Genomic DNA, 48,177 nt, shown 5'->3' with positions numbered 1-48,177 from the left:
ATTGAATCCCCCGATCCCCTCCCCAAAGCATACTCGAACATGCGTTCGAGTCAAGGCTTCTTTTGTGGAAAATCGACCTGACTCTGCGATGTCAGCGGGTTGTCATACTGTGGTCGAGTGACTTCGCCGTGGACAGCTGGGCAGGTGGCATCGGTAGCTCCCGACGCCGCATCGCTGGCAGCTGCGCGCAAGTTGGTTGGATCGTGGAGCCACGCCGGTAACAAGGGTCTCGCGCTCTGGGGGCTGTGCCAGGGAAGCGGCTCGAAGCCGTATCAAGCTGTTGTTGACTTGCGCGGCCCTGCATACAAGTGCTCGTGCCCCAGTCGGAAGTTTCCGTGCAAACACGCCCTGGGGCTGCTGGTGGAATGGTCGGAAGGGCGAGTGCCTTCGGCGGACGAGCCGGCCGACTTCGCTGCCGAGTGGTTGTTGCGCCGTGAGGAGAAGGCCGATACCAGCGCCGAGACCACCGGCGACGAGGCACCCAAGAAGACTCTCGACCCGGCAACAGCGCAGAAGCGCGCCGACCGCGTTGCGAGTGGTCTCGTCGAATTGGACCTGTGGATCACCGATCAGATCCGGAGTGGTCTGGCGGCGATGGACACGTCCTGGGCGGGCCTCGACGCAGTCGCCGCTCGAATGGTGGATGCTCAGGCGCCCGGTATTGCAGGCACGCTTCGAGCATTGGCGGGAACCGTTGCGTCTAACGAAAACTGGCCCGAGAAAGTCCTCGACGAGTTGGCTCGGTTGCGCCTGTTGGTCGCTGCGCATCAGAAGCTGCGCGAGCTGCCGGAAGATCTTGCCCATTCGGTGAAAGCGCACGTCGGCTATCCCGTCTCCACCGACAGCGTGATGGAATCGACTCCGGTGCAAGAGAACTGGATGGTTCTCGGTTTCGGGATCACCGAGGAGAAGCGCCTGTTCACTCGAACGGTGTGGATGCTCGGCAGGAATTCGAGACGTTGGGCCATGCTGCTCGACTTCTCCCACGGGTCACCCAACTTTTCCACTGAAACGCCGCCAGTCGGGTTTCTGGTCGACGCCGATGTTCATTTCTATCCCGGTGCGTCGACTTTGCGCGCCCGGTTGGGGGCAACGCATGGCGAACCGGAGCCCTTCACGACCATGCCGTCCGGAAGCATCGACGCTGCGTTGCAGCAGTTTACCGATGCGCTCGCGGCAGATCCATGGCTGCGCTCGTGGCCGGCAGTGATCAGTTCGGTGGTCCCCTCGTTCGTCGACGGTGCCTGGTTTCTCGTCGACGAATCGGGCACAGCGATTCGGGCAGAGGGCGATTCGGGCCTACTGTGGAAATTGCTCGGCATTTCCGGTGGCTACACGGTCACGGTCTGCGGAACGTGGAATGCGCAGGCTCTTACTCCGATCTCGGTTTTCACGGGAGGACAGGTGATCGTGCTGTGAGCACCTTGATCTCGGCTGCGCTTCTCGGGACGGCCAGAACGGCAACAACATTCGAGGACCTTCCGGCTGACGTCCGCGCCTGCGCTCGCGAACTCGACGGAGATCCTGCCGAGTTGCTTCTCGCAGCAGCCGCGCTGGAGCGGGCGTACCGCCGTGGCGGTGCGGGCTCCACCACGGCCACGGTGCCGCCGCCTGCTTCGGACGATGTGCGATTCACCCTGCCGGAATCGTCATCCGCACATCTGCTGTCGATGCTCGCTGCCAAGGCGACCTTGCTCGACGAATGGTTCACCGTCGCGTTGGGGCACAACTACCGTGCGCCTGATCATCTTGTTGCCGAACTGCTTTCCTTTGCTCGGGCGAGCGAGACTCACCGCGAGAGTATTCTTCAGCTAGTCGGCGAGCGGGGTCGCTGGCTTGCCGCGCAAAACCCCGAGTGGAGCAAGCTCGTTCGAACCAGGGATGCAAACCCGGACGTGTGGCGTCACGGAAGTCCGTCCCAGCGCACGCAGTGGCTGATAGACACTCGTCGAACAGATCCCGCGCTGGCGCTGGCCGAACTCCGAAAGTCGTGGGGCACCGAGCGGGGCGAACAGAAGGCTGCGTTCGTCTCGGCGCTGGCAAACGGACTGAGCACGGATGATCAACCCTTGTTGGAGGAAGCCCTCGACGACCGTCGCAAGGACGTGCGACGCGCAGCGGTGGAGGTACTCGGACGACTTTCCGAATCGGAGTTCGGGGAGAGAATGGCTGCTCGGGTTCGGAAATGGGTGCGGGTGGAACGGAAACTCCTTCGGTCCACGCTTGTCATCGTGCCGCCCGAGGAAGTCGATGCAGCGGCGAAGCGAGACGGCATCGAAGACCGGCCGAATCCACACACCGACTATCGCGCCGAGTACGTCCGTCAAGCGATCAGTTCTGCGCCTTTGTCTCTGTGGAACAACATGATCGGTGGACCCGACAAGGTTTTGGGGATGAGTGTCGACGAAGGTTGGGAGCGGATCCTTCACGACGCTTGGTCCAATGCTGCAGTGGCGCAGAATAATGCGGAATGGGCCTTGGAACTCTTTCGCACGCGCGGTGTGGCCACCGATCGTCGACTTCTCCCGCTGGTGCCCGCGAAGGCGCTGGCAGATCTGTTGCGGTCCGGAAACGGGGACGCCAATGTTCTGCACCCGGGTCGGGCAGCGATCTACGACGCTCTGCGAGGTGCATGGCCTGAGGACATCACTCGGGCAGTCGTGGGCCAGTGGGAACGAGTTGCGGCCAGACGCGCCGACGGGGGCGCCAAGGCCGGCGAATTCTCACGCTACAAGTACGTGGCCTCGCTGCGCCTGGCTGAGACTCGATTTCCCTACAGCGCAGTAACTTTGCTGGACCGGGCGGCGGAGCGTGCTCGTGACCCGGACTGGCGGCAAACCTTCGCCAGAACGGCCAGTGCCATCACCCACCGCAAGACTTTGCTCGAGGAGCTCAAGTGACTGACAGCGTAACCGTGCCCGCCGCGGAACCGGCAAAGCTGATGCGGCCCCACGCAGAGCAGGAGTACGCGCTCGAACTCGAGGCGCTGGCCGCACAGGACACTCGCCCGCGCCCGCCGTCGTGGAACTTGTCGCCCTGGGCCGTGGTGACGTATCTGTTGGGTGGCACTCTCGATGACGGAACGGTCATTTCGCCGAAGTACGTCGGTCCCCGGCGGTTGATGGAAGTGGCCGTCGCAACTCTTGCCACCGATCGGGCCCTACTGCTCTTGGGTGTGCCGGGAACGGCCAAGACCTGGGTCTCCGAACATCTTTCGGCGGCAATCTCGGGCGCGTCGACGCTCCTGGTTCAAGGTACGTCCGGTACTCCCGAGGAAGCTATCCGCTACGGCTGGAATTACGCCCGCCTACTCGCGGAAGGACCGACGGCAGGTGCGTTGGTGCATTCTCCGGTGATGACCGCGATGGAAACCGGGAAGATCGCTCGCGTCGAAGAGTTGACGCGTATTCCCGCCGACGTGCAGGACGCGCTCATCACCATTCTCTCCGAGAAGACGTTGCCGGTGCCGGAACTGGGCATCGAGGTGCAGGCAGCCAAGGGCTTCAATCTGATCGCAACCGCCAACGATCGTGATCGCGGTGTCAACGATCTGTCGTCGGCATTGCGTCGACGGTTCAATACCGTTGTCCTGCCGTTGCCGGCCAGTGAGGAGGACGAGGTGGCTATCGTGGCGCGCCGAGTCGAACAGCTGGGCGCAGCATTGGAATTGCCGACGACCCCCGCAGCGGCTGAGGAAATTCGCCGGGTCGTCACAGTGTTCCGGGAACTACGATCGGGAACGACCACCGACGGCCGCACCAAGCTGAAGTCCCCGTCGGGAACCCTCTCGACGGCGGAGGCGATCTCGGTAGTCACCAATGGTTTGGCGCTGTCCGCGCATTTCGGGGACGGCGTGTTGCGGGCGTCCGACGTCGCTGCCGGAATTCTGGGTTCGGTGATCAAGGATCCGGTCGCGGACAAGGTCGTGTGGAACGAGTATCTCGAGGCCGTCGTGCGTGAACGCGGAGAGTGGTCCGACTTCTACCGGGCATGCCGCGAGGTCACCGGGTGACCATCGCCATTCCGGACCTCCGTGTCAAGGTCTTCGGTATCCGTCACCACGGCCCGGGATCTGCCCGTTCGGTTCGGCAAGGCCTGGAAGAGTTTTCACCCGATGTCGTCCTGATCGAAGGACCTTCGGATGCAGACCCGTTGGTGATGCTGGCAGCATCAGAGTCGATGGAACCGCCGATTGCGTTGCTCGCGTACGCCACTGGCGAACCGTCGAAGGCGGCTTTCTGGCCCTTTGCGGTGTTTTCGCCCGAATGGCAAGCGCTGCAGTGGGCTGCGAACAACGGTGTGCAGGCACGTTTCTGTGACCTGCCCGCGTTCAACGTGTTGGCGGATCAGGGGATTCGTACTACGCGCGACGGCGACCCTCTGGCGGAACTGGCCGCGGCCGCGGGTTTCGACGATACCGAACGCTGGTGGGATTCGGTGATCGAATCAAGCTTGGGTGCAGACTCTTTCGATGCGATCACCGAGGCGATGGAGGCGCTGCGTGAAACCGTGCCGATCGACGAGGAGACAGCGCACCGCGAAGCATACATGCGCCAAGTGTTGCGAAAGACGTTGAAAGAAGGCGCAGAGAGGGTCGCCGTCGTCTGCGGTGCCTGGCACGCGCCGGCGTTGGTCGGAGCCTTGGGTCCCGCGGCCCCCGATGCCCGCATTCTCAAAGGAATGTCCAAGGTCAAGACCTCGCTGACATGGGTTCCCTGGACACATTCACGCCTTGCGTCGGCGTCGGGTTACGGCGCCGGAATCACCTCGCCGGGGTGGTACCACCACCTGTTCACCGCGAACGACAAGACGATCACGCGGTGGCTCACCAAAGTTGCCCGGGTGCTCAGAGACGAGGACCTTCCGATCTCGAGTGCCCACGTCATCGAGGCTGTCCGGTTGGCAGACACGTTGGCGGCACTGCGTTCTCGCCCCTTGGCGGGATTGTCGGAGGTCACCGAGGCCACGAGGTCGGTGATGTGCGACGGCAACGATGTTCTCCTGGATCTGATCACGCGGAGACTCGTCGTGGGCGAAGCATTGGGCGCGGTGCCCGAGGAGACGCCGACAGTCCCGCTCGAAGCAGACCTGCGCGCGCGTTCGAAGACTTTGCGGCTCAAACAACAAGCGGGGGCAAAGAATCTCGATCTGGACCTGCGACGCGACATCGACGTCGAGCGTTCCCAGTTCCTGCACCGACTGGGAATTCTCGAGATCGATTGGGGGACTCCGGCCGACAGTGAAGTCCGTTCCACCGGAACTTTCCGAGAAACCTGGGCACTGCAATGGAAACCCGAATTCTCGGTGTCGGTGATCGAGGCGTCGCTGTGGGGTACGACGGTGGCTGAAGCGGCGGCCTCGCGCGTCGTCTCGAAGATTCACGAACCGGAAATCACTCTCGCTTCACTCATCGAACTGCTGGAGAACTCACTGCTGGCAAACCTTCCCGCCGCTCTGTCCGCAGTGCTGGAAAGCGTGAAAACGGTTGCAGCACTGGATCATGACGTGTCACATCTGATGGCCGCGCTGCCCACGCTGACCCGAACACTGCGATACGGCGACGTGCGCGGAACCGATGCGTCGGCGTTGATCGACGTCGCCGACAGCTTGCTGATCCGCATTTGCACCGGCCTCGCAGTCGCCGTCACCGGGTTGGACGATCCCAGCGCCGAGGAGTTTCGCGATCACCTCGACAAGGTGCACTCGGCAGTCATGGTCCGTGACGACAGCGCTGCGAGCGCACGGTGGTTGCAGGCGATGGCCGGGGTGATCGACCGTGACGACGTGAACGGACTTCTCGTCGGCCGGATGGTGCGGCTACTGCGCGACAGCGGTTCCATTACGGAAACCGCTGCGGCTCAGCGTTTGTCTCGGGCCCTTTCGGTGGGAAGCGCGCCAACAGCCAAGGCTGGGTGGGTCGACGGGTTTCTCGGCGGAGGAGGACTTGTGCTCGTTCACGATCGAGCGTTGCTCACGCTGATCGACACCTGGGTTCGCCAACTTCGTGAGCAGGATTTCATCGACACGCTTCCGTTGCTTCGACGCACGTTCGGAGCTTTCGAAGCCGGGGAACGTCGGGCGATCGGTCAGGCGGTCAGCGGCGGCCGACGCGTCGAAACGACAGTGGAGACCGATGCTCGACGCGGCAGAGCGGCAATGGCGGTCGTTGCGGACATCTTGGGGGTGGGCGCATGAGCGACGATCAGCGCCTTCGACGCTGGAGATTGATGCTCGGGGAGTCCGCCGAAGAGTCGACGGGTGGTCTCGGTCTGCCGGGCGAGCGTCGAATGGACGCAGCTCTTGCAGCGCTCTACGACTCGTCCGGCCCCAGCAAGGGGCGGCGCCGCTCAGCCGGATTGGGGGCGTCTGCGCCGTCCGTCGCCAGATGGCTCGGTGACATCCGGACGTACTTTCCCAGCACGGTGGTGCAGGTGATGCAGAAGGACGCGATAGATCGCCTGGGTTTGGCCCAATTGCTGCTCGAACCGGAACTGCTCGACGCGGTCGAGCCCGATGTGCACCTGGTCGGGACCCTCCTCAGCCTCAATCAGGTCATGCCGGAGGCCAGCAAGGCAACTGCTCGGATGGTCGTCGGCAAGGTGGTTCGCGAAGTCGAGGAGCGAATCGCGCAGAAAACGAAGGCTGCAGTTACCGGCGCACTCAATCGGACGGCCAGAACTTCGAATCCGAAGCTGCGCGACATCGACTGGGACCGAACCATCCGAGCAAATCTGTCGCACTACCTTCCGGAGTATCGAACCGTCGTCCCGGAGCGGCTCGTCGGATACGGCCGAAAGTCGAAATCCGTGCAGCGCGACGTGGTCCTCGCGATCGATCAATCGGGTTCGATGGCGTCCAGCGTCGTCTACGCATCAGTGTTCGGCGCGGTGTTGGCATCGATGCAGGCACTGAAGACTTCGCTCGTCGTTTTCGACACCGCCGTCGTTGATCTGACAGACAAACTGTCCGATCCGGTCGATGTCCTGTTCGGGACCCAACTCGGTGGGGGTACGGACATCAACCGCGCGATCGCGTACAGCCAGTCCTTGATTTCGCGTCCCGCCGAGTCGATGTTCGTCCTCATCTCCGACCTCTACGAGGGCGGTATCCGCAACGAAATGATGCGCCGCATGGCCGCCATGAAGAACTCCGGCGTTCAAGTCGTGGTTCTACTGGCGCTCTCGGACGACGGGGCACCGTCGTTCGATCACGACAATGCGGCGGCGCTCAGTGCCCTCGGCATTCCCGCGTTTGCGTGCACGCCGGACAAGTTTCCGGATCTGCTGGCGGTGGCTCTGGAACGCGGGGACGTATCGGCCTGGGCGGATCAGCTCACTCTCGAACAGCACTGACCGGTCTGCTTCGGAGACCTGAGCATCGGGTACACCCGCACGATGGGTGACGGACAGGTTGCTGGTTCGACTACGCAGGCGGGTTCGGGACTGGTTCTCACGGTGTTGGCATCCAGCCAATTCCTGATGACCTTGGACAGCTCGGTCATGAACGTTTCGATGGCAACCGTCGCCGAGGACGTCGGCACGAGCATTACCGGCATTCAAACCGCGATTACGCTGTACACCCTGGTCATGGCGACTCTGATGATCACGGGCAGCAAGGTGGGGTCGATGATGGGTCGTCGCCGAGCCTTCGCGCTCGGCTTGGTCATCTACGGCGCAGGTTCTCTGACAACGGCGCTCGCTCCCAATCTCGCGGTCCTGCTGATCGGATGGTCGTTCCTCGAAGGCGTCGGTGCGGCGCTCATCATGCCCGCGATCGTCGCGCTTGTCGCCACTAACTTTCCTGCGGAGAAGCGTCCGGCGGCCTACGGTCTGGTTGCTGCGGCCGGCGCGATGGCTGTGGCTGTCGGCCCGCTGATCGGCGGCGCAGCGACGACATTTGCGTCATGGCGTTACGTGTTCGTCGGTGAAGTCGTAATCGTTGTCCTGATCTTGCTGGTGCTCAGCAAGGTGGTCGACGTCCCACCGTCGAAGTCGCGCCTCGACTACTTCGGATCGGTCCTGTCTGTGGTGGGCCTGGGCATGATCGTCTTCGCTGTTCTGCGTTCGAGCGAGTGGGGTTGGGTCCAGGCGAAACCCGACGGGCCACAGCTGGTGGGGCTTTCCCCGGTGGTGTGGCTGCTGATCGCCGGCCTTCTTGTCGTATACGGATTCCTGCGCTGGGAGGGGCGCCTGGCCGCTGCGGGGAAGGAGCCGTTGCTTGATCCGGCGATGCTGCGAAACCGCGAGCTCAGTGGCGGGCTTTCCATGTTCTTCGCGCAGTTTCTGGTCCAGGCGGGCGTGTTTTTTGCGGTCCCGTTGTTCTTGTCTGTAGTTCTGGAACTCAGCGCCCTCGAGACGGGAGTTCGCATCCTGCCGTTGTCGGCGGCGCTCGTGTTGGCTGCGATCGGTATTCCGAAGTTGCTGCCTACGGCGAACCCGCGGCGGGTGGTTCGAGTCGGATTGGTGGTCATGATCTTCGGCATCTTGATGCTCGTGGCGGGCATGGACCCCGGTGCCAACCCGGCGGTCGTGATGATCCCCATGCTGTTCATGGGTTTCGGCTTGGGCTGCTTGTCTTCGCAGCTCGGAGCGGTCACCGTGTCGGCGGTCCCGGACGACCGCAGTACCGAGGTCGGGGGGCTGCAGAACACTGCCACGAACCTGGGCGCATCATTGGGGACCGCGCTGATCGGATCGGTTCTCCTCGCCACTCTCACGACATCAGCGATTGCCGGGATCGAAGACAATCCGGCAGTTCCGACCTCGGTGCAGCAGCAAGCGAGCACCGACCTGGCCTCGGGCGTGCCCTTCTTGTCGACGACGCAACTTCGATCAGCTCTCGGTGATGCCGGCGTCGCCGAATCCACGGCGGACGCGATCGTGGATGTGAACGAAGATGCCAGGCTGGACGCGTTGCGTGTCGCCTTTGCCGTGGCAGCGCTGCTCGCGATCGCAGCCTTGTTCCCCACCGCTCGTATTCCCCGCGTCGCGGTCGGCGCCAAGCGCGCATCGAGTTAATAGTCAGCAATCATTTGTCGTCCTGGAATATCGGTCAATCGACCTCGGGATAGAGTGATCTGCACAAAATCGTTTCGTCAGATGGCTACCGTTGTGGAGAAACAGGCAGCGAGTCTGAAACACTGACGTTTCGCCGGATAAGGGTTCGGTGGGGAGCCAGGGGAGGTTCGGATGGGCAGGCGAGCGGTTTCGACGCCCGCTGATGGCGCCTGCGCAGATGTGAGGATGCCTCGCTGATGAACCGTCTGAGTCGATTGGGTAGGCAAGATCCTGCTTCGGAGGCCGACTGTAACAGCCTGTTTCGCCGTCGGCTCGACGAAGCTGCGGCCGTCGCACCGTTCGCCAATCTTGCGTACATGGCGAGTTTGATGGTGATTCTGGCGTATACCGTTCCGCCCGGACGTCAGACGCTCAGGTGGCTGGTTGGCGCGCTCATCTTTCTTGTCCTCGCGAATTCGATTCGAGTTTGGATTCCCCTTCGCTGGCGACCGTCGAAACACACACCGCGCTACGACTACGCGGGTCTGCTCCTCGAGGTGATCGTGGTCGCGAGCCTCGACGTCGCACTTTTTGCCCTGCTTTTCCACGACATGGACGTCTTCCGCGACTTGGTTCTGATCTCGACGATGGCAGGAATCATGGGCGCCGGGACCGTGACGTTCTCCAGTCTGAGATCGGTGAGCCTGACCTGGATCTTCATTCACGGCCTCGGTGTATTCACTGTTCTCATCGTCCACGCCGAATCTCACTTTCGCGTACTTGCGATTCAGTTGTGCATCTACATGTTTGCGCTCACTGTGGGGGCGGTATATCTGTCGGCCTCGTTCCAGCGACGTTGTCTCGCAGAGTTTCAGGCGGAATCCGAGCGTCAGACTGTGGCACTTTTGCTCGACGGTTTCGAGGGCGGTTCCCGCGACTGGCTGTGGGAGTGCGACACCAACGGCAGGTTCTCCCACACCTCGGCACGTCTCGCCGAGGTCGCAGGTATGACGGTGGACGAGTTACAGCAACTCACCTTCGGACAACTCCTCACCAGACTCCAGATCGCGTCGAGTCCGGAGGGGCGTGCGGCCGCGGCCCAGATGATCGACAAACTCGAATCGGGTGCGCCTTTCCGGGACATCGTCGTTCCGGTGCACGTCGACGGTAAGCGACGCTGGTGGTCACTCTCCGGTAATCCCCGAGTCCTCGAATCCGGGGTGATTCTGGGTTGGCGCGGTGTCGGTTCCGACATCACGGAGAGATATGTCCACGAGCAGGAGATCCTTCGACTTGCCGCCACCGACTCGCTGACGGGGTTGCCGAATCGTCGTGCCTTTGGTGTGGCGCTCGAGGAGGCCATCGAATCTCGGGTGCCGGAGAAGCAGGTTCTCGTCGGGATTCTCGACCTCGACAACTTCAAATCGGTGAACGACACCCTCGGCCATCCGATCGGGGACCAATTACTTCTCGAAGTCACGAAACGTCTGCGGGACGTCATCGGTTCGGACATGTGCTCGCGGATGGGCGGCGACGAATTCGGGCTTATCGTCTGTACCTCGGCCGGCGACGATCCCGGTGTCATCTTCGATCGGTACCTGGCAGTGCTCCATGAGCCGTTCTTCGTCGAAGGCAATCGAATCGAGGTGCGGGCCACGATCGGTTACTCCAGCGCACCCGAGGATTCCACCGACGCAGACGGACTGGTGATGCTGGCGGATCTGGCTCTGTACGAAGCAAAGTCGACGGGACGGAATCGAGTAGGCAAGTTCTCGCCGTTACTGCGAGCGCGGGCATCAGCGCGGGCAACAGCGCTGCACGAGCTGGACAGAGGGATCGAGGAAGGGCAGTTCGATCTCCACTACCAACCCCAGGTCGACACTCAGACCGGTGAAGTGGTGGCCTTCGAGGCTCTTCTTCGGTGGAACCATCCCAGTCGCGGCCTCATCGGGCCCAGTCAGTTCATCTCGGTGGCAGAGGAAACCGGAATGATCATCCCCCTCGGCGCGCAGGCAATGGCGATGGCGACCGCTGCTGCTGCGGGGTGGCCGAGTGGAATCGGCGTCTCGGTCAATGTCTCACCTGTGCAGTTGGTGTCGCGCGAGTTCGGTGCGATGGTGAAGAAGGCTCTGACGGATTCGGGTTTGCCTCCGCATCTGCTGCAACTCGAAATCACCGAGACGGGTGTTGTGGACGATCGGGCAATCCGGGATCTCTACAACCTGCGTGAACTCGGTGTCACCGTCGCACTCGACGATTTCGGCACCGGCTATTCGTCTTTCGCCACGCTCCAGAGACTTCCGATCGACGTTCTCAAGATCGATCGCATGCTGGTCACGGACTCGGACGATCCGAAGATGTCCGTGGTGAAATCCATCGTCGAATTGGCCGCGGCGCTGGGCATGAAGTCGTTGGCAGAGGGAGTCGAGACCATCGAGCAGTTTCGCCGCGTTCAGTGGGTCGGCTGCGACCTGGTCCAGGGCTATCACATCAGCAAGGCTCTGACGGCTGAGCGCGTCGATGTGTATCTGGCGGCAACCGACACCGAATCCGGTCGGAGCGTTCACCCGTTGACGTGGCTGTGAATCAGATCTGAGCCGAGCGGATGGTATTGCCGCCTGCCGCTTTTGCTTGATACATCATCGAATCCGCGACATTTGTCGCGGCCAGGATTGCGGAAGCACCGCCGCTCCACGCCTTCGATTCGGCGGCCATGATCACAGCTCCGACGCTCACCGTGGTGGGGATGTCGTCGGAGTGATCCGACAGCGCCGCGATTATCCCTTCGATCAACAGGGTCGTAGATTCGGGTTCTCCGGCGATGACAGCCAGATATTCTTCTCCGCCTGTTCGAGCGATAACGCCGCGTTCCCCGAGATGTGTGCTCAACCGGTTCGCGGTTCTTCTGATGACATGATCGCCTTCGGCGTGACCGTGAAGATCATTCACCGTCTTGAATTTGTCGATATCGACGACGATGAAAGCGAGACAAGAAGAATCATCTCGGGCGCTCTCGAAGAGGTCGCCGACTGCCCCCTCGAGCCCCCGACGGTTGAACAGTCCGGTAAGAGGATCACGATCCGAATACTGGGCATCGCGGTACAGAGTCCGCCAGGTCAGGTGCGCAAAAATGGGAACAAGTGTGACAGCTCCGAAAAGGACGGTGCCGCGAGCGAGAAGCGTCGTGATATCGACTTCGCCTTGTAGGTATGCAAGAACAAATACAGCAGTCGTGACAGTCGTCGACCAGACGACATGAGCGACAAGCCATCTTGCGCTGACAAAAAGCGTCGCAAAGGTTCCGGTGACCGCAAAGACGATGCAACCGAACGTCCCGGACGAGCGATCCGGCACCAGAAGTACCGCGGCCGCGATCCCGAGATCTGCGAATATCCCGAAGGCAAGCAGGCCCCGGCGACCTGGAAACGGTTGAGTGAACCAACACGCCGCGATTGCCACACACATGCAGATCATGAAAACCGAAAGTGCTTTGCCAGGTGTGGTCGGCGGTGTATCCGGTCCGATCAATTTGTAGAAAGCGGAAAGCCCGAAGATCATCGTCATAATTCCGAGCAAGGTCCGGAAGATCGGAATGATCGCTCGGCCGGATCTCTGGTGCTTTATCCACTCGTAGTCGTGTGGTTCGTTGAACCATTCCTGGAGGGTTCGCCAAGAACTGTGCCCTTCGGAGGCGATGACAGTTCTCGGCATGCTGTCTATTTTGCCCTGAATTCGGATAAAGAGAAAATTTCTGATCGATCGGTTTTACCGTCTGAAGATTTTTCTGGGCGAGAGTGCAACCGATCGAGCAGGGAGTTCACTCGAAGCCTTTTTCAAGCGTTGACCGAACTGCTGTGCACGTTGTCCGAGACAGTCACGAACGATCCGACTTTTGGCGTGCGAGACTTTTTCACACCGTAAGCGCCGAGAACGACGCCCAGCGCGACGAGGTATTGGACCATTCCGGCCGCGACAGACAGCCGACTTTCAGAATTTCGGCTATCGCGCGAAACTGCCGAGGAAGCGCTGCAACAGTGGGTTGTACACGTCGGGGGCTTCCCAGAATGCTGCATGCCCGACTCCGGGAATGAGGTGATAGGTGCCCTCCCAAAGGTTCGCGAAGGTCAACGACGCGACATACGACGTGTTCACGAACGGGTCCCTGGCACCGTCAATCACCGCGAGCGGCACGGCCGCTGTTGCAACGAGAGCTTTCTGATCTGATTCGCGGCCCGCGCCGAATGCTTCGAACATGATCTTGCGCGCGCGACCGTCCGTGCGAATCGCGGCGTCGAGGGCCGCCTGTTCGAAGGGAACTGCGGTCATCCGAGCGTAAAGTTCGGCTTCCTGTTCGGTGATGACCTCGGTGCCGCCGATGGACAATCCGTCGCCGGCATTGAACGCGTCGCCCAGCGTCTCGGGATTGGCCGGCGGCGTACCGGTGATGACGATTCCAGCGAGCCCGGGGAACTTCGCGATCAACTCGAGGGCGATGTGTCCGCCGAGCGACCAACCGACAACCACGGCCCGTTCGACGCCGAGTTCGGTCAGAACATCGACGATGGCGTCGGCGTAGCCGTTCTGTGTGTACGCGCCTTCGGGATCGCTCGCGTCCTCGGAATCGCCGTGACCGAGTAGGTCCAGAGTGATCATGCGATAGCCGCCGGCCCAGTCGGCGTCGACCTGATGGCGGAAGATGGAGCGGCTGGCCGAGTTTCCGTGGATGAAGACAACCGGGAAACCGTCGGTGGCACTGTCGTCGACAGCCATGACGCCATGCCGGGTTTCGATCTTGGTGGTAGTCATCGGAATCCTCGTCGTTCGAAGTGCACGGTCAGCGGGTATCCACGCTACCGGGCATATGCGGCATAGAGTTCACCTGTGGACTTCGCATTGCGCTCGTGCAGTTGGCACGGTCACGAGATCTACGCTCCGGACGAATTGGAACTGCGGGATCGGCTACATGTGGATACTGCGGTGGGTCAGGCGTGGCGGTGCCTACGTTGCGGCAACTTCGTCCCGGGAGCGCCCCGAGCATCCGGACCGGCGGACGCCGCCCCCGAGGTTCCGCGGGGACGGCTGCTTCGCGACAGGTTGATCATGCGACTTCTCGCCACCGAGAGAATGTTTCGCGCTCTGGGGTTGGTTCTACTGGCGATCGGTGTGTTCAAACTGAGATCGTCGAAGGGACGCGTCGAGGACGCCTTCGAGAACGAATTACCGTTGATCAGGCCATTGGCCCGTCAATTGGGTTGGAACATCGACGATTCGAAACTGGTCCATCACATCGAGCAGGCGTTTTCCTTGTCGGCGACGACGCTCACCTGGATCGCGGTCGGGCTGTTGGTCTATGCAGGCCTTCAAGTGATCGAGGCTGTCGGACTGTGGATGGTCAAACGCTGGGGCGAGTACTTCGCGGTGATTGCAACCGGCCTGTTCCTGCCCCTCGAAATCTACGAATTGACTGAGAAGATCACGTGGTTGAGGGCCGGGTTACTGCTGGTGAACATCGCTGCCGTCGTGTGGCTGATCTGGAGCAAGCGACTCTTCGGTACCCGCGGCGGCGGCGCGGCATATCACGCCGAACATTCGGAGGAGAGCTTGCTGACGGTGGAGAGGGCCGCGGTCAAGCAGGCTTCGTGAGACCAGCTTTCGACGCGGCAGCACCCGCCAGCGTTGCTGCACCGATCGTGATCATGGCGGCGAGGAGGATGGCAGCGGGTTCACCGTCGCCCATCACCCCCAGCTGGGTACCCACCGTTACTGCGGCAACGGGCACCCCCAGTTGTGCGGCGGACAGCACTCCCAAGGGGAGCGGTAGGCCGAGGATTCGTATCGCTGCGTGAACTACGAGAGTTGCGCCGCCCAAAGCCAATCCGAGCCAGATGGCGGACGGATGGGTCGCGAGGTCGCGCAGATTGATCGTCGCTCCCAGCCAGACGAAGAAGAGGGGAGCGAAGAAGCCGTCGGTGATCGCGAAGAGCTGTTTGGCGAGGCGGCGGGGTTCACCGATCGCGGCAAGAACGAGCCCGAAGGCGAAGCCCGCGAGCATGATCGACACGTGGGTGCTCGACGCCAGCGCCGCCAGAGAGAAGAGGATCACGAGATTGATCCGGAGTTCGAGTGCAAACTTTCGTTTCTCGGAGAACTTGTGGAGTTTTCGCCAATGGCCGGAACGATGAAAAGCTCGCAGTACGAAGAACAAGGCAACCGCAACCGCGGCCACAGCCAGTGCGCCGATACCGGCGCGAGGGGCATTGTCGGGATCGATCACCAACGGCAGCGCGACAATGCAGACAGTATCCGCGATCGCGACCTGGGCCGTCATCTGCAGAATCGAGGTTCCTCCGAGCGCCAGCGAATCGACGATGGGGAGAATCAACGCTGCGGACGACGACGCGATCAGGACCGCGTACAGCGCGGCGTGACCGGTGCCGAATGCCGTCGCCGCACCGTAGCCGGCGACAACCGACAGGAGCCCGACGACGACCGAGCGAGCAGCAGCCTTGCCTATTGCCGCCCGAACTGCCGGATCGCGGACCGGGACGTGCGAGCCGGCCACCATCATCGTGAGCGCGAACCCGATATCGGCCAGGAATGTGAACGTCCGGTCAGAGGAGTCGAGCAGCCCGAAACCGGTGACACCGAAGACGACCCCGGCGGCAAGTTCACCGACCACCACGGGGACATGCCAGCTGACGCGGGCGCCGAGTAGCGGGCCGAGAATGCCGGCCAGGGCGACGAGGGCAAGGATGCCGAAGGTCATCGACGACCTACGAGGTAACTGTCGAGGGCGCGATCTTCGCGGGGATGGCGGTGTTCTCGTCCACGTGGTAACTCGCACAGACACGGTGATAGCCGTCGGCGATCTGCGCCGGTACGCCGGCGTGGAAGTCTCCCTGCACCAGCAGGATCGGTGACAGCGCGATCCCCTTACGGATCTTCTTCAGGTCGGCAGCCACGTGTGGGTTGTCGACCGGAAGCAGAGGGAGCCCAGCAGCCCGCAGGATGTCCTTGGCCTTCTTCGAGACCAGCGTCGCCGTTTTGAGGGCGTATACGAGAGCTTGGACATGGACCGGTGTCGCGCCCAACTGGAGGTAATCGCGGGCCGCCGGGTAGTCGTGCTCGTCCGGTAGGTCCTTCCAGAGGACTGCGGGCGCCTTCGCCACGGGTGCTTTTGAAGCTACCGGCGCCTTCGTCTTGGCTGCCTTCGACGTTTTGATCTTGGCCATCTGTGCTGTGTCCTTCAGTGTCGGTCCGCGAGTGGAGCTGGTGCAGAAATGGTGCACTATCAGCGTCGCAGGCACCACATCGGAGCTGTTTGGCCCTCTAGGCGGCGGGTAATCAGCAGACTGCGGGGGAACGAGCAGGAGGCGAAGCAATGAAGCGGATTCTCGCAGTGCTCGCAGCGCTGATCCTGGCGGTGTTCGCACTGACCGCGTGCAGTGATAACAGCGATTCGTCGGACAACGATTCGGCAGATCACGACGGTATGGCGATGACCAGCATGACGATGACGAGCAAGCCGACCAGCATGTCGATGCCGAGCATGCCTCTGGGTATGTCGACGCCGGGAGCGTCGTCGATGGGAATCGTGATCAGCGGCTTCGAATACTCGACGCCGGAGTCGGTGATGCCTGGACAAGTACTGACCATTCAGAACAACGACACCGTCGAGCACTCGGTTACGTCCGATACCGCGGGGTTGTTCAACGAGGACATCGAAGCTGGTGAGACGGAAACCATCACGGTGCCGAACGAGCCGGGAACGTACACGTTCCACTGCACCTATCATCCGAGCATGCATGGCACCTTGACGGTCAAGTAGACGTCGATCCGGCCTGGCGTAACTGTTGCTGTGGAAACTTCGGCGCCACGTACCCGATTAGACTGGTGGAGAACAGATCCGGGTGTACGGTTTTCAGGTGCGCCGGAGAATAGCGATCAGTGTCGTCACGCTCGTGGTTTGTGCCCTCGGCTTTTCGCCGTCGGCGCTCGCGGAATCACCGAACGGCTCGTATTCGTCACAGCTACTGTACTTCTCGGTCGATGTCGGGCCTGAGTTCTCGACGCCGTGCACCGTCGTCGGTGAACTTTTTGTTCCCGACGGCGTCGATGCAGACAACCCAGCTCCCGCGATCCTGACCACCAACGGGTTCGGTGGTTCGTACAAGGATCAGATTCCCGCTCTGCAGAACTTCGCCGAGAACGGGTATGTCGGACTGACGTATTCGGGATTGGGCTTCGGCGGCTCGAGTTGCAAGATCACACTCGACGCTCCCGCATACGACGGCGTCGCGGCTTCGCAGTTGGTCAGTTTCCTCGGCGGCCAAGAGGGAATTGCGTACATGGATCAGGCTCTGACGCAGCCCTATCCGGCGCTCACCGCGGTGGTGCAGGACCCCGTCGATCACAACGGTGCACCGTCGACGAACGACCCGCGGGTCGGCATGACGGGTGGCTCTTACGGCGGTGGCATTCAATTCGCCGCCGCGAGTGTCGATCCCCGCATCGACACGATCATCCCCATGATCACCTGGAACGACCTCTCGTATTCCTTGGCGCCCAACAGTACCGGGATCATCTCCGGTGTATCCACTGTCGAACCGGGAGCCGCGAAGGTGCTCTTTGCATCGCTGCTCTTCGGCGCCGGCATTGCAAACCCCGGTGTGGACGGTTACATCGCCGACCCCTCACGACTTCCCGGCTGCCCGAACTACGTGCCGTACATGTGCAACGCGATCGCCGAGGCGGTGGTGACGGGCGACATCGGACCGCCAGTAGTAGGTGAGCTCCGAGCGTCGTCGGTGTCGTCGTTTGTCGACCGGATCAATATCCCGGTGCTGCTTGCGCAAGGACAACAAGACACCCTGTTCGATCTGAACGAGGCAACCGCGACCTACGACGCATTGACAGCGCGTGGCGTCGACGCCAAGATGATCTGGCATTCGTGGGGACACAGCCACTTGGCCGCTGCGCCGGGCGAATTCAGCTTTTCCGCACCCGACGAAGACGCCCAGTACGAAACCGGTCGCTTCATGGACTGGTTCGATCACTACCTCAAGGACGAGAACACGGAGACCGGCCCGGAATTCGCGTACTTCCGTAACTGGATCGACTACGAGGGAAACGCGGCGCCGGCATACGCGACGTCCGACACCGTCGATGTCGGGACCGCCCGCGCCTTCCAACTGTCCGCTGACGGGGGACTGCTGCCGGACGGTGCGCCGGTGGTACCTGGTTCGAAGACGATTGTCACTGCACCGGGTGGGCTCCCGACGGGCGTCGAGCCGCTCAATATCAATCCGACCGGAAACATTCCGAATGCACAGATTCCGGGGACCGAGGCGCTGTGGACCACTGCGCCGATGTCCGAGGCGATGGACGTGGTGGGAGCTCCCACCGTGACGCTGCGTGTTGCGGCGCCTGGGCAGCCGGTCGTGTTCGCGAAGCTCTACGACGTGGCACCGGACGGGACGTCGTCACTGATCAACGGGCTTATCGCACCTGTCCGCATCAGTGATCCGTCGCAGCCGGTACCGGTGACGATGCCGGCGATAGTGCATCGGTTCGAGCCGGGGCATTCTGTTCGCCTGGCAATCACCGGTGGCGACATCAGTTTCCGTGGGGGATTGCAAGGCATGCCGGTGACGATCTTCGCCGACGGGTCCGGTCCCCTCGAGCTTCCCGTCGTGGGCTGAAAATCACCGGAAGATGGTTCGACTGTCGCCGCGGAACTCGGCCACGACGGTGTCGCCACTGCGAACCGTCACGTCGTAGATCCCGCTCCGGCCCCCTCGTGCTTTCTCGGACGCGACGGCGGTCAAAGTGTCACCTAGACGTGTTGGACGGAGAAATCGGATGTCCGCGCGCGCTGCAACGGCTGAATCCTCGTAACCGTTGCAGGCGAGCGCGAACGCGGTGTCCGCGAGCAGGAAAACATAGCCGCCGTGTGTGATTCCGTGACCGTTCACCATGGTCTCCCCCACCGTGACGGTCACGGTTGCGCTACCTGGCGCCAGTTCGGAAATCTCGATACCGAGCGCCCGAGACGCCTGGTCCGCGTCGAACATCTCTCTGGCGGTGATGCTTCCTGTACTCATCAGACAACTCCTGTGGGATCAGAGAACTGCAGGGGTCTAGAGAACCGAGACAACTTCCTGGACGTACATGTCGACCTTGCCGGTGGCAAAGTTCGCGACGTCCTTTCCGGCAGCGCGCATCTCCGGTGACTTCAGACCGCTCTGCATGGTCTCGAGGTCGGGGAAGACCAGGTTGGCGACGGCGTAGAAGACGGGATCGGAGCCATCCATGGACGAGCATGTGCTGAACGTGAAGCCCGACAACCCTGGTACCGCGCGGACGAGTGGGATGTGGATGTCGTTGTAGTACTTGTCGAATGCCTCCGGATCGGTGGGGCGTCCGTAACACACTGCTACGCGATAGGTCATGTGCTTTCAATTCCCTTCGGGGAGAGTCTTGGCTACCAGCGTCAGGACGTCGTACGTTGCGACCGGATCGCTGTCCTGGTTCGCCACGACGGCATCCCAACGAACTTCACCGTAGTCGGCGCTGCTGCGGGGTGTGATGGTCTTGGCTGTGAGGGTGACGGTCAGGCTGTCTTCGGCTTTGACCGGGGTCAGGAATCGGAGGCTGTCCACGCCGAAGTTCGCGAGAACCGGGCCGGGAGCCGGGTCGACGAACAGGCCTGCAGCGAGCGAGACAACCAGATATCCGTGCGCGACGATGCCACCGAAAAGTGGATTCGCGGCGGCGGCAACCGGATCGGTGTGCGCGTAGAAGGTGTCACCGGTGAACTCCGCAAAATGATCGATGTCCGCGAGCGTAACCTGGCGCGGACCGCCGACAATCGTGTCGCCGATCTTCAACTCGGCGAGACTCTTTCGGAAAGGATGCTCGGATCCGATGGTGCGCTGAGACCCGGTGAACCAGCGCTCGCCGACCGCGGTGAGTACGTCGGGTGTGCCTTGAACCGCGGTGCGCTGCATGTGGTGCAGAACTCCGCGGATGCCGCCCAACTCCTCACCTCCGCCGGCGCGGCCTGGGCCGCCGTGTACGAGCACTGGAAGGGGAGAGCCGTGACCGGTTGATTCCTTGGCGTCGTCGCGGTTCAGGACGAGAACTCGGCCGTGAAAAGCTGCCAGGCCCAGTACCAGTCGACGTGCGACGTCCGTGTCGGCAGTCACCACCGAGGCGATGAGACTGCCCTCACCGCGGGCCGCGAGCTCGATCGCATGATCGATGCCGTTGTAACCGATGACGGTGCTGACAGGCCCGAATGCCTCCACTTCGTGCACCTCGAGCGCATTGTCCTCGGCACGCAGGAGAATCGGTGAAAGGAAGGCTCCGGACCGGGCGTCAGCACCGACCACGTCGAGGTTCTCCGGGTCTCCGAACACGATGGTCGCCGACTTCGTCAGGCCGCGAATGGATTTCAAGACTTCGTCGCGCTGTTCGATGCTGGCGAGCGCCCCCATCGTGACACCGTCGGTATCGGGGTGCCCGACGATCACTTTGCTCAGTCGCTCGGATGCGGCATCGACGACGGCGTCGACCAGGGCGGCCGGGACCAGCGCGCGCCGGATCGCTGTGCACTTCTGGCCCGCCTTGACCGTCATCTCGGTGACGAGTTGTTTGACGTACAAATCGAATTCGGGAGTTCCGGGTACGGCATCCTCGCCGAGGATCGACGCGTTGAGCGAATCGGCCTCGGCATTGAAGTGGACGCCCTTGCCGACGACGTTCGGGTGAGCGCGCAGTGTTGCGGCGGTATCGGCGGATCCGGTGAAGGCCACCGAATCCTGCCCGCCGAGGTGATCGAGGAGTCCGCGTGCGCTACCGGAGAGCAGTTGGACGGAACCCTCGGGGAGCAAGCCTGATTCGATGATGCGCCGGAAGACGAGTTCGGTGAGATATGCCGTGGAACTGGCAGGCTTGACGATGGACGGCACACCCGCGATGAATGCCGGCGCCAGTTTCTCCAGGAATCCCCACACTGGGAAATTGAACGCGTTGATCTGCACGGCGACACCGCGACGTGACGTGTAGATGTGTTGCCCGAGGAAAGTTCCGCCCTTGCCCAGAGTTTCGACGTTGCCGTCCAGAAATACTGTGCTGTCGGGCAATTCGCGCCGAGCCTTGCTCGCGTAGCTCAGCAGCGTTCCGAACCCGCCGTCGATGTCCACCCCGGAGTCTCGCGTCGTCGCACCGGTGGCGGTGGAGAGCGCGTAGAACTCGGCCTTTCCTGCCATCAACGTGAGAGCCAGAGCCTTGAGTGCGCCGGCGCGTTCGTGGAAGGTCATCGCTGACAGTGCGGGGCCGCCGACCTCGCGTGCGTACGCAACCATCTCGGCGAGGTCGACGCCGGCGGCGGAGATCCGGGCCACCTCGGATCCGTCCACTGCACTCGGCAACGCGGTACCTGCGTCCGGTGCGGCGTACCAGCGACCGGCCACATAGCTTTCCAACAGTCTGCTCACGACATCTCCATCTCACCGTACGTTCGGTCGGTAATTACGATCGCCCGGTAACGCCGCGTTGTCAAGGATTCGGCAGAACTGCCTGGAGTCAGGCCTTGCGAAGTCCGTCGAAAGTGACGGCGACGACCGCGTCGGCAATGTCGGAGACGGACTCACCGGCTCGGGGTTTGTACCACTCGATCAGCGAGTTGACGGTGCCGAACATCAGCTTGCTGGCGAGGGCGGGTTCGATGTCCGGACGCAGGTCGCCCTCCGCTGCGGCGGACGAGACGAGGCCTCCGACGAAGTTGTCGAATTCGCGCCGACGGGCGAGCGCGGCCCGCTCGACCGTCGTGTTGCCGCGGACGCGCAGGAGCAGGGTGACGTACGGAAGCTCTGCTACCAGCACCTCCACGCTGCGCCGGACCAGGTATTCGAGTCGGTCGATGTAGGGGCCGGTGGTGGCGCCCTCTTCGGTCGTGACCGCAAACAGTGCGTTGAGTGCACGGGAAAGGGCAAGTTCGAGGAGTTCCGACTTTCCGGACACGTGGTGGTAGATCGAGGACTTCGTGATGCCGAGTTTCTTGGCGAGCACCTCCATGCTGGCGCCGTCGTAGCCCTTGTCGTTGAACACCTTCACGGCCACGGCGAGGAGTGAATCGAGGTCGTAGCCGGGACGTCCGGGGAGGCCGGTGCGTCGAGTAGGGCGTGCCGTAGTCATGTCCCCATCTTCTCAGTTCGGACAAAGCTGTGCATCATCCTCGATTTCGCTATTGCCAAACGACCGAATGTTCGGTTATTAATGTATGACAGCGAGAAGGAGTGAATGTGAACACCCTGCACGTGGACGAGCGTGAGGATCGCGTCGTGGTCACCCTCGACAGGCCCGCGCAACGCAATGCGATCAACGCCGAAATGATCGACGAACTGCACCAGGTTTGTCGGCACCTCGAACAGAATCCGAAGCTGCTCCTGCTTGCCGGGCGCGGAGATCACTTCGCTGGTGGTGCCGACATCGCAGAGCTCCGTGAGCGCGGCCGAGACGAAGCGTTTGCGGGTATCAACCGCACGCTGTTCGACCGCATCGGAAAGCTCCCGCTTCCCACCGTGGCCGCGGTGAGCGGGTACGCGCTCGGCGGTGGGGCCGAGCTGACCTATGCCTGCGACATTCGCATCGCGACGACGACGGCGGTCTTCGGTAATCCTGAGCCCAATCTCGGGATAATGGCGGCCGCCGGCGCGAGTTATCGGCTGCCGAAGCTCGTCGGCGTCTCGATCGCGAAGCAGGTGCTCCTCGGTGCCAGGAACCTCGACGCCGAGCAGGCGCTACGAGCGGGCCTGGTTGTCGAGGTGACCGAACCGAACTGCCATGTCGATGCCGCACATAGGCTGCTCGACCGTATTTCCCGACTGTCCCCGCTGGCATTGCGGCTGACGAAGATCATCGTCGACGCGCCAGGATCCCATCCGTTTGCCGACGACATCGCCCAAGCCGTCCTGTTCGAGAGTTCGGACAAGCGTGATCGCATGACGGCCTTCCTGGAGAAGAAATCATGACTGACGTAGTTGCGCCGAAGGCCGTCGGCGTCATCGGCGGTGGACGCATGGGAGCGGGTATCGCCCAGGTGTTCGCCGCGCTCGGCGGGTCGGTCACCATCGCGGAGAGTGGAGACGCCGAAGCGGCGGTGCAGCGTGTGTCCACCGGCCTCGATCGAGCCCATGAGCGAGGGAAGCTCGACGGCCAGGACCCCGCGACGGTGCTGGCGCGCGTGGGCGTCGTGGACGCAGTGACCTCCTTGCCGGCGTCGCTCGACCTGATCGTCGAGGCGGTCCCGGAAATCGCGGCCCTCAAGGTCGAGGTTCTCGCCGCTGCCGAAACCGTTGCCGGCGAACACACTGTGATCGCCAGCAACACCAGTTCCATGTCGATCGCCGAACTCGGCGCAGCACTGACGGACTCGGGACGATTCATCGGTATGCACTTTTTCAATCCCGTCCCGGCGTCGCTGTTGGTCGAGATCGTTCGGGCACCTCACACCCGCCCCGAGGTGATCGACTCGGTGCGAGCGTGGGTGTCGATGCTCGGCAAGGCAGAGGTTCTCGTCAACGACTCACCTGGTTTTGCGACCAGCCGGCTTGGTGTCGGTCTCGGGCTCGAAGCCATCCGGATGCTCGAAGAGGGTGTGGCGGACGCGGAGTCGATCGACCGGGCAATGGAACTGGGGTACCGGCATCCGATGGGGCCGCTGCGTTCGACGGATCTTGTCGGGCTGGATGTGCGCCTGGCGATCGCCGAACACCTCGCGAGCACGCTCGGTGATCGATTTGCTCCTCCGGCACTGCTGCGGGAGAAGGTCGCTCGCGGTGAGTTGGGGCGCAAGACAGGACAGGGTTTTCACACGTGGAACTGAACCGAACCGCCTGCGAAGGGAACATCGATGACTGACGTGATCCGACTGGAGATCGAGCGAGGTCTGGCGACAATCACTCTCGACCGGCCGAAGGCCGCCAATGCCGTCAACGGCGAGATGAAGGCTCAGCTGCTCGAAGCGTTGCTGCAGGTCCACGCGGATGCGGACGTGCGAGCCTTGTTGATTCTCGCCGAAGGCAAGAACTTCTGCGTCGGCCAGGATCTTGGCGAGCACGCGGCAGCGTTGAACGCTGATCCCGCGCACGCGATGGACACCGTCGAGGAGCACTACAACCCGATAGTCACGGCGCTGTCGACGCTCTCTGCCCCGGTGGTGGTGGGCATCGGCGGCGCCTGCGTCGGGGCCGGGTTGGGAATTGCGTTGGCCGGAGACATCCGGGTGGTCGGGGCTCATGCGAGCTTTGCGACGGCATTCACCGGCATCGGTTTGGCCAGTGACTCGGGGCTCAGTCATGCGCTCGTGCACGCGCTCGGGCCGAGCCGCGCCAGTGGCTTGATGTTGCTCGGCGACAAGTTCGATGCGCAGAGTGCACTGGAGTGGGGATTGGTCCATCGGGTGGTGGCCGACGAGGACGTTGCGGCCGAGGCTCGCTCGGTTGCCCGTCGACTTGCCGACGGACCCACCGCCGCCTTCGCGCACGTGAAATCACTGATCACGGCCGTCGCTCCTGGGCTTCCCCAGGCGCTGGAGGCCGAGGCGAGTGCGCAGGTGGAGTTGGGTTGCACGGCAGATCATCACGGCGCTGTCGCCGCTTTCCTGACGAAGCAGAAGCCGGTTTTCGAGGGCCGCTGATTCGATTGCGCTGAAAGATTCTCTTGTGCGCTGGGACGCCTCGGTGCATACTAGTTACCAACCGATCATTCGGTAATAAAAGGTGGGTACGATGACCAACGTGGAAGCTCCACAAGACCTGCAGCACTTGTTCGACGAGACGATTGCGGCAGACCAGCGCATCGAGCCTCGCGACTGGATGCCGGACGGCTACCGCAAGACTCTGATCCGTCAGGTTGCCCAGCACGCGCACTCCGAGATCATCGGGATGCAGCCCGAAGGAGACTGGCTCACCCGGGCGCCGTCGCTGCGACGCAAGGCGATCCTGATGGCGAAGGTGCAGGACGAAGCCGGGCACGGTCTGTATCTCTACTCCGCGGCCGAGACGCTCGGCGCCGATCGCGGCGATCTGACCACCAAACTGATCGAGGGAAAGCAGAAGTACTCCTCGATCTTCAACTACCCGACACTGACCTACGCCGATGTGGGAGTGATCGGCTGGCTGGTCGACGGAGCCGCAATCTGCAATCAGGTTCCCCTGTGCCGCAGCTCCTTCGGGCCATATGCGCGCGCGATGATCCGTGTGTGCAAGGAGGAATCCTTCCATCAGCGGCAAGGCTTCGAGTTGTTGGCGACGATGATGCGAGGCACGGACGCTCAACGCGCGATGGTGCAGGAAGCCGTCGACCGATGGTGGTGGCCCGCCCTGATGATGTTCGGACCGCCGGACGACGAGTCACCGAACACCGAACAGTCGATGAAGTGGCGCATCAAGCGGCACACGAACGACGAACTGCGGCAGCGATTTGTCGACATGTCGATACCGCAGGCCGAGGTACTCGGCGTGACCTTCCCCGATCCCGATCTGCGCTGGAACCCCGAACGTGGTGCACACGATTTCGGTGAGCCGGACTGGAGTGAATTCATGGACGTGGTCCGCGGTAACGGAGCGGCCAGCGTCGAGCGGATCGCCAATCGGAAAGCGGCCCACGACAACGGGGCCTGGGTCCGTGACGCCGCCTACGCCTTTGCACAGCGCGAGAGACTCGCGCACGATCTCACGACTGGGGAGACATCATGAGCGAAAACGATCAGGTACAGGGCGATCAGGTACGGGGCGAATGGCCTTTGTACGAGGTGTTTCTGCGGGGAAAGCGCGGACTCAACCACGTGCATGTCGGGTCCCTGCGTGCGGCAGACGATCAGATGGCCCTACGCCATGCGCGCGACGTCTACACCCGACGTAACGAAGGCGTGAGCATCTGGGTCGTGCCTTCCGCGAACATCGTGGCTTCGAGTCCGGCGGAAAAGGATCCGTTCTTCGCGCCGAGCGGGGACAAGGTCTACCGGCACCCGACCTTCTACGACATCCCGGACTCCGTCCCCCACATGTGAGAAACCACTTCGACTTCGAGGACCAACAGATGAACGATCACGACAGTGCCTACGACGGCCTGGTCGACGGCGACGGCCACGGCCAGTGGGCGTTCGGAACCAGCTTCGACGACCCCCTCGCCGGAGTCGACACCACGGTGCCAGGCGACGTCGATCTCGGTGCTCTGGCGCGCTACTGCCTCATGCTCGGCGACGACGCGCTCGTCAGTTCGCAGCGCCTCGCCGAATGGTCGACGCGGGCACCGGAACTAGAGGAAGAGGTAGCTCTCGCCAACGTCGGCCTGGACCTGATCGGACAGGCCAGGCTGCTGCTGGCCCGCGCGGCAGCAGCCGATTCCACTGTGGTTCCGTTCATCTCGGACACGTCGCCGGTGCCGGCCGAGGATGCGCTCGCCTTCTTTCGTGATCAGTTCGGCTTCCGCAACGTGAGACTGGTGGAGCTTGCCAACGGCGACTTTGCGCACACGGTCGTTCGGCTACTCGTGTTCTCGACCTGGCGGCTGGCGCTGTTCGATCGGCTCCGCACGTCGCGCGACCCGGTCCTCGCGGCCGTGGCGAACAAAGGCGTCAAGGAACTGACCTACCACCGCGACTACGCGGCAAGATGGGTCGTCACCTTGGGCGCCGGCACCGCAGAGTCCAAGCGTCGGACAGCTGCCGCCCTGCTCCAGATATTCCCCTTCGTGGACGAGCTCTTTGTTCCCACGCAAGACGAACTGGTCTTGGCGGAAGTTGGTGTCGGAGTAGATCCGCGCACTGTTCGGCCGGAATTCGACGCCGTACTTGCTCAGGTCCTGCACGCTGCCGAAATGGAAGAGCCCCCTGCACGTTTCTCCGGTTTCGTCGGCGGCCGCGGCGGGCGTGCCGGACTGCACACCGGGGCGCTGGGGCTGCTTCTTGCCGAAATGCAGAGCGTCGCTCGGGAGCACCCGGAAGGGGTGTGGTGACCGTGACTGCCACCACCGTCTCTTCCGCTACTGTCTCTTCCGCGCAGGAGATCGTCGCCTCGGTGATGGATCCGGAGATGCCACTGTTGACCTTGGCCGATCTCGGCGTCATCCGATCGGTCGATGTCGAAGCGAACTTCGTCTGTGTGACAATCACTCCCACCTATTCCGGGTGCCCCGCCATGGCAACGATGCGAGACGACATCGAGCACAAACTGACCGACGCGGGGTACGGCAGCGTCCAGATCAAGACTCAACTGTCGCCGCCCTGGAGTTCGGATTGGATCAGCGAGGAGGGACTCGCGAAACTGCGGACGGCCGGGTACTCGGTGCCGGGGGCCGCGCCGCGACGCACCTCCGGCCCGATCGCCTTGACCTTGACGGCCAAGCCGCGGGACATCCTGTGCCCCCAGTGCGGTTCGGCAAACACCAGACTGAGTTCGGAATTCGGTGCGACCCTGTGCAAAGCGCTCTATCGCTGCCTCGACTGCCTCGAGCCGTTCGATCATGTGAAGGAGATCTGAACAGATGAGTACCGCAACGACGAACCGGAACAAACCCTTTCACCCGTTGACGGTGGCAGATGTCGAATCACTGTGCGGCGACGCAGTTGCCGTCACCTTCGACGTGCCCACCGACATCGCCGATCAATTCGACTTCGGCGCCGGGCAGTCGCTGACACTGCGGCGGATGATCGACGGCGTCGAGCACCGTCGTTCGTACTCGATCTGTGCACCGGTAGGGGCGTCTCCCCGGGTGGGGGTCCGCGAAGTAGCGGACGGACTCTTCTCCACCTGGCTGGTGCACGACGTGAAGGCCGGGGATCAAATCGACGTCCAGGGCCCTTCGGGCAATTTTGTCGCCGATCCCGCATTGGGTGGGCGGCACGTTCTGATCGCGGCGGGCTCCGGCATCACGCCCATGCTGTCCATCGCTGCAACACTTTTGGCGAACCCCGACGCCGATGTCACCCTGTTGTACGGGAACAGGCGTACGCGCTCGGTGATGTTCGCCGAAGAGATCGCCGACCTGAAGGACCGGTACGGTGCGCGTCTCGACGTCATTCACGTTCTCTCGCGCGAGCCGCGGGAGGTCGAGTTGTTCTCGGGCCGTCTCGACGCCGACCGGTTGCGTGAGATCTTCACATCTCTCGTTCCGTGCGACCAGGTCGACGGCTTCTGGTTGTGTGGCCCGCTCGGGATGATCGACGACGCCCAGGAAGTGCTGGCCGGCTTGGGAATTGCAAAGTACCGCATTCATCACGAGCTGTTCTACGTCGACGACGTCGCGCCGCCGGTCGCCGTGCATCGTGAGCCCGGAATAGTCGGACCAGGCAGTGAGGTCACCATCACGCTCGACGGTCGATCGACCACCGCGACACTGCCGCGAGACCAGTCGATTCTCGATGCAGCGGAACAGTACCGATCGGATCTACCCTTCGCGTGCAAGGGCGGAGTCTGTGGCACCTGCCGTGCCAAGGTCACCTGCGGTGACGTCGAGATGCGAAGGAACTACGCACTCGAAGACTACGAAGTCGACGCGGGTTTCGTGCTGACCTGCCAAACCTTTCCTGTCGGTGAACAGATAACAGTCGATTTCGACGCCTGACCGCCCGTACCCTGCGCACTGACTGAGCCCACCGGAGACAATTATGACCGAACTCGCTACCGCTTCATCGGATCCTGCTACCGCGCCGAAGATCGAATTCGCCAGCCGAGACCGCATCGCGACGCTGCAACTCGAGCGGATGCAGTGGTCCCTGATGCACGCGTACACAAATGTTCCGCACTACCGCAAAGCCTTCGACGACGCCGGCGTTCACCCGAGTGACGTGAAGGATCTGAGCGATCTCGCGAAGTTCCCCTTCACCACCAAAGCGGATCTGCGCGAGAACTATCCGTTCAAGATGTTTGCGGTGCCCCAGGACCAGGTTTCGCGGATTCACGCGTCGTCGGGAACCACCGGGCGCCCGACGGTGGTGGGATACACGAGTAACGACCTGAACAACTGGGCCGATCTCGTCGCCCGCAGTCTCTCGGCCGGCGGGGTGCGATCCTCGGACAAGGTGCACGTGGCTTACGGATACGGCCTGTTCACCGGAGGGTTGGGAGCCCACTACGGCGCGGAGCGATTGGGCTGCACAGTCATTCCCATGTCAGGGGGAATGACCGAGCGGCAGATTCAACTGATCGAGGATTTCGAACCCGACGCCATCATGGTGACTCCGTCGTACATGCTGACCATCGTGGATGCGATGATCAAGAAGGGGATCGATCCCTCGAAAACCTCGCTGCGGGTCGGAGTTTTCGGAGCGGAGCCGTGGACCGAACAGATGCGGACCGAGCTGGAACAGCAACTCGACATGCATGCAGTCGACATCTACGGACTCTCCGAGATCATGGGCCCGGGTGTGGCAATGGAATGTGTGGAAACCAAAGACGGGCTACATATCTGGGAGGATCACTTCTACCCGGAGATCATCGATCCGGTCACGGGCGAGGTGCTGCCGGACGGCGAGGAAGGTGAGCTGGTTTTCACCTCGCTCACCAAGGAGGCGCTGCCCATCATTCGTTACCGCACCAGGGATCTGACCCGACTGTTGCCCGGCACGGCGCGCTCGATGCGAAGGATGCAGAAAGTCACCGGCAGGACCGACGACATGATCATCCTCCGCGGCGTCAATCTGTTCCCCACGCAGATCGAAGAACTGATCCTGACCGTCCCCGCCCTGGCGCCCCAATTCCAGTGTGTACTGGACCGCCCGGGCCGAATGGACACCCTGACGGTGCGCGTCGAGGCCCGCCCTGACTCAGCGGTCTCGAACCACGCGGCAGCGTCTTCCGCGTTGCAGAAGCTGGTGAAGAACAAGATAGGTGTCACGGTCGAGGTGAATGTTCTCGAACCCGGAGGACTCGAACGCTCGATCGGCAAGGCGCGTCGCCTGATCGACCAGCGTCCGAAGGACTGAAGACTACTCGAGCGCCATGCGGGTGGCGAAGATTCCGAGAATGCCACCCGCAAGCCACTTCTGAGCGCGCATCCACACCGGACGTGCCACGAGGAAGGTCGACACGGCTGCCGCACTGCACACGATCAACGCGTTGACGGTGACTGCCACCAGGATCTGCACTCCGCCGAGTATCAGCGCTTGCTGCCAGACGGGGCCGGCAGAGGGATCGACGAACTGGGGGATGAGCGCCGCGTACATCAGAGCGATCTTGGGATTGAGCAGATTGGTGGTCAACCCCATCCCGAACAGACGACCGCTGCCGTGGCGATCGACTTCGCCCACCTCGAAGGCGGACTTCCCACCCGGTCGTAGCGTCGACCAGGCAAGATAGGCGAGATACAGGGCGCCGCCGATCTTCACCGCGGTGAACACAGTGGGTACGGCGAAGAGAACCGCTGTCAGTCCGGCACACGTGGCGGCGAGGTAGACCAGAAAACCGGTGGCGACGCCGCCGAGTGAGATCAAACCTGCTCGGCGGCCCTGGCTGATGCTGCGGGACACCAGGTAGATCATGTTGGGGCCCGGTGTCAGAACCATCGCGAGGGCGATCAGCGTGACTCCCGTCATCGACGCTGACGTGATCATGTCGGTCTCCCACTACTCGGTATGAATGTTTCGTCGAGTACACAAGGGGTTGCGGTCGCGCGCCAAGGTCCAGTTCGCAGACAGTGGTCCGGTCAGTCCTCGCTGCTGGAGCGGTCACCGATCCACGCGAGGAGATCGGGATCGGACGACGTCAGCCGGTCCACTTCCTCTCCGCCGGTTGCTCTTCCGTCATGTCGGCTCCGCTCAGGTATTGGCCCAGCTGTCCGGTCCGAAGACCTCGTAGTGGATATTCTGCGCCGGGACGTCCCGTTCGAGCAACGATGCGCGCATCGCCAACATGAACGGCATCGGCCCGCAGAGGAACGCCTGGGTGTCCGGTTCGACAGTGATATCGCGCAGATCCGCTCGGCCTTCGTGAACCGATCCGAACGGCACATGCGTGCCGAGATCCTCGTACCAGCGGTGCAAGGTTGCGGCGGGAATCTTCTCGACGAGCGTGCTGAGTTCTGCTCGGTGAGCGTGATCGGCGATGGATCGATCAGCATGAATGACGGAGACGGAACGCTGTGCACCGGTGTCCGCAAGATGATTGAGCATGCCGATCATCGGTGTGCAACCGATTCCGGCCGACGCGAGTAGCAGTGGTGAGTCGTCGTCGGGCATGGTGAGATCACCGAACGGCGTGGTGACGGAGAGCTTGTGCCCTTCGAATGCGTTGTTGTAGAGGAAGTTCGACACCTCACCATCGGGAGTTCCCGAGATTCGCTTCACGCTGATCCGCCAGTCCGCGCTGCTCGGCACCGAACACAGGCTGTACTGACGTATCTGGCGAGCGCCGTCTGGAAGCACCACACCGACCGAAAGGTACTGTCCGGGAGCGAAGGTAGGCAGTGCGCTGTCGTCGAGCGAGGTGAGTGTCAGTGAGACGGTGTCGGCGGATTGCAGGACGCGCTCACTGATTTTGACAGTTCGCCACACGTCACCGGCTTCGACTCCGGCGAGCTGGTAGAGGCCCCGTTCCATCGTGATGAGGGTTTCGGCCATCAGCCAGTAGACCTCGTTCCATGCTGCCGCGACATCGGGAGTGACTGCATCGCCGAGGATTTCGACGATTGCGGCGAAAAGGTGTTCGTGGACGATCGCATACTGGTCAGGGGTGATGCCCAACGACGCGTGCTTGTGAGCGATACGCGAAAGGATGAGATCAACCTTGGCGCTGTCGGGTTCGAGCTGCAGTGCCGCGAATGCCGCGATAGCGCCCGCGAGTGCTTTCTGCTGTTCACCCTGCTTCTGGTTGCCTCGATTGAAGAGATCGCGTTCGAGTTCGGGATGTGCGTCGAACATCTTGCGGTAGAACAGGGTTGTGATATCGCCGATGGCAGCGCCGACCACGGGAAGGGTGGCGCGAATGACCTCGGTTGACTGTGGGGAAAGCATGAGCTGCTCCGTTCGGTCGAAATTCGGTTGATCAGCCTGCTTCGTCGCTCCGAGTGGTGAGGCGAAGCAGAACAGTTTTGGACGGCTGACGGATGACGTCTTCGATCGTGACCGCGTCGAGTGAGACGAAAAACGCTTCCTGAGCATCACGCAATGCACTCCGAAGGAGGCAACCGCCGCGCAGTGGGCACGGTTTGTCGCCTTCGCAGTCGACGACCTCGCCGGGGCCTTCGAGGCGTCGGGCCAGCCAGCCGATGGTGGCGGTGCGGCCGAGTTCGGTGATGGAAAGTCCACCGCCGCGGCCGCGCCTGGTTGTGACGATGCCCAACTCGCCGAGCCGTGTAACCACCTTGGTGGCATGGGAGTACGACACGTTGAGCTGTTGCGCAACATCCCGGGTACTGGGGGAGGCATCCGCGTCGAGTACGGCCAACCGCATTACGACGCGCAATCCCAGATCGGTGAACTGCGTCAGTTGCATGACCTGAACCTACATAATTCGCATCTGAGATGAGTATTTATGTGAGGGGGATCTCGAGGTGCCCCAACCGGAGCGAACGGTACGTTCGGCGCCGTCAGTGCGCCGAACGTACCGTTCGCTCACAGCCGGGTGGCCGAACCCCCGGCGACGGCGGTGAGAAAGTGGGGCGCTCGCCAACCTCGCGCTGCAAAGTCGCGGCTCACCGACGCGGTGACGTCCGCACCTCTTCCTTCCGGAACCAATGCGATGGCTGAACCTCCGAAGCCGCCACCGGTCATCCGGGCGCCGATGGCGCCGCCGCGTCGTGCTGCGGTAACGGCGACGTCGAGTTCTTCGCACGAGACCTCGAAGTTGTCACGCAACGACGCGTGGGATTTGTCGAAGAGCTTTCCGACGTCACTGAATCTGCTGTTGCGTAGGAGTTCTGCTGCTTGCCGTGTTCGTGTGATCTCAGCCACGACGTGCTGCGCCCGTGCTCGCAGAATCGGATCTCGCAACGATTCGGCCTGATCTGCCGTTGCGTCTCGTAAACTGTCGACGCCGAGAGCCTCTGCAGCGTTGACGCATTGGGAGCGGCGCAACCCGTACTGTCCGTCCGCGAGCGAGTGTTCGACCCGAGTGTCGACAACGATGAGTTCGAAGCCGGCATTGTGGAGGTCGAATGGAATGGATTCGGTGGATCTGTCCTTGCAGTCCAGCAGCAACGCAGTCGAGGGTCTGGCAAAGAGGGCAATGGTTTGGTCCATCCCGCCGGTCGGTGCGCCGACGCCCTCGTTCTCCGCTCGGATGCAAATCTTCACCAGCTGATCTCGGGAAAACGGCGAACCGTGAAGATCGTTGACGGCCAACGCCACAGAGCAGGTGAGGGCAGCCGAACTCGACAGCCCGGCTCCGACCGGTACCGACGAGTCGACCGCCAGATCGATTCCCCTGAGGGGAAGACCTTCGCGCGCCAGCGACCACATCACGGCCGTGGGGTAGGCGGCCCATCCTGCTGCGATGTCGCCGAGGGACCCGGAGTATGTCTTATCTGATTGGCGACTGTGTGCGCGTACGGTCCTGTCGTTGCGCAGTGCGCCGGCTACCAGTGTTCGCTGCTCGAGAGCGACGGGCAAGCACAAGCCGTTGTTGTAGTCGGTGTGTTCGCCGATGAGATTGACTCGACCGGGCGCCGCCCAGACCCCGGTTGCCGGATATCCGTAGGTGTCGTGGAACTGTTGGAGCACAGATTCTTTCGAGACCGGATTCACTACTTCAACTCCCGCAGGCGGGCCGCGACTGCCTCGGGAAGTGTGTCGTTCACCCAGGCGCCCATCGCGGACTCGGACCCGGCGAGGTATTTGAGTTTGCCGGGTGCACGCAGGATCGAGAACAGTTGAAGATGTAGTCGACCCAGAGCTCGGTCCATGCGCACCGGGGCTTGGTGCCAGGCCGCAATGTACGGTACCCGGTCGACGCCCGGATAGAAGCGGTCGATACGACGTAGGAGATCTTGGTAGACCACCGCAAGCTCCTCGCGCTCTTCGTCGTTCAGCGACGGAAGGTCCGGGATGTCTCGGTGCGGCGCAAGGTGAATCTCGATGGGCCATCGTGCAGCTGTCGGAACGTAGGCGCTCCAGTGATCACCGTCGTAGATCAACCGAGACTCGTCTTTGCGCCCGAACGCCAGAACATCGGCGAGTAGTGAGCGACCGGTGCGCTCGAAGTGCTTGCCCGCCTGCGTCAGCATCGATCGGGTGCGTGGTGTGACATACGGGTATGCGTAGATCTGTCCGTGCGGATGGGTGAGTGTCACCCCGATCTCTTCGCCGCGATTCTCGAAGCAGAACACCTGTTCCACAACCGGATCCGCCGACAACTCCTCGGTCCGAGAAATCCAGGCACCCACAATCGTGCGCATGCGTTCGAGCGGAAGTTCGGCGACGGACGCCGTGTGATCGCTCGAGAAACACATCACCTCGCAGTGGCCGACAGCTGGGCGATCGCCCGGGCCGTCTCCGGAACCGTGGGCGGCCTCCTTCGGCACCGACGCAAAACTCGGAAACCGATTCTCGAACACCGCAACGTCGTAGTCCGATTCGGGTATCTCTGTGGGCGTGCGTGTTTCGTTGGTCGGGCACAGCGGGCAATCGGCGGCTGAGGGGAGGTGCGTCCGCGTCATGCGATGTGAGGCCATGGTGATCCACTCGCCGGTGAGAACGTCGAACCTCATTCGAGAGGAGTGGTCGAGCGCCGGCAGTTCGCGGGTATCTCGCGCAGTGTGGGCGCGGAAACGGTCGGAGTCGTCGAAGTAGAAAATCTGGCGACCGTCGGCGAGGAGGTGGCGGGTCGGATTGCGCTCTGACGTCATGCGTCGACTTCCCATTCCAGAACACCCTTGCTGACAACGGGTTTCCACACTCCTATCGTGGATCCTGTTTCCAGCGCAGCGGCGTGGGCGGCCAACATGACCGAGATGGACGCCCAGATCGGGCCGCCGTTGTCGGTGGCGTCCGTCGCATATTCGGTCACACAATGATGAAGTGCACCGCTGCGTGTGTCCACGAAGTAGTGGTACTCGTCCAGTCCGGCAAAGGGAACGAACGAGGGGATGAACATGGTTGCGGCAGTGCCTGCGTCGCGTTGACCGTGTCGATCCATCTCGTCCTCGGCGTAGAGGTCCGGATTCTCGTAGATCGTCTCGTCCCACGTTTCGAGGAGGGTGAGGCGAACTTCGGTTGCGACGTCGATGGGGTAGAAGAACTTGTCGGGAAGCACGCTGCCGAGAAAGAGTCCAGTCCGGTCGTCGTGGGTCAGGCTGCCGTTGTGCACCCGATACAGGTCGCGAAGTTCCTCCGGCCACGTGACGCCGGTCGACGCTTCGAATTCCTCGATGATGGTGTCACCGAGTCCCGGTTGAAACGCTGCAGCCGTCACCGGTGCGTGTGTACGGCACCACGCTTCGATTCGGCTCCATTCGTTTGCAACGCTCATGGGCCTTACGATACGTCCGAGTCAGGACCCGTGAATCAGGTACTGCAGCGTGTTCGTCAGCTTTCGGTCCGAAGCCTGCGACTTTCGGCCGGCAATGCCCGAGCGGAGAACGGCGGAACCCTCGAGCAGACTCACGATGGTCTGCGCCGTTGCACCGAGGCCCGCCGCATCCAGATCCGGTTGTGCACACGCAACAGCGCGCTCCACGTGTGCGATGTACTGCGCGTAGAAGTCTCGAACCACCACCGCCACTTCCACGTCTGCCGCAGCAATCGCCCACACTTCGACGTACAGACGCACGGTGGAGTGGTCATCCTGTTCTCCGAGCAGGACTGCGATGAAGTGCTCGGATTCCTCGCGGGAAAGACTCTGATCTGTATCGGTGATGGCGGCGAGGCGATCCAGTGAACGGGTCAATGCGCGTGACATCACTGCGCGGATCAGGTCTGCACGGGTGGGGTAGTAGTGCTGCAGATGCCCCACCCGCACCCCGGCCGCGGCCGCGAAATCGCGCATTGCCGAGTTGGCATTGCCCTGCGTGGTGAGGACCTGTTCTGCTGCGTCGAGAAGTGCTGCTGCGCGGGCGGCACCCTTGGAAGGGGTCATGCCCGCAATACTGCCACCCCGAAGTTCTCCAACTCGGAGACGGTGCTGCGCGGATTCGGAAGCGACTCGGGGAAAGCAACTCCCGGCCGAGCATCGTCGGCCATAGCGTGTCTGACGGCCAGCGCGCCGCCCACCGCAGTGAGGTGGGCTTGACCTTGAGGATCGACGATCGTTGCGCTTGCCGCGGCGTCTGGGCCGGTGACATCGATGCGTACTTGCGCGCTCCCGCCCTTGCCGGGCGAGTACAGGAGCCCGCGTCGTAGCGGCGTGAAGCGGTCGCCGCGACCCCAGCGGAACAGGCCCACCTTCTTGGCGGCGAGCAGGGCAGTAGTGGATGCATTCGAACTGAAACCAATTCGAGTACTGGCAGTTTCGGCGCCCAGGGTCATGGGAAACGTAAATTGTTCCGGAGTGTCGATTCTTCCGACCTTGGTGCGCGATCCGGGAAAGTCGATCCAGCGTGTATCCGTCAACGGGCTGACGGTGATCGGGTTGCCGTGCTGCATCACCTCGAAATCCTGGCCGAGACGATCGATGAAGTCGACGGAGTCGAGCCCGGCAATGTCGTTGACGTCGTAGCGAATCGAGACGTCGATCGTGCTCGCGCCACCCAGTTCCTCGGCCAACGCTGCGGCGACGACATTGGTGACTCCGCCCATCCAGCCGGACGAGAGGTACACCGGTGCGCTCGGCGACATCTGGCCCGCCAAAGTTGCGGCGCGAGCGACGCGGGTTGTCCAGCGAGTGATGTCCACGTAGGGAATCCCGGCCTCGACGGCAGCAGACAGCACGCGATCGTGGGGATCGTTGACCGTTGATACGACCGCGCGTACTGACGCATCGAAGGGTGTCGGGTCGAGGAGGTCCCAGCGGCGGACGGAGGCACCGTGACGGCGCGCCAGTTCGTTGCCGCGCTCGGGGGTACGCCCGGTGAGGAGCAGCGGGAAGTCGGGGGCGAGCAGGGCGGTCAGGGCGCTGCCCACGGTTCCGTACCCGCCGGCTACGAGGATCGGGCCGTCGGCTGAATACTGCAAAGAATCGGTCATGCACTCAATTCTAGGTCAAATGACCTAAAACGTCGAACGGAGTCTTTTCAGTGCTCAGTCCCGGTGTCTGTTCAGTCCCGGTGTCGCACGATATTGACGACGTTGCCGTCGGGCGCCCTGACGAGGAATCGGCGAACACCCCACTCTTCGGTCGTAATGGGGTGCACGATTTCGTAGCCGAGTCTGCGGGCCTCTTCGTAGGCGCCGTCGACGTCGTCCGTGTGGACGGAGATGACCGAGTCCTCGGCTGCCGTCGCGTCGTGCGTGACGAGCTGTACGTGCGCACCGGTGTCGGGTGAGGTGTAGCGAGCGACCCACCCCATGTTGAACTCTTCGGTGCTCAGGCCGAGATAGTCGGAGTAGAAACTCTTGGCGGTTCCGACATCGGCGACTTTGAGATTGGCGGTGATGCGTCGTGCACGCATGCGGTTCTCCTACCTTCGGCAACAGATGTGCTCGATGATCGTCCGAATGCGGAGTCGTGTCGACCGTGTAGTCCGAAGATGCTTTCCAACTGGCTGATTTCGTTGGTTACTGCGGGTCGAACGAACTCACAGTTCCCCACCGCGAGAAGGGAAGGACGATCAGTTGAACCTTGCCGATCACATTGTCGATCGGCACAGTTCCACTGTGTTCGTCTTCGAGATGGAATCGTGAATCCTTCGAATGGGCGCGGTTGTCACCCATTACCCACAGGTTCCCGTCGGGAACGGTGACCGGACCGAAATACTTTCCTTGGCAGGGGATGCCGTTGCCGGGGATGCGATCGTCGATATACGGCTCCGCCAGCGGTTTGCCGTTCACTCTGAGCCCTTCGTCCTCGGACAGGCACTGTACGGTTTGGCCTCCAACCGCGACTACCCGTTTCACGAGGTCGTTTTCGTCCGGCGGGACCAAGCCGGCGATGGATCCGAGTCCCTGAAACGCGCGAACCACCGAATTGTCGGATCGAATGGATTGATACTCGTCGTTCCAGGATTCGGGTCCCTTGAACACGACCACATCCCCAGGTTGCGGATCCCCGAATCGATAGCTGATCCTGTCGACGAGGATCTTGTCTCCCGTGCAGCCGGTGCATCCGTGAAGCGTCGGTTCCATGGACTCCGACGGGATCAGAAATATGCGTCCGACGAAGTTCTGAATGACAACACTCAGCACAAGTGCGACGACAACGAGGATCAGAATCTCACGCCACAATAGGCGTTTTCTCGGGCGATCAGCCGTCGTCGATTCAGCCGAGTCTTTGTGGGCGTCGGATTCCGTCACACTCCCGACAATAGATGGCGCAACCAGTCACCGGCCCGATACGAATGTTCTCGATTCGTGGGTCTACCTGTCGGCCGATTTGCTTCAGAATTGGATCACATCACCCGCGAAGATCCGGTCGGGATCGGCAATCCAGGCATTCCTGGCCCAAACATCTTGCCAACGAATCTCTTTCGCAGAAGCAAGGTGGAACAACGTATCGCCCTAGGTGACTGTCATCGTGTCGCCCGCTGCGCCAGGTGCGGCTGCGGCCGGAGCGTCTTGCGCGGATGTGGATATCAGCGCCGTTTGGAGAGCTTCGGCCGAACCTACCGGCGATGGAGTCGGGGAGGTCGAATCAGGGGTGGTGCCGCCCTAACCGAGGTAAGCGCCACATACCGGCCACGCGCCCGAGCGGATGGCGTCGTCTATCCGATCATCGTCTCGTCGAACCTGCTCTCGTTCGCGGTGGGCAATGCCGTTGTGGAAACACCGCTTCCGGACGTCCACTGGGCGGACCGTGACGGTCGTTGGACCTACATCGCCGGTCAGCTGCTCCCGGTCTACAACAACCTGATGAAGAATCGGCCGGAACTGTGGCGAGCGACGCTGGCGGCGCCAGTCTCCGTCCGGATAACCGAGCAGCGAATGATCGCTCGCTTGCCGGACATGTTGCGGTCCATGACGTCGATTCTGGCGATCACGGTGAACTGACCTCGATGGCGGGGCTTTCGGGAGCCCCGCCACCGTCCGTGAAATCGTAGGTCAGGCCTGGCTCAGCTCCGCTTGCATGCGCGCGGAGTCCTTGCCGACAGTGCGGGTAGCCAGGTAGATGAATACCGCGGTGAGTGCCAACATGATCGGCACGAGATACATGGCCGAGTTCAACCCGTCGCCGGCGTACTGAGCCAACTTCCCGGTACCGGCGTCGGCAAGCGCACGTTTGGCAAACCAGTCCGAGATCGCACCCACGGCAACCGGTCCCGAGAATCCGCCGAGAAGGTACATGGCCGCGAAGAACAACGCCGTCGCAGTGCCGCGGAGCCTGGGAACCACGACGTCGTGAATGGCAGGGTAGACGCTGATGTAGAAGCCGTAGGCCAACAACCAGCCGGCTGAGAACAGGAGAGTGAACATCACGACGTTATTGCCGTGCTGCAACAGCGCCAATGCCGTGAAAGGTGCTGCCAATGCCGAGGTTCCGACGCCGATCATCAAACGTGCCCGCGGCGAGCGTGCGCTGGCCTTGTCGGCATAGCGTGCACCGAGAAGCAATCCGATCAGGCCCGTGATTCCGACGATGATGCCGGTGACCGATGCCGCAGCAGTCAGTTTCAGGTGGTACTGACGCATCAGAAGCGGGACGACAAACGAATTGACCGCGTAGGCAGCGAAGTTGAAGGTCAGTCCGGCAAGGATGAGCCAGCGAAGCGTGGGAATTGCGAGCAGACGACGAATCGGCCGGGTGATCGGGGCCTGTGAAACAGCGGCTGCGCGAGCCTCCGGACTTTCGGAACCACCGCGAACCGGATCGGCCATGCGGTAGAGGACAACTGCCAGAAGGACACCGGGAATCGCGGCGAGGAAGAACGGTGCGCGCCAGCTGTCGAAGGCTTCGGCGATCTTGCCGACCGTGAAGTAGGCGAGCATGAGGCCGATCGGCAAGCCGAGCATGAAGACGCCGAGAGCACGTGAGCGTCGTTCCGCCGGGTAGATATCACCGATCATCGAGTTGGCGGAGGGTGTGAAGGTCGCTTCGCCTACGCCGACACCCAAGCGCGCGAGGATGAACAGCACGTAGCTGCCGGCAGCACCGGTTGCCGCTGTCAAGCCGCTCCACACCAGCAGGCCGATGCCGATGATCTTGGGACGATTCTTGGTGTCGGCCAACCGGCCGAGCGGCAGCCCGGCGATTGCGTAGACGAGGGTGAAGGCAGAGGTGATCAGCCCCAATTGCAAGTCGCTGAGCGAAAACTCGTTCTTGATCGGCTCGGCAACGACCGAGGGGATCGCCCGGTCGAAGAAGTTGAGCATGTTTGCGAGAAACAGTGCGACGAGTGTGCCGCCGAGAAGTTTGTCACGCGTTCCGACAGGGGCGCCGTCGACGGACGGTAGCGGTGGAGCGTCTCGTTGAATTGACATGGTTGTTCCACCCTTTTCGCGAGTGCTGAATGAATTGTGCTGGGGGAGAGGCTCAGGACAGAGCGTCGGCGACGGCGTCGCCGATCGCCTGCATTCCGGCTGCGGTGGGATGCAGCGGAACCGCCGGCTGGGTTGGGATGATTCCGGTGTAGTACGCAGTGGCGGGGTCCGTGCAGATGTCATGTCCGGCAGTGGCTTCGGTGATATCGATGTACTCGATAGCGTGACTCGCCGCGGTGGCTGCCATCACCGTGTTGCCGTAGTCGATGACACTCTGGAGATAGTCCGCGTCACGAGGCCAGAACGGCTGGGTGCCGGGGCATCCACTGTTGGCGATGTACGTCCCGTATCCGATCACGACGATGCGTGCCGAGGGTGCCCGGTCGCGAACCGCTTCGATCATGGAACTCCAACCTGAGGAGGCGTTTTCGATCATCTGTCGCTGTTGATCGACGCCACCCGCGGTGAACTTGTCACGGCAGGACGTTCCGGTGGGTTCGGGGAGTGGATTGACGCAGCTCAGAACTGTCGGGAACAACGAGATGTCGTTGGCACCGATGGTGATGGTGACGAGGTCGGTATCAGGCCCCAATGCTGTTGCCTGCGGCGATACTTGACCGGAGAACGTCGATTGTGCGGTGTCCGTGACGTTGGCGGATCGCGCCGACGAGCAGGTCATATCCGTGAGTTGAGCGCCGAGTTCTCGCGCCACCACGGACGGGTAGTTGTCGAGTGATCGTAGACAGCCCGGTGACGACGAGTCCTGTGGGGTGACCAGTGGGCCGGCCGCCGCGGAATCGCCGAGTGCGACGTACTGGATAGTGCTGACAGGTGTCTCGGCGCTTGACACGCCGGTCCCGAGAGCCGCGATCGAACCGGCAGTCACGACGCCTGCCAGAATGACTGCGCTGCGCGTCTTCCACGTCACTCGGGGCTCCTATTGGTCGAAGGTGAGACTTCCAGTCATGCCACTGATTGTGAATTCGTGAGTGGCGTGGGTTACATAGTGATAGGAAAAAGGCAGGTCGGCCTTGTGGTGGCAATTCAATTCTGTGGAGGGTTTTGTGTCTGGAAACAAAGATCTGCCGTTCGAGCCGATCGTGGTTGGTGGCAGATCTCTGGCCGACCGGTTGGCGCAACGCACCCATCCGCTGGTCATTGCGACGGTCGATCTGGTCCACCGCGACGTCACCTTCTACCGGTTGCTCCCTGACGAGGCATTGCGTAACGACGTCACCACCATCGTGAGGCGCAATCTGGAACTGTTCATTTCGATGCTGCGGACGGGTGCCGATCTGGCGCCCGAGTTGCTCGCCGACATCAGCGAATCGGCTCGTCAACGGGCACAGGAATTGGTTCCGCTCGGTGAGGTGCTGCGTGCATATCACCTGGCCGCAGGGCTGTGGTGGGAGACGATCAGCGAATGGGCGGTCCCGGAAGACGGTGTTGCACTTGCCCACACCGGACGACTCTTGAATGCATACACCGCGGCCTCCGCGTCGGCGGTTCTTGCCGGCTACGGTTCCGACCATGCCACCCAGACGGACGAGGATTCTGCGCGAAGGTCATTGTTCGTAGCACTTTCGACGGGTGTCGATGTTGATCGGGTCTCCGACGATGTGGGCATCAGGTTGGCGCGCCTGTACTGGGTGGTGGCACTGCACGTCGAGCGCAACGACGACGAGTCCTCGACCGAGGTGGACACTGCCGTTGCCGAGCGAAGAAAGGTGCGCCACCTGCAACGAGAGTTGGATCAGGTGGGGAGGGACAAAGCCCTCGGGGTGCTCGGCAGCAGCGGCGGAGCCGTCCTGATTCCCATTGTGGAATCGGAACCCGCAGAGGGAAACTGGGCATCGAGTCCGCAGTATCTCACTCTGTGTCGACGGTTGGGTGATCTCGAGAAGGTTATCGGTGCATCGACGGTTGCCGCCGTCGACGTCGCGGCACCAGCGGCAGTTCCCGCAGCGGTGACCCAGGCGCGCGAGGTGCTGAACGTTGCCCGAAAGTACGGACGTACCAGTGGGGTCGTCCGTCTCGAGGACCTTGCAGTCGAGTATCAACTGACCCGCCCCAGCGCTGCGCTGCCGATCCTCGCAGATGTGTTGTCGCCGTTGGAGTCCGATACTGCCGTGCTCGAGACGCTCGAATCTTTCATCGACTCCGGATTCGATCGAGCCGCCACCGCCCGGCAGTTACACGTACATCCGAACACGGTGGTGTACCGCCTGCGTAAAGCGAGTTCCCTGACAGGACTTGACCTGTCGTCGCCGAAAGATCTTGTGCAGGTCACCATGGCGCTGGGAGCGCGTCGCGCAATCGGAATGGAGGCGGACACTTCCCAAACGTGACGCGTCTGTGGTTCTCTGTGAACGTGTCTGATTCTCGCGGTTTCGCCGCGCATCTTTGATTCGCCTGTTCGGTGCATTGATTGCCGGTTCAGTCGCGGCACCTGCCGGAGCTTCCCCAGCCTCTTGTGAGAACCCCGCTACGGCTGGGGAATTCACACAGTGGCCTGCCGCAGAACTGGGGTTCGATGCTGCGGCGCTGCAGCAAGCCGTCGACTTCGGCACAGCCAAAGCGTCGACGTCCATACGCGTGTTGCGGCACGGGTGTCTTGCGGCGTCCAACGCCGACGGCGTCGCCGGTGCGATTCCGTTCCCGTTGGCTTCGTCGTCGAAGGCGTCGTTGCTCTCTCCGTCGGCAGGGCCACCACGCTCGGGTTGTTGGGACTCGACGATCGAGTCGGTGAGTACATCGGGGGACTCGACCAGGAACATGCAGACATCACGGTGCGGCAGCTGTTGACTCAATCGTCCGGGCTCGACTTCTCGTGGGGCGCTGATATTGCGGGCTACTACGCGGACGCGGTGCGGATTGACAAGCTACTTCGACCCTGCTGACCCGTCGGCGGGATTGACCGGTGAATCGAATCCTGATCTTCAGGAATTCTTGCGGCTTGTCGTAGCTTCGATCGTCGACGTTCCGCCGCCGCTGTACGTCGGGCCTCCCGCACACAGTTCGGGCGGTCCGCTGATCGACGATCCGTCACAGCTGGTCGGATTCGCGAATCCCGAACTGATCTTCGACACCATGGTCGGGACAGGGCGAGCAGGAACACCGGGATGCAACATTGTGATCTGTGACAATGAATTGTTGCCGTTCAGTGTTGTCGACCTGCTCGGGGATGCTGCAGCTCAGACGGGAAATGCGGCGGGTGCGTCGATTCGAGACGCTGGTAGATGATGCTTTCGAAGCCAAATTGTTGCCCAATATTTATGTCTAGTCTGTGTGACGGTCAGTGAACAGTAAATTTGAGTCAAATGATGCAATTACGGCGAAATGTTCGTTACCGTGTGCTGGACAACTGACAATCTGGGGGTTCGGCTACATGGCAAATGTTCGCAGGTCTGTGACGAAGGGATTGATTGCTGCTTCGGTGATCGCTGCAGCTGGAGTAGGCCTTTCGCCCGCGACAGCGAGTGCCGACATCACACCGACAACGGTCGTCAATGGCATCCTCTCGACAGTGGGCGGCTGCCAGACGCCGGTGCGGTCCCTCATCCTTGCGTGCACGGGCGCTGAGACGCTGACGCGCCAGTCGCCGGTGTTGCTGGACCTCAATCCGGTGGGCACCAACATCGTCGTCCTCGGTGCAGGACTCTTCGACGACGGCACGATGCGTCCGATGCTGGTCGACCGACTTCAGGCGGCATTGCAATTGGCACGCGAATACCCGCAGTCTCCGATCATCACGAGTGGAGGAGCACCGAAGTCAGGTGTCACTGAAGCGAGGGCGATGCGCGAATGGCTCGTTGCCAACGGCGTTCACCCGGGCCGGATCACCGAAGAAGGAACGTCGTGGTCCACGGTGGAGAACGCGCTCAACTCTGCGCGGATTCTCGGCGATCGAGGAGCGACCGGCGTGGTTGTGGTCTCGAGCGCCAATCACGTGGAGCGCGCAATGGTGGACTTCCGGGTTGCAGTTCTCGGCCGGATCCCGGTCGCAGGTGTGATCGCCGCGACCTGACGTCAGCGATTGTGGGAGTTGGATTTTCGCCAGGTCAACGGTGATGCGTCGAACCGTCGCCGGAAGGCGCGGCTGGATGCGGCATCGGACTCGTAGCCGACAGTTACTGCAATCGTTCCGACCGGCTCTGTGGTTTGCACCAGCAGTTCGGTGGCGCGGCCGAGTCGGCGCTCGGTGATGTAAGCGCCGGGCGTCTGGGGTCCAGTTGCGTGGCGGGTCGTTGTGGACAGCCTCGAGCGCCTGCCCGATTCGTGGGTCCATTGCTGCGGTCAGCCATCCGCCGTTCGATCCGTCCGCTCGTGCCCACGCTCTGAGGATCTGGACGAAGAAAGGTCGAGAATCCGGGAAACCGGCATGGCGTGGGAAGCCCAGTTGGTATCAGGTTTCAGAGCAGGATCGAATGATCCCCGTGTCAGTCCTTGGCCTGGGCGAGCCGACGCAAGAGGGTGGTCAAAGTGGTGATGTCATCGGTGTCCCACTGCGCCAAACGAGCACGCCAGCGTTCGAGCTGCTGGGTGCGGTAGGTCGTGAGCTTCGTTCGGGCTTCGGGCGTCAGTGCGACCAACTTTGCGCGGGCATCGTCGGGATCGGGAATGCGTTCGACCAGACCAAGCCTGGCCGCTGCATCGATCTGCCTGGTCAGTGTCGACTTCTCGATGTTGAGTGTCGAGATCAGGTCTGCCATCCGAACGGCATCGGACCGGCTCAGGATCACGAGAACGGGGTACAGAGCGGGGTCGAGTTTGGGATGAATCGCGCGTGCGTCGTCACGCGAGCGCGCACGTCCCTTCTGCCACATGTCGGTAAGTTCCATCTCCAGGCCGGTGATCGGATCTGAAACCACAGGTTTTCCTCCCCTTGGTGCAATTTGTTCCGATGTTCATCAAACCAGAACGGGGAGGTGCGTGAATTCGGTGTACCTTTCGCTCGGAAGGGGGGTCAAGCCACCGCATACGCCCGCACGCACGTGTTCAGGTCGCGGGTGAGATCGGCCGCTGTACTGGTCGGAGAACCGAATTTCACGACGGACCCGTCGCTCCCGTGGAACAACAGTGTCGGAAACGAAGTGGCGCCGAGCCTGCGTCCTCGGACGAAATCGGCGCGGGCGGCGTCCTTCGAAGCAGCGGTGAAGAGGGAAGACACTGCGGCAGTGGGGTCGAGTCCGAGCGATTGCGCAATAGCTCGGTAGGTCTCGGGATCGGACAGGCTGCGACCGTCTCGGTAGAACGCGATCTGCATGGCCTCCGCGATGTCGAGTGCGCGTGTCGGGTCCTGAGCGCGCAGCGCGGCGAGTCCGATCGCGGCATCCGTCGAATCCATGACGAACCGTCCGTCAGCCACCAGTTGTGAATATCCGTCACCGAAGACGGCGCCGGTCTGGGCCGCGATAGTGGCATTGGCCGATTTCAAGAACGGAGCCGAAGACATGGGTGCGACGCGCTCACCGGTGAACAGCCCGCCGCTGACTACGGACAAGTCGATGGAATCGGCGTTTTGACGGACGAACTCCGTCAATGCAGGGCCGAAGCCGAAACACCATCCGCAATAGGCGTCGAAGACGTAGGAGAGTTGTGTCTTGCCTGCTGTTTTCGGGCCTGCTGATTTCACTGTCGATTCCTGTCCGAGCGCCAACTGATTGATACTCTGACGGTATGTCGCATTCGGGTATTCGGTCACGGTGAAGATGAGTCCCGAACTAGTGAAAAACAGACAAGTACCCGTCCGAGACGTCGGGTACGCATCTTCGGTGGCTGACGCAACCGAGATCGAGGTTCTCAGCCTGGACACCATTCGCGTCAACGGGGGTAGTGCCGAGTTCGTCGGCCCTCAACGTCCGAAGTTTCACTTACTCGCGCTGGTGACCGAGGGATCGGCGCTACACACCATCGACTTCGTGAACTACGCGGTCAGCCAGGGGACTGTGTTCTGGGTCAGACCGGGCAGGTGCAACAGTGGGGTCGAATCCAGGATTTCGAGGCGACAGTTGTTTTGTTCACGCCCTCGTCGCTCGATGCCGTCAGCCAGCAGTTGTTGGACGGGAACGCTCGCAGTCGGCAGGCAGCGTGGCAGTTGTCCGGAGAGAACCTCGAGACCATCAGCACGGGTATGAAACACCTGAACCTGAACTACGGCTGCCCGGATACTTCTGCGCCGGTCGTTCGCGCGGCCATTCTGCGGCACACGCTGACAGCAATCCTGTTGAAACTGACCCATCTCGGTGGACAGGAGCAGAGCTCCGTGCTGGCGCACAATGACGTATTCGAAAGGTTTCATGCCGTTGTCGAACGTGACTTCGCCACGGTCCGTTCGGTTTCGGAGTACGCCAACAAGATCGGGTACTCCGAGAAGACTGTATTGCGGGCTACCCGAGCCGCTGCCGGAATGACGGCAAAGCAGTACATCGATCAGCGAGTGGTGCTCGAAGCGAAACGTCTGCTGTCTTTCGGTACGGACACGGTCACCCAGGTGGCGTCGAAGCTGGGGTTCGACGATTCTGCGAACTTCACGAAATTCTTCGCCACCCGGGTGGGTGTTTCTCCGCTGACCTTCCGTCAGGACGTCAGAGCGCGCTGAATGCCGCCCATCGCGCGTCGGCACTGTCGAGGGTTCCGATACTGCTCTGCCCCTTGCCGTGCGCGATACCGTCGAGGTCTTGGATGATCCAGTAGATCGCAAACGGATGGCTGCCGAACCAGAGATCGCCACTGACGTCCAGAGCGTGTGTCGGGTCGGGTGCAAGGTTGTCGAACAGCGGAGTGTTTCGCACGATGGATGCGTCGTACTGCTGGCCGGACAGCACGGCGACGGTCTGCGCCGCATGCTCGGGCAGGAGTTCCGGGGAGACGGGTGAAATCGTGCCGGTGTCTTGATTGTTGGTCGCGTTGGCTTCCGATACCGGCCTGGTGAATCCGGCTTCGGTGACAAGTGTGGAGATGGGAGTGGTCGGTGGCACGGTGAACAGGTTTCCACTGTAGCCGAGAAGTATCGCAAGGCTCTGCCCGGCCGCCGCGGTCTTGACGTCTTCGAGACCGGATTCGAGCTTTTCGATCATCGCGGTTGCTTCGCTGTCTCGATCAAGCTGTGCCCCAGCCTGTTCGAGCACGTCACGCCACGGGGCGGAGTAAGGGAGAACCAAGGTCGGTGCCACGGCGTTGATCTGAGCGAACAGGCTCGGTAGTGGACCGGCATTGCTCATCAAGATCTCGTCGGGTTCGACCGACGCGATCTCCTCGACGGCCGGGTTGGCGAAGAAGGTCGGTTTGTCGAGAACTTCGACGCCCTGTTCGCGCAGAATCGTTTTGGCGACGTCCGATCGCAGGGTGCTGTAGACGACGGTGGGCTTCACGCCGAGTGCGAGTGCACTCAGGCCCGCATACTCGTCGAGCGCGAGAATGCGCTGCGGTGATGCCGGGACTTCGACGGTGCCGAGTTCGTGTGTGACGGAGCGAGTTGCAGAAGCGGTGTCGGACTCGGCGGAGCTGCTGCACGCGCTTGCACCGGCAACGGTGAGGAGAAGCGCCGAGACGATACCGAATGCGGTTCGGGTGGTGAACATCTGAGGTCAACGATCCATTCGTGGGAAGAAGAAGGACAGGAGGGTGCCGGCCAGAAGTAGGCCGGAGCAGACGAAGAGGGCTTGGGAG

The 48,177-nt window shown here is 62.1% G+C and carries 50 protein-coding genes and 1 pseudogene (1 of these 51 only partly in view); 26 read left to right on the top strand and 25 right to left on the bottom strand.

The features are described 5' to 3' along the window. Positions 1-117: 117 nt before the first annotated feature. The 7 genes from QM716_RS18515 (at position 118) to QM716_RS18485 (ending at position 11,581) form a co-directional block, all read left to right on the top strand. Positions 118-1,419, top strand: a complete 1,302-nt coding sequence (locus tag QM716_RS18515; protein ID WP_283305479.1) for an SWIM zinc finger family protein — start codon at positions 118-120, stop codon at positions 1,417-1,419. Beyond that, on the top strand, positions 1,416-2,900 hold the full coding sequence (locus tag QM716_RS18510) for a DUF5691 domain-containing protein (RefSeq protein WP_283305478.1): 1,485 nt from the start codon (positions 1,416-1,418) through the stop codon (positions 2,898-2,900). The genes QM716_RS18515 and QM716_RS18510 overlap by 4 nt, the downstream gene beginning before the upstream one ends. Positions 2,901-2,941: 41 nt before the next feature. After that, a complete protein-coding gene (locus QM716_RS18505; protein ID WP_283305493.1) occupies positions 2,942-4,012 on the top strand; it encodes an ATP-binding protein in 1,071 nt (356 codons plus the stop codon). Then, positions 3,991-6,195, top strand: coding sequence for a DUF5682 family protein (locus QM716_RS18500; RefSeq protein WP_283305477.1), 2,205 nt, complete (start codon positions 3,991-3,993; stop codon positions 6,193-6,195). The genes QM716_RS18505 and QM716_RS18500 overlap by 22 nt, the downstream gene beginning before the upstream one ends. After that, on the top strand, positions 6,192-7,352 hold the full coding sequence (locus tag QM716_RS18495; protein WP_283305475.1) for a VWA domain-containing protein: 1,161 nt from the start codon (positions 6,192-6,194) through the stop codon (positions 7,350-7,352). Before QM716_RS18500 ends, QM716_RS18495 begins: the two co-directional genes overlap by 4 nt. Positions 7,353-7,394: 42 nt before the next feature. Continuing rightward, a complete protein-coding gene (locus tag QM716_RS18490) occupies positions 7,395-9,017 on the top strand; it encodes an MFS transporter (RefSeq protein WP_283305474.1) in 1,623 nt (540 codons plus the stop codon). Positions 9,018-9,253: 236 nt separating this feature from the next. Continuing rightward, complete coding sequence (locus QM716_RS18485) at positions 9,254-11,581, top strand: putative bifunctional diguanylate cyclase/phosphodiesterase (protein ID WP_283305472.1); 2,328 nt, start codon at positions 9,254-9,256, stop codon at positions 11,579-11,581. A gap of 1 nt (position 11,582) precedes the next feature. Here QM716_RS18485 and QM716_RS18480 read toward each other — a convergent pair whose 3' ends face one another. Both QM716_RS18480 and QM716_RS18475 read right to left on the bottom strand, forming a co-directional pair. Then, positions 11,583-12,707 carry a GGDEF domain-containing protein gene (locus QM716_RS18480; protein WP_283305471.1) on the bottom strand — a complete coding sequence of 375 codons (1,125 nt, stop codon included), beginning with the start codon at positions 12,705-12,707 and terminating at the stop codon, positions 11,583-11,585. 288 nt (positions 12,708-12,995) lie between these two features. Next, positions 12,996-13,802, bottom strand: a complete 807-nt coding sequence (locus QM716_RS18475) for an alpha/beta fold hydrolase (RefSeq protein WP_283305470.1) — start codon at positions 13,800-13,802, stop codon at positions 12,996-12,998. 75 nt (positions 13,803-13,877) lie between these two features. Here QM716_RS18475 and QM716_RS18470 point away from each other — a divergent pair, with 75 nt between their 5' ends. Continuing rightward, the gene (locus tag QM716_RS18470; RefSeq protein WP_283305469.1) at positions 13,878-14,639 is read left to right on the top strand and encodes a DUF2127 domain-containing protein; all 762 of its coding nucleotides are present in this window, start codon (positions 13,878-13,880) and stop codon (positions 14,637-14,639) included. Here QM716_RS18470 and QM716_RS18465 read toward each other — a convergent pair. Continuing rightward, positions 14,623-15,762 (bottom strand): cation:proton antiporter, encoded by a 1,140-nt coding sequence (locus QM716_RS18465; protein WP_283305468.1) that lies wholly within the window; start codon positions 15,760-15,762, stop codon positions 14,623-14,625. The genes QM716_RS18470 and QM716_RS18465 overlap by 17 nt on opposite strands. Positions 15,763-15,769: 7 nt before the next feature. After that, positions 15,770-16,228 carry a hypothetical protein gene (locus tag QM716_RS18460; RefSeq protein WP_283305467.1) on the bottom strand — a complete coding sequence of 153 codons (459 nt, stop codon included), beginning with the start codon at positions 16,226-16,228 and terminating at the stop codon, positions 15,770-15,772. A 149-nt stretch (positions 16,229-16,377) separates the two neighbouring features. Between QM716_RS18460 and QM716_RS18455 the strand changes: the two genes are divergently transcribed. Together QM716_RS18455 and QM716_RS18450 are read left to right on the top strand one after the other, a co-directional pair. Beyond that, positions 16,378-16,824 carry a cupredoxin domain-containing protein gene (locus tag QM716_RS18455; RefSeq protein WP_283305466.1) on the top strand — a complete coding sequence of 149 codons (447 nt, stop codon included), beginning with the start codon at positions 16,378-16,380 and terminating at the stop codon, positions 16,822-16,824. Between the two features lie 82 nt (positions 16,825-16,906). Then, positions 16,907-18,697 carry a CocE/NonD family hydrolase gene (locus QM716_RS18450; protein ID WP_502942081.1) on the top strand — a complete coding sequence of 597 codons (1,791 nt, stop codon included), beginning with the start codon at positions 16,907-16,909 and terminating at the stop codon, positions 18,695-18,697. A gap of 3 nt (positions 18,698-18,700) precedes the next feature. On the opposite strand, the gene paaI is transcribed toward QM716_RS18450, so the two are convergent. The 4 genes from paaI to QM716_RS18430 form a co-directional block, all read right to left on the bottom strand. Further along, the gene (gene paaI / locus QM716_RS18445) at positions 18,701-19,099 is read right to left on the bottom strand and encodes a hydroxyphenylacetyl-CoA thioesterase PaaI (protein WP_283305464.1); all 399 of its coding nucleotides are present in this window, start codon (positions 19,097-19,099) and stop codon (positions 18,701-18,703) included. Between the two features lie 36 nt (positions 19,100-19,135). Then, positions 19,136-19,447, bottom strand: coding sequence for an EthD family reductase (locus tag QM716_RS18440; protein WP_283305462.1), 312 nt, complete (start codon positions 19,445-19,447; stop codon positions 19,136-19,138). Positions 19,448-19,453: 6 nt separating this feature from the next. After that, positions 19,454-21,496 carry a phenylacetic acid degradation bifunctional protein PaaZ gene (paaZ, locus tag QM716_RS18435; protein ID WP_283305461.1) on the bottom strand — a complete coding sequence of 681 codons (2,043 nt, stop codon included), beginning with the start codon at positions 21,494-21,496 and terminating at the stop codon, positions 19,454-19,456. Between the two features lie 88 nt (positions 21,497-21,584). Then, positions 21,585-22,196, bottom strand: a complete 612-nt coding sequence (locus QM716_RS18430) for a TetR/AcrR family transcriptional regulator (RefSeq protein WP_019745762.1) — start codon at positions 22,194-22,196, stop codon at positions 21,585-21,587. Between the two features lie 107 nt (positions 22,197-22,303). Here QM716_RS18430 and QM716_RS18425 point away from each other — a divergent pair, with 107 nt between their 5' ends. The 9 genes from QM716_RS18425 to paaK all read left to right on the top strand — a co-directional run bounded on the left by QM716_RS18425 (position 22,304) and on the right by paaK (position 29,988). Beyond that, entirely contained in the window at positions 22,304-23,032 is a 729-nt protein-coding gene (locus QM716_RS18425) for an enoyl-CoA hydratase/isomerase family protein (protein WP_283305460.1), read from the top strand. Next, entirely contained in the window at positions 23,029-23,886 is an 858-nt protein-coding gene (locus tag QM716_RS18420) for a 3-hydroxyacyl-CoA dehydrogenase family protein (RefSeq protein ID WP_283305459.1), read from the top strand. Before QM716_RS18425 ends, QM716_RS18420 begins: the two co-directional genes overlap by 4 nt. Before the next feature lie 27 nt (positions 23,887-23,913). Then, complete coding sequence (locus QM716_RS18415) at positions 23,914-24,699, top strand: enoyl-CoA hydratase-related protein (protein WP_283305458.1); 786 nt, start codon at positions 23,914-23,916, stop codon at positions 24,697-24,699. A 91-nt stretch (positions 24,700-24,790) separates the two neighbouring features. Further along, positions 24,791-25,759, top strand: coding sequence for a 1,2-phenylacetyl-CoA epoxidase subunit PaaA (gene paaA / locus QM716_RS18410; RefSeq protein WP_283305457.1), 969 nt, complete (start codon positions 24,791-24,793; stop codon positions 25,757-25,759). Further along, positions 25,756-26,073, top strand: coding sequence for a 1,2-phenylacetyl-CoA epoxidase subunit PaaB (gene paaB / locus QM716_RS18405; protein ID WP_003942879.1), 318 nt, complete (start codon positions 25,756-25,758; stop codon positions 26,071-26,073). The genes paaA and paaB overlap by 4 nt, the downstream gene beginning before the upstream one ends. A gap of 29 nt (positions 26,074-26,102) precedes the next feature. Further along, entirely contained in the window at positions 26,103-27,020 is a 918-nt protein-coding gene (gene paaC, locus QM716_RS18400; protein WP_283305455.1) for a 1,2-phenylacetyl-CoA epoxidase subunit PaaC, read from the top strand. A gap of 65 nt (positions 27,021-27,085) precedes the next feature. After that, positions 27,086-27,544, top strand: coding sequence for a 1,2-phenylacetyl-CoA epoxidase subunit PaaD (gene paaD / locus QM716_RS18395; protein ID WP_069145762.1), 459 nt, complete (start codon positions 27,086-27,088; stop codon positions 27,542-27,544). A gap of 4 nt (positions 27,545-27,548) precedes the next feature. Next, positions 27,549-28,628, top strand: coding sequence for a 1,2-phenylacetyl-CoA epoxidase subunit PaaE (gene paaE / locus QM716_RS18390; protein ID WP_283305454.1), 1,080 nt, complete (start codon positions 27,549-27,551; stop codon positions 28,626-28,628). Positions 28,629-28,671: 43 nt separating this feature from the next. Next, positions 28,672-29,988 (top strand): phenylacetate--CoA ligase PaaK, encoded by a 1,317-nt coding sequence (gene paaK / locus QM716_RS18385; RefSeq protein WP_283305452.1) that lies wholly within the window; start codon positions 28,672-28,674, stop codon positions 29,986-29,988. Positions 29,989-29,991: 3 nt separating this feature from the next. Here the strand turns inward: paaK and QM716_RS18380 are convergent, their stop codons facing one another. From QM716_RS18380 to lepB, 10 genes are all read right to left on the bottom strand, one after another. Continuing rightward, on the bottom strand, positions 29,992-30,615 hold the full coding sequence (locus QM716_RS18380) for a LysE family translocator (protein WP_283305451.1): 624 nt from the start codon (positions 30,613-30,615) through the stop codon (positions 29,992-29,994). Between the two features lie 204 nt (positions 30,616-30,819). Continuing rightward, positions 30,820-32,013 carry a globin domain-containing protein gene (locus tag QM716_RS18375; protein ID WP_283305449.1) on the bottom strand — a complete coding sequence of 398 codons (1,194 nt, stop codon included), beginning with the start codon at positions 32,011-32,013 and terminating at the stop codon, positions 30,820-30,822. A 31-nt stretch (positions 32,014-32,044) separates the two neighbouring features. Further along, positions 32,045-32,494 carry an RrF2 family transcriptional regulator gene (locus QM716_RS18370; protein WP_042446409.1) on the bottom strand — a complete coding sequence of 150 codons (450 nt, stop codon included), beginning with the start codon at positions 32,492-32,494 and terminating at the stop codon, positions 32,045-32,047. A 119-nt stretch (positions 32,495-32,613) separates the two neighbouring features. Next, entirely contained in the window at positions 32,614-33,744 is a 1,131-nt protein-coding gene (gene galK / locus QM716_RS18365; protein ID WP_283305448.1) for a galactokinase, read from the bottom strand. After that, positions 33,744-34,844, bottom strand: coding sequence for a galactose-1-phosphate uridylyltransferase (gene galT, locus QM716_RS18360; RefSeq protein WP_283305446.1), 1,101 nt, complete (start codon positions 34,842-34,844; stop codon positions 33,744-33,746). Before galT ends, galK begins: the two co-directional genes overlap by 1 nt. Next, a complete protein-coding gene (locus tag QM716_RS18355) occupies positions 34,841-35,467 on the bottom strand; it encodes an SMI1/KNR4 family protein (RefSeq protein ID WP_283305445.1) in 627 nt (208 codons plus the stop codon). The genes galT and QM716_RS18355 overlap by 4 nt, the downstream gene beginning before the upstream one ends. A gap of 21 nt (positions 35,468-35,488) precedes the next feature. Continuing rightward, positions 35,489-36,073: a TetR/AcrR family transcriptional regulator gene (locus QM716_RS18350; RefSeq protein WP_283305444.1), complete on the bottom strand. Its 585-nt coding sequence runs from the start codon at positions 36,071-36,073 to the stop codon at positions 35,489-35,491. Continuing rightward, positions 36,070-37,119: a saccharopine dehydrogenase family protein gene (locus tag QM716_RS18345; RefSeq protein ID WP_283305443.1), complete on the bottom strand. Its 1,050-nt coding sequence runs from the start codon at positions 37,117-37,119 to the stop codon at positions 36,070-36,072. Before QM716_RS18345 ends, QM716_RS18350 begins: the two co-directional genes overlap by 4 nt. Positions 37,120-37,190: 71 nt before the next feature. Continuing rightward, positions 37,191-37,544 carry a VOC family protein gene (locus QM716_RS18340; RefSeq protein WP_283305442.1) on the bottom strand — a complete coding sequence of 118 codons (354 nt, stop codon included), beginning with the start codon at positions 37,542-37,544 and terminating at the stop codon, positions 37,191-37,193. Positions 37,545-37,650: 106 nt separating this feature from the next. Further along, positions 37,651-38,385 (bottom strand): signal peptidase I, encoded by a 735-nt coding sequence (lepB, locus tag QM716_RS18335; protein WP_283305441.1) that lies wholly within the window; start codon positions 38,383-38,385, stop codon positions 37,651-37,653. A 261-nt stretch (positions 38,386-38,646) separates the two neighbouring features. Here lepB and QM716_RS18325 point away from each other — a divergent pair, with 261 nt between their 5' ends. Continuing rightward, positions 38,647-39,078 (top strand): hypothetical protein, encoded by a 432-nt coding sequence (locus QM716_RS18325; protein ID WP_283305438.1) that lies wholly within the window; start codon positions 38,647-38,649, stop codon positions 39,076-39,078. A gap of 51 nt (positions 39,079-39,129) precedes the next feature. Here the strand turns inward: QM716_RS18325 and QM716_RS18320 are convergent, their stop codons facing one another. Further along, the gene (locus tag QM716_RS18320; RefSeq protein ID WP_283305437.1) at positions 39,130-40,506 is read right to left on the bottom strand and encodes a spinster family MFS transporter; all 1,377 of its coding nucleotides are present in this window, start codon (positions 40,504-40,506) and stop codon (positions 39,130-39,132) included. A gap of 52 nt (positions 40,507-40,558) precedes the next feature. Then, the gene (locus QM716_RS18315; RefSeq protein WP_283305436.1) at positions 40,559-41,434 is read right to left on the bottom strand and encodes an SGNH/GDSL hydrolase family protein; all 876 of its coding nucleotides are present in this window, start codon (positions 41,432-41,434) and stop codon (positions 40,559-40,561) included. A gap of 136 nt (positions 41,435-41,570) precedes the next feature. On the opposite strand from QM716_RS18315, the gene QM716_RS18310 reads away from it, so the two are divergent. The 4 genes from QM716_RS18310 to QM716_RS18295 all read left to right on the top strand — a co-directional run bounded on the left by QM716_RS18310 (position 41,571) and on the right by QM716_RS18295 (position 44,533). Then, on the top strand, positions 41,571-42,854 hold the full coding sequence (locus QM716_RS18310) for a PucR family transcriptional regulator (protein WP_283305435.1): 1,284 nt from the start codon (positions 41,571-41,573) through the stop codon (positions 42,852-42,854). Between the two features lie 261 nt (positions 42,855-43,115). Further along, positions 43,116-43,406 (top strand): serine hydrolase, encoded by a 291-nt coding sequence (locus tag QM716_RS18305; RefSeq protein WP_283305434.1) that lies wholly within the window; start codon positions 43,116-43,118, stop codon positions 43,404-43,406. Further along, complete coding sequence (locus QM716_RS18300) at positions 43,381-43,749, top strand: hypothetical protein (protein ID WP_283305433.1); 369 nt, start codon at positions 43,381-43,383, stop codon at positions 43,747-43,749. The genes QM716_RS18305 and QM716_RS18300 overlap by 26 nt, the downstream gene beginning before the upstream one ends. 55 nt (positions 43,750-43,804) lie before the next feature. Next, entirely contained in the window at positions 43,805-44,533 is a 729-nt protein-coding gene (locus tag QM716_RS18295; RefSeq protein ID WP_283305432.1) for a YdcF family protein, read from the top strand. A 2-nt stretch (positions 44,534-44,535) separates the two neighbouring features. Here the strand turns inward: QM716_RS18295 and QM716_RS29405 are convergent, their stop codons facing one another. The 3 genes from QM716_RS29405 to QM716_RS18285 all read right to left on the bottom strand — a co-directional run bounded on the left by QM716_RS29405 (position 44,536) and on the right by QM716_RS18285 (position 46,141). After that, on the bottom strand, positions 44,536-44,763 hold the full coding sequence (locus QM716_RS29405; protein ID WP_502942087.1) for a helix-turn-helix domain-containing protein: 228 nt from the start codon (positions 44,761-44,763) through the stop codon (positions 44,536-44,538). Positions 44,764-44,945: 182 nt separating this feature from the next. Beyond that, positions 44,946-45,377: a MarR family winged helix-turn-helix transcriptional regulator gene (locus tag QM716_RS18290; protein WP_283305431.1), complete on the bottom strand. Its 432-nt coding sequence runs from the start codon at positions 45,375-45,377 to the stop codon at positions 44,946-44,948. 95 nt (positions 45,378-45,472) lie between these two features. After that, positions 45,473-46,141: a DsbA family protein gene (locus tag QM716_RS18285; RefSeq protein WP_283305429.1), complete on the bottom strand. Its 669-nt coding sequence runs from the start codon at positions 46,139-46,141 to the stop codon at positions 45,473-45,475. 76 nt (positions 46,142-46,217) lie between these two features. Between QM716_RS18285 and QM716_RS18280 the strand changes: the two are divergent. Both QM716_RS18280 and QM716_RS18275 read left to right on the top strand, forming a co-directional pair. After that, positions 46,218-46,415, top strand: a pseudogene (locus tag QM716_RS18280) (helix-turn-helix domain-containing protein); the annotation flags it as partial. A gap of 62 nt (positions 46,416-46,477) precedes the next feature. Then, positions 46,478-47,107 (top strand): helix-turn-helix domain-containing protein, encoded by a 630-nt coding sequence (locus QM716_RS18275; protein WP_283305427.1) that lies wholly within the window; start codon positions 46,478-46,480, stop codon positions 47,105-47,107. Here the strand turns inward: QM716_RS18275 and QM716_RS18270 are convergent. Both QM716_RS18270 and QM716_RS18265 read right to left on the bottom strand, forming a co-directional pair. Beyond that, positions 47,094-48,089, bottom strand: a complete 996-nt coding sequence (locus tag QM716_RS18270; RefSeq protein WP_283305425.1) for an ABC transporter substrate-binding protein — start codon at positions 48,087-48,089, stop codon at positions 47,094-47,096. The two genes, QM716_RS18275 and QM716_RS18270, sit on opposite strands and share 14 nt — an antisense overlap. 6 nt (positions 48,090-48,095) lie before the next feature. Further along, on the bottom strand, positions 48,096-48,177 hold the end of the coding sequence (locus QM716_RS18265) for an MFS transporter (RefSeq protein WP_283305424.1). It continues 1,313 nt past the right edge of the window; the window shows 82 of its 1,395 coding nt (coding positions 1,314-1,395); its start codon lies off the right edge, out of view; it ends in the stop codon at positions 48,096-48,098.

The sequence above is a fragment of the Rhodococcus sp. IEGM 1409 genome (assembly GCF_030056735.1).
In the GTDB taxonomy this organism is placed as follows: Bacteria; Actinomycetota; Actinomycetes; order Mycobacteriales; family Mycobacteriaceae; genus Rhodococcus_F.
This window is presented reverse-complemented; position numbering and strand designations above follow the sequence as displayed.

Coding starts and splice junctions, on each gene's coding strand:
- QM716_RS18505 (WP_283305493.1), top strand. CDS start 2,942: ATGCGGCCCCACGCAGAGCAGGAGTACGCGCTCGAACTCGAGGCGCTG.
- QM716_RS18500 (WP_283305477.1), top strand. CDS start 3,991: ATGCCGCGAGGTCACCGGGTGACCATCGCCATTCCGGACCTCCGTGTC.
- QM716_RS18495 (WP_283305475.1), top strand. CDS start 6,192: ATGAGCGACGATCAGCGCCTTCGACGCTGGAGATTGATGCTCGGGGAG.
- QM716_RS18490 (WP_283305474.1), top strand. CDS start 7,395: ATGGGTGACGGACAGGTTGCTGGTTCGACTACGCAGGCGGGTTCGGGA.
- QM716_RS18485 (WP_283305472.1), top strand. CDS start 9,254: ATGAACCGTCTGAGTCGATTGGGTAGGCAAGATCCTGCTTCGGAGGCC.
- QM716_RS18480 (WP_283305471.1), bottom strand. CDS start 12,707: ATGCCGAGAACTGTCATCGCCTCCGAAGGGCACAGTTCTTGGCGAACC.
- QM716_RS18475 (WP_283305470.1), bottom strand. CDS start 13,802: ATGACTACCACCAAGATCGAAACCCGGCATGGCGTCATGGCTGTCGAC.
- QM716_RS18465 (WP_283305468.1), bottom strand. CDS start 15,762: ATGACCTTCGGCATCCTTGCCCTCGTCGCCCTGGCCGGCATTCTCGGC.
- QM716_RS18460 (WP_283305467.1), bottom strand. CDS start 16,228: ATGGCCAAGATCAAAACGTCGAAGGCAGCCAAGACGAAGGCGCCGGTA.
- QM716_RS18455 (WP_283305466.1), top strand. CDS start 16,378: ATGAAGCGGATTCTCGCAGTGCTCGCAGCGCTGATCCTGGCGGTGTTC.
- paaI (WP_283305464.1), bottom strand. CDS start 19,099: ATGAGTACAGGAAGCATCACCGCCAGAGAGATGTTCGACGCGGACCAG.
- QM716_RS18440 (WP_283305462.1), bottom strand. CDS start 19,447: ATGACCTATCGCGTAGCAGTGTGTTACGGACGCCCCACCGATCCGGAG.
- QM716_RS18430 (WP_019745762.1), bottom strand. CDS start 22,196: ATGACTACGGCACGCCCTACTCGACGCACCGGCCTCCCCGGACGTCCC.
- QM716_RS18420 (WP_283305459.1), top strand. CDS start 23,029: ATGACTGACGTAGTTGCGCCGAAGGCCGTCGGCGTCATCGGCGGTGGA.
- QM716_RS18415 (WP_283305458.1), top strand. CDS start 23,914: ATGACTGACGTGATCCGACTGGAGATCGAGCGAGGTCTGGCGACAATC.
- paaA (WP_283305457.1), top strand. CDS start 24,791: ATGACCAACGTGGAAGCTCCACAAGACCTGCAGCACTTGTTCGACGAG.
- paaB (WP_003942879.1), top strand. CDS start 25,756: ATGAGCGAAAACGATCAGGTACAGGGCGATCAGGTACGGGGCGAATGG.
- paaC (WP_283305455.1), top strand. CDS start 26,103: ATGAACGATCACGACAGTGCCTACGACGGCCTGGTCGACGGCGACGGC.
- paaD (WP_069145762.1), top strand. CDS start 27,086: ATGGATCCGGAGATGCCACTGTTGACCTTGGCCGATCTCGGCGTCATC.
- paaE (WP_283305454.1), top strand. CDS start 27,549: ATGAGTACCGCAACGACGAACCGGAACAAACCCTTTCACCCGTTGACG.
- paaK (WP_283305452.1), top strand. CDS start 28,672: ATGACCGAACTCGCTACCGCTTCATCGGATCCTGCTACCGCGCCGAAG.
- QM716_RS18380 (WP_283305451.1), bottom strand. CDS start 30,615: ATGATCACGTCAGCGTCGATGACGGGAGTCACGCTGATCGCCCTCGCG.
- QM716_RS18375 (WP_283305449.1), bottom strand. CDS start 32,013: ATGCTTTCCCCACAGTCAACCGAGGTCATTCGCGCCACCCTTCCCGTG.
- QM716_RS18370 (WP_042446409.1), bottom strand. CDS start 32,494: ATGCAACTGACGCAGTTCACCGATCTGGGATTGCGCGTCGTAATGCGG.
- galT (WP_283305446.1), bottom strand. CDS start 34,844: ATGACGTCAGAGCGCAATCCGACCCGCCACCTCCTCGCCGACGGTCGC.
- QM716_RS18355 (WP_283305445.1), bottom strand. CDS start 35,467: ATGAGCGTTGCAAACGAATGGAGCCGAATCGAAGCGTGGTGCCGTACA.
- QM716_RS18350 (WP_283305444.1), bottom strand. CDS start 36,073: ATGACCCCTTCCAAGGGTGCCGCCCGCGCAGCAGCACTTCTCGACGCA.
- QM716_RS18345 (WP_283305443.1), bottom strand. CDS start 37,119: ATGACCGATTCTTTGCAGTATTCAGCCGACGGCCCGATCCTCGTAGCC.
- QM716_RS18340 (WP_283305442.1), bottom strand. CDS start 37,544: ATGCGTGCACGACGCATCACCGCCAATCTCAAAGTCGCCGATGTCGGA.
- QM716_RS18320 (WP_283305437.1), bottom strand. CDS start 40,506: ATGTCAATTCAACGAGACGCTCCACCGCTACCGTCCGTCGACGGCGCC.
- QM716_RS18270 (WP_283305425.1), bottom strand. CDS start 48,089: ATGTTCACCACCCGAACCGCATTCGGTATCGTCTCGGCGCTTCTCCTC.